This window comes from Clostridioides sp. ZZV14-6387 (genome assembly GCF_020657835.1).
Classification (GTDB): domain Bacteria; phylum Bacillota; class Clostridia; order Peptostreptococcales; family Peptostreptococcaceae; genus Clostridioides; species Clostridioides difficile_A.
Genome location: NZ_JAGWCW010000027.1, coordinates 1 through 57,671, shown reverse-complemented (window position 1 = coordinate 57,671; position 57,671 = coordinate 1). Strand labels below are relative to the sequence as shown.

The window sequence follows — 57,671 nt, the reverse complement described above, 5'->3', positions numbered from 1 at the left end:
TAATTCACTTACAGATGAATCAGATAGTGAAACTGCCACTCCACACAATACCTTTCCTTTATTTAAATTTTCTTTAATCATAGTTGTGTATTTTTCTATTTATATTATTCCTTTCTTTCGGTAATTTATTTCTACACTTCAAAGAATAAAACTTCAACCTAGCTTGAAGTCAATACTTTTTTATTGACTATTGCATAATGGATTTTTATAATGTTCTTATTCATATAAAATTTTATGGAGGAAAAAATATGAAATATTCCATGACTGATGTATCAAAAATAACGAACATTTCTTCATAGGCTATTCGATTTTATGAAGAAAAGGATTTACTACTTCCTATCAGTAGAAAACCAAGTGGTGTTCGTTATTTCTGTGAAGAAGATATAGAGCGTTTGACATTTATAAAAGATTTAAAAAATGCTGGTTTATCTATTAAAGATATCCATGAATGTTTTCATTTTTGTGATATGGGAGACGATACTATAGATAAAAGAATCCAATTTTTCCAACAGCACAAGAAAAACATTAAAAATAAAATACAGGAATTAGAAGATTGTATGGATAAAATAGATGAGAAGATATGTTATTTAAATGAAAAAAAGATGTGTAAAAAATAATTCTTATAAAATAATTAAACTTTTAATTTCTTTAATATAAAGAATAAGTTAGAACTATTTAAGTTTATTGTTTTCAAGACGTATTTTTACATATAATAGAACTATGTTCTATATAGTTATTTCTCTATGTAATAAAAAAGAAAATTATGATAATATATATTAATGTAAGTGGCAAGATATCCTAATTTATAAATATGAGTATTTTTAAATACTATAAATATGAATACTATAAGTTTTTGAATATATAGTTATATTTTTCTAATTATTATAATTAAAATATTATAATAGAGTTGTTAAATTTGGAGGCTATTGGAATGTATGAATCAAGAGAAAATTATTTGGAGACAATACTTATTTTAGAAAAGAAGAATGGACTTGTAAAATCTGTTGATATAGCTAAAAAGCTAAATTATAGTAAAGCAAGTGTAAGTAGAGCTATGGGAATCCTAAAAGAATATAGACTTATTATAATGGAAGTTGATGGTGGCATTATTTTAACTAAAGAAGGTAGAAAAAAAGCAGAGGAAATTTATGAAAAACATATTTTAATCACTAAATTTTTAGTAAATACATTGGGAATTTCATTTGATATAGCTGAGAAAGATGCATGTAGGATAGAACATATTATAAGCAAAGAGACATTTGAAGGAATAAAAAAATATTTAGACAAAAACTAAGAGGTGAGTTTATGGAGTATTTTAGTGAGTCGAATAATGAAGTACAAAAATTTGATTGGGGAGAAGTTACATGGATACATGAACCATCAAAAACACAATTTAATAGGCTTAGTGCTGGAATTGTAAGATTTTTTCCAAAAAACTGCCAAGAAAAACATTTTCATTTAAGTGAAGAACAGCTTTTATATGTAATTCAGGGGGAAGGATTACAAATTATTGATGGTAAAAAGGTCAATATAAAGGAAAAATCAATAGTTTATTGCCCACCATATTCAGAACACGAAATTATAAATACTGGTAAAATTGATTTAGTAATATTAATCACTTATGTCCCTCATAAATTTTCGAGCTTGAAACAACTACCTATAGTATTTTCTGAAAATACTATACAAGAGCTAATTAATGTAAATATAATTGAAAATATTGCAAATCAAATATCTAATATATTGAAACTTAGAATATCTGTATATGATTCAAAACATAAAGAAATATTTGATACTAAAAAAGAAACTAGATTTTGTGATATTTGTAAAAGTATAAAAGTGTGCAATAGAAAACTTGATAAGAGTATAAATGGTGATAATTTTGAAAAAATGTATGAATGTGATTATGGTATTTCTAGTTTGGAAATACCGATAGTATTAGAAGAAAATATAGTTGGCTTTATAGAGTGTGGTAATTTTATAATATATAAATCTAGTGATACAGATAAAAATTTATCTAAATTGTCAAGTAGTTCAGATATTGATGTAAAATACATAAGTAAAATCTACAATGAACTTTCATTAATTCCAAAGAGTAGACTATATGTGTTAAAAGAAAATTTATTAATGATGTCTGAATTTATTCAGGAAATAGCTAAGAGAAATTTTTTTGAAAATCAACTTAGTATAAAAGATGAGGAGATATTGAAGAATAGAAAGGAAAATATAAAGCTTGAAGAAGCACTTAAAAAAGCAAATATTAAATTGTTAGAAGAAAAGTATATTATCAATCCAATCGCTTTATTCAATAATGTTTTACGAGAATATCCTTTTGAATTAGAACTTTCTATAGAGAAAGAAATAAAAGACATGAATTTAGAAGGGATTTATAATCTGATAGATGCTAATAAATTAATGTATAATGATGTTAGAGATATTATTCAAGAAATGATATTTGTATTATCTAGAACAGTGCTTAGAGATTTAGAAGATTTAAAGCTTATATCTTATCTAAGAAATAAATACAATAAAAAAATATCACTTACAAATAGTGATGAAGATTTGTGGGATATATTATTACAATTTTCTGAAGAGTGTATTGATAAGAATAGAGAATTTTGGAAACAAGATAAGAGAGATTTGATTGAAAATGTGAATGAATATATACAAAAATATTATAAAGATAATATAAACTTAAATAGTATAGCGAAGGTATTTTTTATAAGTCCAAATTATTTGAGCTCTATTTTTAATGAAAAAAACCAAGTATCAATAACTGAGTATATAAATCTTCTTAGGATAGAAGAATCTAAGAAATACCTATTAAATATAAATATGAGTATTAGAGAGGTTTGTAAGAAAGTAGGTTTTAATAATAGTAGTTATTTTTCACAAATATTTAAGAAGTTCAATAATATGAGTCCAAATGAGTATAGAAAAAATATGCTAGATGATAGAGATTAGATAGTATTATGTAAGATATATGTTTTATTAGTTAGATTTATAATTAATATCTTGTATGAATGATATATATTATAAATTCTAAAGCATTGAAATTGCAAAGGTATAGCTGATTATATAAAATTGATTATATTAGCTTTTAAAATAGGTAAATTAGATTTTGCCACCCGTTTGCCACCGTATTATAGTTTTGGGTGGCAAACTAGTTTGTAATTCTTTCAAATATATCTACAGTTTCATTTTTCATTTTTTCAGTTACATGTGAATAGGTATCCATTGTAGTTGATAACTGACTATGACCTAAGCGATTTTGTATATCTTTAATGTTAGCTCCATTTTCTAATAATAGGGTAGCATGTGTATGTCTTAAACAATGAAAATGGAAGTCGTTGTTTAAAGCTTTTCGAATTTGTTTTACTATAGTGTCTAAAGTGTGGGTGTTTACTTGTTGACCATTTTCTTTCGTACATACCCAGTTGCTATCAAAGTAAAATTCACCATATTTTAATTTCATTTTCTTTTGATGTAGTTTATGTTCTTTTAGTATCCTTATTAAAGTATCTCCTGTAAAGATAGTTCTACAAGAACTTTCTGTTTTTGGTTGGCTTAATTCAAATATTCCATTCTTCTTTTTAATCAGTGTATGTTTTACTGTAATAGTTTTGTTATCAAGATCTATATCATCCCATGTTAATGCAATAATTTCTCCTCTTCTCATGCCAGTATAAAATCCAATTAGTAGGACTATACGCTGAAATGAATCTTGAGGAAATATATTCAGTATTTGATTAAATTCATCTAATGTAATAGTTTTAACTTTGTTAGATTCTGTTTTAGTCTTAGTTCTTGGTATACTTACATATTGCATAGGATTTTCTCGTATATGTTTGTAAGGATAGACTGCTGATTTTAATGACCTATGTAATATGTTTTTTAATACTTGTAATGTATTTTGAGAATAATTCTCTTTGTATTTTTTATTTATGAAGCTTTGTAGTATCGCGGGTGTTAAAGCTTTTACTTTGTAAACTCCTAGTTTTGGTTTTATATGTTTTTCTATGTTTATTTGGTAACTTTCTTGAGTGTTGTATTTACAGTTAAGTAAGACATATTCTTTGTACCAAAAATCTAGGTAGTCTGATACACTTATGTTGCTTTCTTCAAATACTATGCCAGAGTTTTCATATTCATTTAGTGCTTCTCTTAGTGCTTTTTCTGCTTCCTTTTTTGTATTGCCACCAACTCTTTCTACTTTTTTTCTTTTACCGTCTACTATCCCTAGGTCAAAGTAGTAATACCATTTGTTACTTCTTTTTCTTACTCCACCTTTCATGTTAAACACTCCTTTAGTATATTAATTAATAAAAGTATAAGTAAAAATTATTATATTATGGTTACTTTAACTTTTAACATTTCACTATCATTTATATTCAATTCAAGATTTTCTTTCTTTGAAACGAAATAATAGCTTATATTTACTAAGTTAGAGTTATTCTCATAGTTGTTAAAAAATCTTCGAGTCTGTATTTCTCCAAAAACCCAATTACTGTTATAAAAAATTTCAATATTCATATTTCTTGTAACTGGAATATACATGTTGTCACTTTCAATATATAATCCTCCAATAGAATCAAATAATAGGTAACCTTCTATAGTTGATACATCAAGTTTATCTTCTAGATTTAATTTAGAGTTATATGTTTGAAGATATGTGAATACATTACCATTATATTTAAGTCGCATTCGCTTTAAAAGATTTAAGTCCTCTAATTCTTTCATCCACAAACGAATAGTTCTTTCTGATTTATTAAAATAGGCTGAAATTTTTTTATTTGAATGCCATACTACGCCATTTAAATTATTTGAATTTATGCCTAAATAAATATATAATTTTAGTGCATTACCACTAATTTTTTTTAGTAAATCAGTTTCTAAAAAACCTTGAAATATTATAAAGTATCCAGACGATTCTAAAGACTCTAGTTTCCAATTACGATAGGTATTTTTATAAATAAGGTCTTTCTCTTTATTAGTTATACTTCTTTTCATAAAATATTATCCCTTCATTTTATAAATAAAATTCATTTTTAGTAGTAAATGGCAATTATATAACCATATAACTATATTACGGAAATAGCTTTATAATGTATAATATAAGTAACTAAAGATAAAAATATTTTAAATAATTTAAAGTATGTGCTGATTTAATTAGCACTAAGCAGAAAATTATTTAAATCAAATTCTAGAAAAGTCTTGGTGGAGGTAAGTAGTTGCTACTTACTGTAAACCAAGGCTTTTCTGTTTTATATAGAGTCTTTATATTTTAGAAAATCAAAGATTCTAGTAAGTAGTCTTATATTACTTCCAGCTTTTTTTAGTTCATCTGCTGAAAAAATATTATTGTTATTATCATATATGCACTTTAGTACATTTTCTAAATCATCAACATTAATCTCAGACTCAAGCAAATAAGACATTAATCTCGTCTTCTTTTCTAATGGAAATTCGATATTATTCCATATACCTAAAATATTTCGCTTGGGTATATCTGCACCACTTCTATGTTTAAGAATAGTTTTATTAATAATATCTTTATCAAAAGACATTTTTTTAGCTTTTTGTCTATATTCAAAGAAATCTTTTTCTGAATAAAATAAAAATTTTAGAAAAGGAATTTTTTGAGATTTTTTTAATAATATTGGGTACGCTATTTCTAACATTTCATCTGCACTAAAATCAAAGCTATCTATTAAAATTTCTTTATACCAATAGTCTGTTTCTAAACCTTTTAATCCAACTAATCCGTATTCACTTGCTCTGCCAAATGCTAGAATTAGATCATCATCCTCAATTCGTGAATCGTCAAATTTTCCAACTCTTATTTTAGATGTCGGTTCATTAGTTAATGTAAATCTATAAAATTCATCCTTAAAAGTTCTCAAAATTTTAGCTGGAATTTTATTTTTTTTATTTTCTAAGGCGTCATAAAGTATAGAAAAATCTTTAAGACTTATTTTTGTCATATTAATTGTTTTGTCATCGATTGATATAGAGTGTGAAGAAATATTTACATCATTAGAATCTGTTTTATATTCTACAAAGATAAATCTATCTTCTAAGATTTTTAATTTTTCTTCAGACAAACAATCGATTATTGATTTAAGTATTCTTCTTACATTAGAATCTGATAAAGAATAGCCCATAAATATAATTGGGTATTCAACGAATATAGTCATAAGCTTAGATGCTAAGTAAGGACTTTTTTTTTCGAAATCAATGTAATCATTTTCATTAATAACAATACTTTTAGGATTTGTAATACATCCATGAATTTTATATATCTCAGCAATTCCTTGTGTATTAGAAAAAAGAAGTTCTTCTTGACCAATATAACTATTATAGTTATCTGTATTTTCTTCTAAAAATAAGTCATAATTAGTAGTAATTATACCTGACAAACTTTTTTTTGAGATTTTTCTGAATTTTTCTGCTTCATTAATATATTTATCTAAAAGAGTAGAATTATTTTTTATGTATGTAGCTATTTCAACCTTAAAAGGAGAAATGCTTTCAGTCATTATGAAGCTTAAATATTTATCATCTAAAGTACGAATAGATGGGTCACTAAACCATTTATCATTAAAATCTTTTTCAATAAGTTCAGCAACTTTAGGATAAAGCTCTGTTTTAAAAGGTATGCTCTTAGCTTTTAGCTCATACTTATTATATGCAAATTCGTCATTGTCAACTTTTTTTGCAAATATTTCAAGCAGTGATCTCCAATCAGGTAAATCATAGTATCTTCTTGTTAGACCAGCACCAATAAATAAAAATGGTGTTGTATTAAAGTTTTTTATTATATCTATAATGCTTTTTTTCAAATCCATAACCCCCAAATAATTTGATTTATCTAAATATTATGTTGATTTGTATGATTGCTATTCCTCTATATTTAATATAATTATAACATTAAATATTTATAATTCTAATGTCATTATTTAAATAATTTTGTTTTTTTTAAGATTAGTTTTTCTATTTATCATAATATTCGCATAATATGAAATAGTTGTTTATTAAAAATAGTTGTGCAAACAAAAGATTCTTTCTTTATTAAAAAAATCTATAAAAGTAGAATGAAAGAGTTTAAAAAATATCCTCATATATGTAGAAATTTGGTAGATTAGTTAATACTAGGAATTTATTGTTTCCCAAGTCTAACATATTTTTCTTTCTTGATAGAAATTCTAATCTTTTTAATAAGAATTCAACACTAACTTGTAATTCTTCAGCTATTTCATATACATTTGTTGCATGTGAATTAATAACATGTATTATTTCTTCTTCTGTTATAAGAAATTCACCTGCCCATCTTAGGGCTTTGTCCTCAGTTTTATCTACCAATATTTTGTTTTTGTAACTGTTTTTTGAGGATACATAATTTCCAACACTGGTAAAATGATGTCCTAATTCTTCTGTTAGTATCTCTATTAGCTTAGTATTATTTTGTTTTAATGAATTAAGCAATGATATAATTTTTAACCCTTGCTTGTTTATATACAATCCTTTTATGTCATCTGCTATTTTGTCAGTGTAGTAAATTTCTATTTCTTCATTTTTTGCTAAGTCTAAAAGTGCGTCTAGTTTTTTCATGGAAATCCCCCTATAAAAAGAATGTATTTTTGAGTCTTATTATATATAAAGAGCAGGTGTGAACTGCTCTAAATATTCATTTTTTATACTTATTTATTAAAAATTCAATATAATCATTAAGCTGTTCTTGTGCTTCTTCTGGTAAATCCTCATGTGGATTAGCTTTATGTGCAGCCACAGTATCTATATGATTTCTAACAAGCGTTGTGCCTAGAAGATAATCTGTTGTGACATCAAAATAGTGAGCAAGTTTTACAATATCATCACTTGGAGGTGAAGCAAGATTATTTTCATATTTTGATAAAGTGTCTATGTTTATTTGCAGTTTATCAGCAAGTTCTTTTTGTAATATGTTTTTTTCAGTTCTTAGAAGTTTTATTCTTTTGCCAATCAAAGAATTATTGGGTTGTTTTATCTCATTATAATTTTCTATATCAGTTTTACCAAAAAGGTAATCAATTGAAACATCATAATAATTTGACATTGATTCTAACATTTCACTTTTAGGTTCTCTAGTTCCATTTTCATATCTTCCAATAGAGACTTTTGTTGTACCCAAATCATTTGCGACTTGCTCCTGAGTTAAACCTCTTTTTAGTCTTAACTCCTTTAATCTTTTACTTAAATTACTCATTTAAAATCCTCCTAATCGATATTTTAAAATATCCATTTGGTTACTTGATAAGTAGATTATAATACTAAGTAACCAAAAAAGATATAAAAGTAACCAAAAATAAACTTTTTTTATTAAAAAACTATTGACAAGTAACCAAAAAGGTAATAAGATATAAGTATCCAAAATGGTTACAGAAAGGAATGATTAATGTGAATAGAAAACTAAAAGCAGCAAGAGTTGAAATTGGTTTAACACAAAGACAATTAGCTGAATTAATAAAGATGCCTTTTTCTACATATCAAAAAAAGGAACAGGGGCATACACAATTTACAATAAAAGAAGCTAGTGAGATAGCTATAGTATTAAACAAAAAGCCAAGTGAAATTTTTTTCAACTAAATAGAAACCAAAATGGTTATAAAATATAAATGGAGGTGTTAGCATGAGTGGTCTAACAATAATTGAACAAGGTAATAAGTTATTGGTTGAGAGTAGAGAGATAGCAGAGTTAATAGAAAAGAAGCATGATAATTTGTTAAGAGATATAAGGGGATATAAAAGGATTATAGAGGACTCATCAAATTTGAAGAGTCAAGATTTCTTTATAGAAAGTACTTATGTAAATGCTCAAAATAAAATTCAACCTTGTTACTTATTAACTAAAAAAGGTTGTGATATGGTAGCTAATAAAATGACTGGAGAAAAAGGCATTATATTTACTGCTATTTATGTGGGTAAGTTTGATGAAATGGAGCAAGAGTTAAAAGAACAGCAACCTAAATTACCAATTACATACAAAGAAGCATTACAACACCTTATAGAGCAAGTAGAAGTAAATGAGAAATTACAACTAGAAGGGAAAATGAAAGACCAAGTAATAAAAAAGTTAAAACCAAAAGCAGATTATACAGATATGATATTAAAAAATAAAGGTCTTGTCACTATAACTCAAATAGCAAAAGACTATGGAATGAGTGGAAAAGAAATGAATAAAATACTTCATGAAAGAGGAATCCAATACAAACAAAGTGGGCAATGGCTTTTATATAAACAGTATCAAGGCAAGGGATATACTCATTCAGAAACGATAGATATAACTAGAAGTGATGGAATGACTGATGTAAAAATGACAACTAAATGGACTCAAAAAGGAAGATTGTTTTTATATGATTTATTAAAAGTAAATAATATATTGCCAGATATAGAAAAAGAGTATAGTTATCAAACTTCAATGTTAGGTTAGTACTTTGAAAAATAAATACAGAATATTCAAAAGGGAGTGATTAGATTGGAAAGTAAGAAAATAGAAGAAATAAAAAACGCATTAATAGGAGTAAATAAGACAGAGTGGTCTTTAGTAAAATCTTTTATTGATATGTATTTTAGTAAAAAAGCCACTAAACTTGAAATTGACAACCTAAATAATTTTGATTTGTATATAAAACGAAAATTTTAATTACTAACAATTTGTATAAAAATTAGATGGACTAGTTGGAATATAAATAATAAAAAAGATGGGAGAGAATTTTCACATGGACATTTCTGAAAGTGTAGTAAAGCAATTTAGTGATAGTTTAAAAAGTTTAATAGAAGTAGAGATAAATAAACAAGAAACAAATAGAGTTAAGAGCCAAACAGTTGAACAAAAGGTAAAAGTACTAGAGCCTAAAGATATAGTTGTTTTAATAAAAAGAGGCTATCCAAATTACTTGATAACAGTAGAAGAAGCAAGGGGAATTTTAAAATTAGATACAGTTTTTATGCGTAGGTTAGTGAGCACAGGTTTGATAAAATCACTGGCTAGAGGTGATGGTAGAAAAATTTCAAGATATGAAGTTGATGATTTTATTGAAAGAAATCAAGGTAAAAATTTGGATGAACTTTTAAAAGCAGTAGAGAGGGGGGATGAAATTGTTAAGCCTTAATACTAATAAGAATAATATAGTAACTCTTAAAAAAGATGGAAAAGTTATAGCAGATATAGTATTTAAAGATATTAAAACTGGTAAGAAAATATCGGTTGGAATATTAAATAAAAAAGTGCTGGTCAAATAACCAACACACAAAAAAATAAAAAATAACACAAACAAATTATAGCACAAAAAGAATGGATTTAGAATAGGTAATGTAACATTCTAAAAGGTTTAATGTGTAATATAGAAATTTAGAATGTAGTTTATATAGGTAGTAATAAATTGGGAGGGGTTTAAATGGAAGCAGCTAGACTAATAGCAATAGGTCAAATTAAACAAGCAGAAAAAGAAATATGTAAATTACAAGGTACAAAAAATAATAGTAGTTTAATGTGGTGGGAAGCCGTAAAATTTGCTAGTCAAAATATATTAGAGGGTCTGGAACATGACGTTGAGTTAGAAGCTTCTATCGAGTTTAGAGACGTTATGATGTATCAAGAAGAACTTGAAAGGGATAGACCAATAGATGTTCAGATATAAAGAAAAGAGCCTTTGCACAGGCTCTAGGTAAAAATAAACTAAAAAAAATTATAGCTATATTATAGCATAAGGGGGAATAAATGAAAACAAGAAGTGAAATAATTAATGATTTAGAAGATAGATTATTTTTATTAAAGTTTATGACAATAGATGAAGTAGATTGGGATGTAAAGTTTGGACAAATATCAGCATTAGAATCTTGTATAGATAAACATAAAAAAGGGTGGACTTTGAAACAATTTGAAGAGCATTTGGAAGAATACAAATTACAAGGGGGTTGTGGTGATTACATAGATGGATTTATGTCTGTTTTAGAAAGAAATATTAGAGAAATGGAGAGTGAGATTATTGGAAGTAAATAATATTTATATTAAATTAATGGATGTAAGAATTAAGTTTAATAAATTAGATATAAAAAAGAGTGGTCAAAATAAGTTTGCTAACTTTAAGTATTTTGAGTTGGCAGACTTTCTCCCTCAAGCTACAGAATTATTAGAAAAAGCCAAATTATGCCCTATAGTGACCTTTACAAATGACTATGCAACACTAACATTGATTAATGGAGAAAATCCAGCAGAAGAGATAATATTCACATCTCCAATGAGAGAGTTACAACTAAAAGGTTCTAATGAGTTACAAGCATTGGGAGGAATTGAAACTTATCAAACAAGATATTTATACATACAATTATTAAACATTACAGAGAATGATACTTTTGATGCAACGAGTGGAAAAGAGGATTATAAGAGAAATGATTTAGGGAACTTTTCTAGTAAAGGAAATGAAAATAGTCAAATAAAAATAAATCAAAATCAAATAAAAAGGCTATTTTCAATAGCAAATACTATAGGAAAAGATGCAGATAGAGTAAAAAGTGAAGTATATTATAAGTTTAATAAAGAAGTTAAGGACTTAAGTAAGCAAGAATATGACCAGATATGTGTTGGATATGAAAAATTACAAAGAGAAAAAGGGTTAATTAAGTAGGTGAGCTTCTTGAAGGACAGAGACAAAATAACTATAGAAAAAGGAAATATACTAAGTGATGGATATGGTCTTTCACCACAATTAGTAGCTAGAGACTCATGGCTAACAACAGGAGCAAGAGCTTTATATTTTTATCTAAGTAGTTTTGCAGGGGCAAGTGGAACATGCTATCCATCAAGAGATATTATGACTCATGAACTTGGTATAAATAAAGATACTTTTAGTAAATATCTAAATGAACTAAAGATGAGTGGCTATATAAAAGTATATAAAAATAAAACTAGAGAAGGAAGAATGCAAAATAACATATATGAAGTAGTGTTTGATAGAAGTTATATAGAAAATCATATATCCATTAGATGCAAGAAAGAAAATAAAAAAAAACCATGTCCGAAAAAAGCAGACATGGAACCATGTCCGAATTTACCGGACATGGTTCAACCGGACATGGAAAAGTCGGACACTATAAGTAACAGTATTATAAATAACAGTCTTAAAAGTAGTATGTATATAGAGCAAGCTGTGGATAACTCTTTAAAAGAATTTAAGAAGCTATATGAAGAAAACATAGGAGTAGTATATCCAGTTACAGCAGAATGGTTATTAGAAGTATATAATGAAGTAGATGTAAAAGTATTTAAAAGAGCTATAGAAATATGTGCTGAAAGAATGAGTATGAATTTATCATATTTAAAAGGCATTCTTAAAAAGTGGAAAGATGCAAACATAACTACATATGAGCAATTAGAATTATATAAATTACAACATAAAAATAAAAAATCAAGAAAATCCAGTAATCAAACAAATAAAAATAAGTTTGCTAATTTTGAACAAACATTTACTCAATATAGTAACAAAGAACTAGATGAAATTATAAAGAAAAGCCAAAAGGCTAAATTTAAATAATAATAGTGGAGGTATTAAAATGAATCAAGTTGTATTAGTTGGGAGATTAACTAGAGACCCAGAGCTAAAATACATACCAGGAACAGGCACAGCAGTAGCATCATTTACAATAGCTGTAGACAGAAATTATATAAATAAAGATGGGAAAAGGGATACTGACTTTATACCAATAGAGGTAATAGGTAAATCAGCTGAATACTGTGCAAATTACATAACAAAAGGGAAGCTAGTAGCATTAGAAGGAAATATAAGAGTTGATAATTATCAAACTCAATCAGGAGAAAAGAGAACATTTACAAAAGTAAGTACAAAATCAGTACAGTCATTAGAAAGTAAGAGTAAATCAAATAATTCATATAAAGAGAGTGTACAAGATGGAACGATTGGGTTAGACCCTCAAGGATTTGAAATTATAGATGATGATGAGTTACCATTTTAATCTAAAAAATTAAATACGAGGTGAAATAAATGTTTAAAGTAGAAAGGTATTTTAGTGGCTCAGTAGTGGACAACCTTATTGAAGATGACCTTACATGTAGAAACTACTTAGCATTATATTGTTGCTTGTTAGGTATTACAAAAAATGGAAAAAGAGTATATCCTAAGCCAGAAAAAATGTTAGCTGAGTTTGGAGTGAAGAAGGATAGAAAAATAAAAAAAGAGTTACCAGTAAGAATTAGAAATGTTAATACAGGAGAAGTAAAGGAATTTGAGTCTATAGATGGTGCAGCCTGTTTTTTAAGATTAAAACATCAAGCAGTTTACCAAACAATTAAAAAGAAGAGTAAAACTAGAAGTGGATGGAAAGCTGAATATGTTGAGGAGGAATAATGGAAGTTTCAAGAATAGAATACACAATTAAAAGAGCAAAAGAATTATACAATGATGGCGAGGAAATATTAGTTGCTATAGATAGGGCTAGAGAAGAATATGAGGAGATGGTTAAAAATGAGTTTGATTAAATATAGAGGTTATGATTTTGAAAACAGGAAATGGATTTATTCAGAAACAATACTTAATGGTGAAGGTATTGGTGTAGAGTATTTTTATATGTTACCATTCGGAGCAGTTATAGACAAGATTACAGATTGGAAATGTGTTTGCAATATAGGAATCTTTACTGAAAGATGGACAAGAAATAAAGAAATTTATGATGGAGATATATTAAAAGAATCATATAATCATAAAAAATATGGAATTGTAAAAAAAGAAGATTATAGTCTTGAATTCTATATTGAATGGCATCATTTAGAGTGTCTTGGTGGTGAATTTATAGAGCTTTTAGGTAATTCAGAATTAAGACATGGCAGAGACTATATAGTAATTGGGAATGTACATGAGAACATAGAGGAAGTCAGAAAAGAATTTTTGAAAGACAAGGAGAAATTGCAAAATGAATGTATTCGCTAGTTTAATACTTATAGTAGGAAGTTTTATAGCTGGTAGGGTTTATGAGTATAGATTGAATCTAAAAGAGTGCGAAAACTGTGAGAATAAGTATCATGAAAAATAAGAAAGAAGTGGTTTTATGAATAAAAGGGTAATTTGCAATTGGTGTGGTAAGTTATTTTACATTCCAAAAGAGTCTAAAAGAATTTACTGTTGTAAAAAATGCGAGAAAAAGGCTAATAAAAGCAATAGAGGGCATCAAAATTAATTTTAAATCAATAAAACTATGGAGGAATAGCAATGAATAAGTTTCAAAAAGCAGTTTCTCAAATGGTAAAGCAAGAGGAAAAAGAGAATTTATGGCAAGGATACGAAAATTGTAGGGTAGGTAGAAGTATACCAAGTTCAATAAGAATATATGTAAAAGGATTTAAAAGGTTTGGATATAGTGTACATGAGGTTTATAACTTTATAAATGATATTAATAAGTATTAGTAATTTTTAAGAGATAAAGGAATTATTTAATTGAGTAAATACAATAATAAGAAAATTATAATAGATGGAATTAAATTTGATAGCAAAGATGAATCAGAATATTATCTATATTTAAAAGAAAAGAAAGAAAATGGGGAAATAAAAGATTTTGGACTTCAACAAAAGTTTGAATTACAGCCTAAATTTAAGAAGGATGGAAAGAACTATAGGGCTATTACATATACAGTTGATTTTGCCATATATAAATGGGATGGTGAAGTTGTTTATATAGATGTGAAAGGATACAGCACACAGCAAGGTGAACTTAGAAAAAAGCTTTTTGATTACAAATATCAAGATAAAAAATTGATATGGATTGCTAAGAGTAAAAAATATGGAGTAGATGGTTGGATAGAATATAGTGAACTTAAGAAAAAGAGAAAAGAAAATAAGAAAAAGGTAGCTTAAGTAAATAGGGGTGATGTTATGGCAAGTAAAGTTAAAAAGGAGTTTTTTATGGCAACTAAAAAGCACCTTGAGAACTACAAACAATTACATATTAATATTGAAAGTCTAAAACTTCAAATAAAAAATCTTAAAGAGTGCCATTTAGGTGATTTTATGCAAGGTTTAAGCTATGACAGCATTCCTATAAGTAAGACTAATTCAATAAGTAATCAAGTTGAAAATGAGTTAATTATTCTTGAAGAAAAGATAATAGAAAAACAGATAGAACTATATGAAATGGAAGCACTAAAATATACAATAGATGTATCCATAAACAATTTAAAACCTATACACAAACAAATTATAAGGTATAGGTATATTGAAGGCTTAGAATGGAGTTTAATAGTTGATAAAGTATACTTAGAAGAAAGACAATTAAGGGAAAGAGCTAATCAAGCTATTAGTTCAATATCAATAGCTTTATTTGGTAAAAAAGCACTAATAGAGCAAGAACCATTATTTAAGATGTTAGATTTATAGGCAGTTAATAACTGTCTATTTTTTTGTGAAAAAGATGTATGGAAATTATTGACAATATCACGTATACGTGATATAATTAAAGTATAGAAAGGAGGTGAAAAGAAAGTGGCTAAGAAAATAAAAGAGTTCAGAAAACTCATAAAAGAATTAACTGAACTCGTACTCGAAGTTGGCACACTATTAGCAGTCATCAAAATGGTAATAGATAGCCTACATTAGTAAAACGTTAAGAGTGGAAGTTGCACCTTCCCTCTTAACTAAATTATAAAACATAGTCACTGAAAATACAATGAATAAGTACAGAGAGTTAACATTTGAATTATTGAAATTACTGTATGATACTATTAAATTGATTGGAGCATTAATCCTGTTATATTATGTTATTAACTCAATTTTATAGTAATGATTAAGGGGGATTTTATGAATCGATTTGAGGGCATTTATAGCTTTGCAGAAGCAACAAAATTATGGAACTTGAAAGACTCTACACTTAGAAAAGCAGTTGCAACAGGAAAATTAGTTGAAAATATTGACTGTAAAAAGTTTGGTCGTGATTGGGTAGTAACTATTGAAGCAATGGAAAGAGAATATGGGAAATTAGATAGTATAATGAAAGACCTAGATTAAATTCTAGGTCTTTTAATTGCCGTTTTTCTGCCGATTTTATAATTTAAAATATGAGATAATAGTATTGTGGAAATGAATATTTCCCTCTCAAAACTAAATATATATTAGGCTAGGTTAAGGGATTCACCTAGCTTATATGAACAGACTAGGCAGGGCATGAGGATGTTGTAAGTTCGATTCTTACTATGTTCAAACTTATTAATACACTATATGTAGATATGTTGGATTAAGTCTGAATTTAATTCAAATGTCTAAAAGAGTGGGGCTTGGTAACCTCACTCAATTTGCAAGGACTGGTGTGTAATCTTAGGTTCGATTCCTAAAACTTGCTCCCTTAAATATAATATGTATCCCCTAAAAATAAGACTTTAGATTAATTTTAAAGTCTTATTTTTTTATTTATAAAGCAAATAAAGAGGTGGTGGTATGGCAAATTTGACTGAGAAACAAAAAAGATTTTGTGACTATTATATTGAAACTGGTAATGCTACAGAAGCAGCAGTAAAAGCAGGTTATTCTGAAAAGACGGCTAAGGTAATAGGTGCTGAGAACTTAACAAAACCATACTTAAAAAGTTACATTGATGAAAGAATAGGTCAACTTGATTCAAACAGGATAGCAGACGCAAAAGAGGTTATGGAGTATTTAACTAAGATAGTAAGAAATGAAGCAAAAGAGGAAGTGGTTTTGGTTTCTGATAATGGAGTTGAAAGAGTTAAAAAAGATGTAAGTATAAAAGATAGGAATAAGGCTGCTGAGCTTCTAGGTAAGAGGTACAGGTTATTCACTGATAAAATAGAAGTTGAAGGAGCTATTCCTATAGTTATAGTTGGAGATGATGAAATTGAAGATTAAGAAAGTGAATATAGCAAAGTTAGTAGGCAAAGGATATAAAGATTATTGGAGATTTAAGGGTCGTTATAGAGTCTGTAAAGGTTCAAGAGCTTCTAAAAAATCAAAGACAACAGCTTTATATTATATTACTAAGTTAATGCAACACCCTCAAGCTAATTTATTAGTTGTAAGGAAAGTATTTGGAACGTTAAGAGATAGTTGCTATAAAGAACTTAAGTGGGCTATACATCAGTTAGGAGTAGATAGTTATTGGGATAGTACTACAAATCCACTTGAAATTACATACATTCCCACTGGCCAAAAGATATATTTTAGAGGATTTGATGACCCACTCAAAATTACCTCTATTACTGTTGATGTTGGAGTACTTTGCTGGTGTTGGATTGAAGAAGCTTATGAGATAACAGATGAAAATAGCTTTAATATGTTAGATGAAAGTATAAGGGGGAAAGTTCCAAGTGGATTATTCAAACAAATAACAATGACCTTTAATCCTTGGAATGAGCATCATTGGATTAAGCGAAGATTTTTTGATACAAAGGATAAAGATATACTTTCAAAAACAACTAATTATCTTTGTAATGAATTTTTAGATGATGCAGATAAGAAAGTATTTGAAAATATGAAAAAGAACAATCCAAGACGTTATAAGGTAGCAGGGCTTGGTGATTGGGGTATTGTTGATGGATTAGTATATGAAAACTGGGAAGAGAGAGAATTTAATATAGACACTCTTATAGAGCAGAATATCAAATCAGCTTTTGGGATGGACTTTGGTTATACTAACGACCCTTCAACTTTATTTTGTGGTTTAGTGGATGAAGTTTCAAAAGAGATTTATGTATTTGATGAAATATATAAATATGGTATGTCTAATGAGAAACTTTATAGAGAAGTTAGTAGAAAGGGATATTCTAAAGAACATATAACAGCAGATTCAGCTTCTCCAAAAGACATTGACCATCTGAGAGAGTTAGGGTTAAGAAATATAAAAGGTTCAAGAAAAGGAAAAGACAGTGTAAATAATGGTATTCAATATATACAAGATTACAAGATTATAATACATCCTAAATGTGTAAATTTTCTAACTGAAATAAGTAATTATACTTGGGATAAAGATAAATTCGGAAATAAGATTAATAAACCTATAGATGATTTTAACCATTTAATGGATGCTATGAGGTATGCACTAGAAGATTTCATAAAAGGAGAGGTGTTTAGTTTTGATTAATCTTTTAAGAAAGGGGGTAGCTAAACTGAGTAATATTTTAAATAAACCACTCATACAATCAGCAAACAATTTAAAATATATAGAGTATGAAATAAATAAATGGAAAACATTAAACACCAGAAAAGAACAGTTACAAGGCGATAGGTATTATAAAGGTGAGCACGATATTTTAAGACGGAAACGTACTGTTATTGGAGAAGGTGGAAAGTTGACAGAAGTTGAAAATCTACCAAATAATAAAATAGTAGATAATAAATATGCTAATTTAGTAGACCAAAAGGTTAATTATTTGCTAGGGAAACCACTTACTTTTCAAACTAAAAATGAAATATATAATTCTTTATTAAAGGATATATTTAATAAGAAGTTTCTTAGAACCTTTAAAAATCTTTGTGAAGATTCTCTAAATGGTGGTATATCATGGTTACACCCATACTATAATGAAGATGGTAAACTAAGTTTCAAAAGGTTTCCATCATATGAAGTATTACCTTTTTGGAAAGATTCAGAGCATACAATATTAGATTTTGCAGTTAGGTTGTATGAAGTAAAGGCATATAGTGGAGCAAATGAAAAGATAATTGAGAAGGTGGAAGTATATTCAAAAGAAGGTATAAAGAGATATATTTTACAAGGTATGACTCTAATAGCTGATTCAGAAATTCCATACTCTTCTTATTTAGTAGTTGAAACTGATGATATTCATGAGGAACTTAATTGGGATAGGATACCACTAATACCATTTAAGTACAATAATAAAGAGATACCACTTATTAAGAGAGTTAAGAGTTTACAAGATGGTATAAACATAATGTTATCTGATTTTGAAAATAACATGCAAGAAGATGCTAGAAATACAATCTTGGTCCTTCAAAATTATGATGGTCAAAACTTAGGAGAGTTTAGGAAAAACTTAGCACAATATGGAGCTGTTAAGGTCCGTACTGTGGATGGTGCAGTTGGAGATTTAAAAACACTAGAGATAAAAGTAAATTCTGATAACTATAAATCTATATTAGAAGTATTCAAAAAAGCACTAATTGAAAATGGAAGAGGATACGATGCTAAAGATGATAGGATGAATGGAAATCCTAATCAAATGAATATACAAAGTATGTATAGTGATATAGATTTAGATGCTAATGGAATGGAAACTGAGTTTCAAGCTTCTTTTGAAGAGATACTTTGGTTTGTAAATATGCACATTTTAAATACTGGACAAGGAAATTATGAAAATGAAGAAGTAGAGATAATATTTAATAGAGATATATTAATAAATGAAACAGAAAGTATTACTAATTGTAAAAATTCAGTTGGGTTATTATCAGATGAAACTATTATATCTCAACATCCTTGGACAGTAGATGTTAAGCAGGAATTAGAAAAGATGAAAAAACAAGAAGAGGCTCATAAAGAATATAATGATTTAATTCCTAATAATAGTGGTGTTATAGATGAAACATAAAGATTATTGGAGAAAGAGATTTGAAAAATTAGAAGAAGCTCAGAATAATAAAAGTGTAAAATATTATCTTGAATTAGAAAAACAATACAAATTAGCTATGAATAGTATAGAAAAAGATATATTATCATGGTATAACAGATTTGCTGAAAATGAAGGTATTTCTTTATTAGAAGCTAAGAAGCTACTTAACACAAGAGAATTAGAAGAATTTAAGTGGAATGTAGAAGAGTATATTAAATATGGTAAAGAAAATGCTATAAATCAGAAATGGATGAAAGAGTTAGAAAATGCTAGTGCTAGAGTTCATATAACTAGACTTGAAGCTTTAAAGTTACAAATACAACAACAAGTAGAAGTCCTTTATGGAAATGAACTTGATAGTATTGATAAAATAATGAGAGATATTTATACAAGTGGATATTATCATACAGCTTTTAATGTTCAACAAGGTATTGATGTTGAATGGAGTTTAATGGGTCTTGATGCTAACAGAATAAATAAAGTTATCTCTAAACCATGGGCAACAGATGGATTAAACTTTAGTGAAAGGATTTGGGGAAAGCATAGACCAGCTTTAATCAATGAGTTACACACTAAATTAACTCAATCAATTATTAGAGGTGAGAATCCTAAAAAATTAGTCAATGGCTTTGCTAAAAGATTTAATGTATCCAAATCCCAATCTAAGAATTTAATAATGACTGAATCAGCTTTCTTTGCATCTGCAAGTAGAAAAGATTGTTTCAACGATTTAGATGTAGAAAAATATGAGATAGTTGCCACACTAGATTTAAGAACCTCAAATATATGTAGAGAATTAGATGGTAAAGTATTTGATATGAAAGACTATCAAGTTGGAATAACAGCTCCGCCATTTCACCCAAGGTGTCGTACAACAACAGCTCCATTTTTTAGTGATGAAGAAGGTTATAGAGCTGCAAGAGGAGAAGATGGTAAAACTTATTATGTGCCATCTAGTATGAAGTATAATGAGTGGTATAAGAAACATATTGAGGAAGTACTTGGAAAAGAAAAAGCTGATACTCTTAGAAAAATGCAACTAAATGAGAGTAAAGATAGAAAACAATTTGAAGAATATAAAAAGGTATTAGGAAATGAAATACCTTCTAAATTTGATGAATATCAACATATGAAGTATAATGATACTACAAGGTATGAGGAAGCTAAAAAGCTTTATAAAGATGTAAATTGGCAAGTTAAAAATCAGAGAAATTTAACTAGTGGAAGTGTTCATTCAGTGCCATTTGAATCAAAACCAAATAGTGTATTTGATAATTACAAAGATGGTAAATTAATTCAAAGAAGATACTATGGTAATACAGGAAAACCTAGATTAGATTTAGATTTAACTGACCATAGAAATCCAAAGCAACATAAAATTGTACCTCATAAGCATGATTGGTTAGCTGATGAAGATAACCATGATAATGTAAAAAGAGAGAAGGATATGGAACTTACAAAAGCTCATAAAATAGCTAACAAAGATATTTTGAAAGGAGAATAAAATGGATAATAAATTTAAGAATTTACAACATTTAATTAATTCTATTGATTTAGGATTAGATATAGAATTCGACTTATATAGTAAACCATATAATATATCTATTGGAGATGATGATACAAGATTTATTACTCTTTGTCCTAATGGAGATACAAAGTATTATAAAAATGGTAAAGATATGGTTGATAATTACAATATTGATGGTAAATTACTAAAGGATTTATGGAAAGATATACAGATAGTAAATATGTAAAAGCACTTACTTAAATGATAAATTGGTAGGTGCTTTTATTATGCGAAAAATGAAAGGAGACATTTAAAATGGATTGGCTAAAAGAACTATTGGAAGGAATAAAGATAGAGAATAACAAGGTCGATATAACATCTTTACAAAAGTCTATAGAGAAGAAAATAAAAGAGACTACAGTTACTAAAGATGACTATGAGAATCTTAAAACTCAACTAAATGCAGCTAATAAAACTGTTGAAGGTTTTAATGGAGTTATGACAAAGGAAGAAGTAGAAGAGTTAAAAATAACTTATGAAACTAAAATAAAACAGATAAGGAGGGATTCTATTGATGAAAGATTACTAACAGAAAGTAGAGCAAGAAATAGAAAAGCAACAAAGGCATTACTTGAAAATATTGAGGAAGAAGATGATGAAAAATATGAGTCTTTAAGATTAGCACAGATTAAGAAACTGCAAGAAAGTGAAGAGAGTAGGTTTTTATTTGAAGAAGTTCAAGAAACAAAAGTAAATTTTAAAGGAGTAAATCCCGCAGAAAGCAATCCAGCTATAGAAAAAGCACCAAAAGATTTTACTTATGAAGATTGGTGTAATCAATTAGAAAATTAAAGAAAAGAGGTAAATAAATATGGCAAACACAAAATTTGATGCAAAATCATTTAATGCAGAAGCATTTGGAAAGTATATGGAGTCAGCTCCAGCACTAAAGAGAAATGAATTATTAAAATCAAGAGCTTTAAAATCAAATTCAGAAATTAGAAACTTATTTAGTAGTCAAACAACCACTTCATATGGAAGAATACCTATGTATGGAAATTTAGAAGGAGATGTACTGAATTATGATGGTATGACTGATATAACAGCAGATACTACTGTTACATATGAACGTGGAGTAGTAGTAATTGGTAGAGCTAAAGCATGGATGGAGAAAGACTTTAGTCAAGATATAACAGCAGGTGTAGACTTTATGGCTAATGTGAGAAATAAAGTAGCTTCATTCTGGGAAGATGTTGACCAAGACACATTATTATCAGTATTAAAAGGTATATTCTCAATGATAGGAACTGAAAATAAGAAGTTTGTTGACACTCATACATCAGATATAACTAAAAATGGTGATGGAAAAGTCTCAGCAGAAAGTTTAAATACAACTATACAAAAAGCCTGTGGAGATAATAAAAATAAATTTAGTTTAGCTATAATGCACAGTAGTGTGGCTACCAATTTGGAAAATTTAAATCTATTAACTTATCTAAAATATACTGATGAACAAGGAATACAAAGAGACTTAGGATTAGCTACATGGAATGGCAGAACTGTATTGATTGATGATAGCATGCCACTAGAAGATGTTGCAGAAAGTACAAGTGGTGCAGGTGATGGATATACAAAATATACTACTTATATATTAGGCGATGGTGCATTTGATTATGAAGATATAGGAGCAAAAGTTCCATATGAAATGGATAGAGACCCTAAAACAAATGGTGGTCAAGATACTTTATATACTAGACAAAGAAAAGTATTTGCACCTTGTGGTATTTCATATGAAAAGAAAAAACAAGTTTCATTATCTCCAACAAAATCAGAACTTGAAGATGGCTCAAACTGGACTTTAGTAAATGACGGAGCATCAACTAAAGCAAAATATATAGACCATAAATCAATTGCAATAGCTCAGATAATATCAAAAGGTTAAATCCTATGGAAAATAATATAATTGATGATATAGAAAAAAGACTTGAAAGCTTTGAATATACATTAAAAGATGGAGATAAGTGGTTAATAAATTTTGTAAAAGAAAAGATAGAGAATATAATTAAACTTGATTGTAACATAAAGACTATACCAATTGAGTTAAAAGAAATTGAAGTAGATATGATAATTGGAGAATTTCTATTTAATAAAAAAAATATGGATCAATTAGATATAGAAAGTCTCAATTTTGAAGTTGTAGAAAAGTCTATATCAGAAGGTGATACAAAGATAGACTTTGCTATAGGAAGTGGCTCACAAACACCCGAACAACGATTTGATAGTCTTATAGTATACCTTACTACTTATGGTAAAGATAAAATATTAACTTTTAGGTGTTTAAGATGGTAAGCAAATCAAGGAAAGCAATAGAACTGTTATATAGAGACAAATGTACTATAGTTGAGTATCAGCCAATTAAAGACCCTGTAACAAAACGAACTAATAATAAAGAAGTAGTTGTATTAGAAAGTCAACCTTGTAAGCTTTCATATAAAAATATTGCATCAGCTACAGATGGAAAAGTAGCTAAGCTAGAGCAAACTATTAAACTCTTTATATCTCCGGATATAAAAATTAAAGCAGGTTCAAAACTTATTATAAATGATAAAGAGTATGTAAGAAGTGGAGAATCTGCTATATACCCTAATCATCAAGAATTAATATTAGAATTACTTAAGGATAAAGCTTAATGGCTAGATGGGGCAGTGTTGATTTTAGAGAGTTTAAAAGAGTTTGTAAAAGGATGGAGAAGCTTACAAAGATTGATTTAGATAAGTTTTGTAAAGATGCAGCAAGAGAATTAGCAGCAAGACTCTTAGGTAAAGTAATTAGAAGAACGCCAGTAGATACAGGATTCTTACGACAAGGATGGAATGGAGTAGCTTATGCTAGGTCACTTCCTGTGTACAAAAGTGGGAATAATTACATTATAGAGGTTGTTAATCCAACTGAGTATGCAAGTTATGTAAATTTCGGGCATAGAACTAAAGATGGAAAAGGTTGGGTAAAAGGACAACATTTCTTAACTATTTCAGAGATGGAACTACAAAGTCAAGTTGATAAGATTATAGAGAAAAAGTTATTAATATTACTTAAAGGAGTGTTTGATGCTTAATAATATTATAGATGGAATATCCGTTAAATTAGATGGGACATTTGGAGAAAAATATACAATTTATAGTGAAAATGTGGAACAAGGTATAAATGAACCTTGTTTTTTTATTGTTCCTTTAAATCCAAGCAAGATACCATATCCAAGTGGCAGGACATTAAATAAGAACTCATTTGATGTACATTATTTTCCAAAAAGTAATGATAAATCATTTGAGATAAATGAGATAGCTGAAATGTTGTTGGAGGAATTAGAGTATATAGAAATTGATGGAGATTTAGTAAGAGGTACGAATATGAACTTTGAAATTATAGATAATGTACTACATTTCTTTGTTGATTATAACTATTTCACTATAAAAAGTAATGATACAGAAAAAATGAATGGAGTTGAATTGTTTGGCGGTCTAAAGAGAGGTGATAATTTTGAGTAAAACATTAAGTAAAGAAGATAGCTACAAGTTCACTAAGGAACAGATAGTTAATTCTAAGAAGTATATAAGTAGAAAAGATTTATTAAATGCAATTTTAAAAGAAAATGAGTTATATTCTTTTTCAGAAGTGGATGATAGAATAAATAAATTTATGAAAGGAGTGAGTTAGATGGCTTTAGGTGGAGGAACATTCGTAACACAAAATAAAATACTTCCAGGCACTTATATAAATTTTATCTCAGCTAAGAGGGCAACAAGTTCTCTTAGTGATAGAGGGATTGTTGCAATGCCAATTGAACTTGATTGGGGTATTGATGAAGAAGTATTTCAAGTAAGTAGTGATGATTTTGAAAAGTATTCAGCGAAGTATTTTGGATATGATTACACTCATGAGAAGTTAAAAGGTCTTAGAGATTTATTTAAAAATATAAGATTAGGTTATTTTTATAAATTAAATAAAGGAGTTAAAGCTAGTTGCAGTATTGCTACAGCTAGATGCAGTGGTATAAGAGGTAATGACTTAAAAGTAATAGTTACAACAAATGTTGATGATAATACTAAATTTGATGTTGTAACTTTGCTAGATAATAAGAAAGTAGATACACAAATAGCTAAAGTTATTACAGATTTAATTGACAATGACTATGTTAGTTGGAAAAAGGATGCAACACTAGAAGCAAGTGCAGGACTTGTATTTACTGGTGGGACTAATGGAGAAGCAGTTACAGGGACAGAATACCAAGATTTCTTAGATAAAATAGAAAGCTACTCATTTAATGCTTTAGGATGCTTGGCAACAGCAACAGAGATTAAAAGTTTGTTTGTAGAATTTACAAAAAGAATGAGAGATAAGGTAGGAGCTAAGTTTCAAACTGTATTATATAAGAAAAGTGATTCAGATTACGAAGGTGTAGTATCTGTAGAAAATAAAATAAAAGATGCTGGACTATTAGAGTCTAGTTTAATTTATTGGACTACTGGAGCTATAGCTGGATGCGATATAAATAAATCTAATACAAATAAGCGATACGATGGTGAGTTTGATATTGATGTTAATTACACACAAATACAACTTGAGGAATCGCTAAAGAGTGGTAAATTTATATTCCATAAAGTTGGAGATGAAGTCCATGTATTAGAGGATATAAATACTTTTGTTAGTTTTACAGATGATAAGAATGATGATTTCTCAAGTAATCAAAGTGTTAGAGTATTAGACCAAATTGCTAATGATATAGCGATTTTATTTAATGATAAATATCTTGGCAAAGTTCCTAACGATAAGGCAGGAAGAATAAGTTTCTGGAATGATGTTGTTAAGCATCACAAAGAATTAGAAAATATTAGAGCAATAGAAGATTTTAAAACTGATGATGTCAGTGTAGAGCTTGGAAATGATAAGAAAACGGTAATAGTATCTGATGGTGTTAAAGTAATTAATGCTATGAGTAAGCTTTATATGACTGTTTCAGTAAGCTAGAAAGGAGAGTGTTAAGTTTATGTTTCAACAAATAAAAGCAAGAGATACAATAAGTGCATCTAAAGCGGAATGTTATGTTACTATTGAAGGTAAAAGATATAACTTTATGCAAGCTATTAATTTAGAAGCTAAAATGGAGAAAAATAAAAGTGAAGTTCCTATCTTAGGAAGCACTACAAAAGGAAATAAAAGTACTGGAAGCAAGTACACAGGAAGTGCAACATTTCACTATAATACTTCTATATTTAGAGAGCTTCTTTATAGATATAAAGAGACTGGTGAGGATATTTACTTTGATATACAGGTGACTAATGAAGACCCAACAAGTTCAGCTGGGCGTCAAACTATAATACTTAAAGACTGCAACATGGATAGTGGAATTATAGTTAAATTTGATGCTGATGGTGAGTATCTTGATGAAGATATGGACTTTACATGCGAGGATTGGGAATTAGTTGAAAAGTTCAACATAATAAATGGAATGGAGTAGAATACACATTTATAAATTATAGATGTGTATTTTTTTATGAAAAACTAAAATAAAAGGAGAATTAAGATATGAGTAATTTAAGTGCTTTTTTAGCTCAAAATGCTATAAAGATTGACAATGTAAAATATGTAGCAAGTGATAGATTCTTAGATGAGAATGGGAAACCAGTTGAATGGGAATTAAGAGTACTATCTTCTGAGGAAGATGAAGTATTAAGAAGAGATTGTACTAAAAGGGTGAAAGTGATTGGTAACAATGGTAAGCATACTGGTCAATACACTAGCGAAATTGACTATAACAGTTATGTAGCTGAATTATGTGTAGCATCTACTGTATTTCCCGATTTGAAAGATGTTGAGTTACAAAATTCTTATGGAGTAATGGGAGAAACTCAGTTATTAAAGACAATGCTTACAGCAGGTGAGTATGTAAATTACACTGTAAAAGTGAATGAGGTTAATGGATTTGATACAACATTTGAGGATAAAGTGGAAGAAGCAAAAAACTAATTAGGGGTGGCGATTTCGATGCTAGTATTACTCATTACTGTATTCAAAAATTAAAGTGGAAACCTAGTGAATACTTGAATTTAGAAGTTAATGAGAGAGCATTAGCAGCTGCCTCAATACTTGTCAAGATAGAGGATGAAGAAGAAGCTATGAAAGAAGCTGAAAGAGAGAAAAAGAGAGGTAGAAGAAGGTAGAAAAATATAAAATAAATGTATAATAGGTAAAATATGTAAGAGTTTTGTATGTTATAATAATTGTAGCAAGGAAAATAATAATTGAAAAGTGCTAAGAGTGGCTATTTCCATATTTAAACGCCAAATTCCATAACGGAAGGAGGTGGAACAATATGGTGATAAATTTTTTATTGAGTATACTAGCTGGTGTTATATCAGCTTTCATGTATGATAAAATAAAAAACCACTCAAACGCCAATAAGAGTGGTTTAAAAAAGTAATTCTTTAAATCGATTTTGATGGAAATAGCTACTCTTGTATAAAGTAAATTATTATTTCCTTGCTTTTATTATACCACAAATTAGAAAAAATATTACCTATAATATTTTTTTATAGTCAATAAAAAGATGAAATTTTTTATAAACAATGATAATGAATCTAAATTAATGAATAAATTTAATTGTAAAAATTGTAAATAAGAAAGTACTTACTTAAATGGTAGGTGCTTTTGTTTTGCCAAATCTTACTTAGTTAAAGAAATATATAATAGGTAAAATATGTAAGCATTATATGTTATAATAATTTTAGCAAGAAGATGTAATCTACAATTTATAGAGTGGAGTTCATACTAGGATAAAACCTACTTCCTAATGAAAGGAGGTGGGAAGTATGAATAACTTTTTACTTAATGTAATAGCTGGCGTTATTGCTAGTTTAATATTTTGCTTAATTTGTAAAGTATTTACGCAAGTAAAAAGCCACTCAACTCGCGGCAAGAGTAAAAGTGGCTGGGAATTTGATTTTAAAATCAAGTTCCACAAATTTAAATAATTACTAATTGTTTAAATTATGAACTTCACTCTACTGTCAAATAGATTGTAGTTCTTCTTGTTTTTATTATACCACAAACTGGCATATATATTCAAAAATAATATTTTTTATAAGTAATGAAAACTAAATAGATAATATAGTAACGAATTACAAATATGTAGGTACTCTTAAATTGATAAATTATTCCATTTTATTTAATTTTATAGTTTGAATTTTATGATATAATAAAAATATAGAAATTTTGCAGTGAGCGATATTCGTGATAAAGTAGGCTTTAACAGTTGCAATGTAAGGCATTGAGAGTGTATGATAGGTGTTATCAATTGCACTACTCATGGTTCACTGCAAATTTGAGAGAGTTGTATATGTGTAAGTATTGAAAATACTAAGTTTATTTTGGGATTTTATATTAACTAAGTGGTATGTAAAGACACTTTCAGAAAAATTAAACATTATTTTGAAGTAGATTTTATATTAACTAAGTGGTATGTAAAGTCTCATCACAACAGAATAAATATAATATATAAGCATATTTTATATTAACTAAGTGGTATGTAAAGTAGATTTAGTCATATATTTAAAAACTTCATAATAAGATTTTATATTAACTAAGTGGTATGTAAAGAAAATATAAAAGTGAAAAAAAGAAAAAATTAAAAGAATTTTATATTAACTAAGTGGTATGTAAAGGATTATATGATGGTAAACATGCTATGCAAGGTAGAGAAATTTTATATTAACTAAGTGGTATGTAAAGTACATTTACTACATTTTACAATATTACAAAAAAATAATTTTATATTAACTAAGTGGTATGTAAAGTCAAAAAACTACTTTTTTATTATAAACTTTAGACATATTTTATATTAACTAAGTGGTATGTAAAGGAGTCATCTTTCCAATCTTCTTTATAAATAACTTTACATTTTATATTAACTAAGTGGTATGTAAAGCAACTAATTCCATCAAATAAACTTAATACATTCATTTATTTTATATTAACTAAGTGGTATGTAAAGAAGGGTAAAAAAGTAACAAATGTACCGATAAGATTTAATTTTATATTAACTAAGTGGTATGTAAAGTTGATAAATCTTTCGCTAGCTTTCCAAAAATACACGTATTTTATATTAACTAAGTGGTATGTAAAGTTATTAGTTGTAGTTAAAGATAACGAAAAATCTTGTATTTTATATTAACTAAGTGGTATGTAAAGTAGCCAAAAACTACGAATTTGAACTAAAATACGAGGAATTTTATATTAACTAAGTGGTATGTAAAGTAAAATTTATTTAATCTTTATTAAAAATCAATCGATATTTTATATTAACTAAGTGGTATGTAAAGACAGTTTTATAGTTTCCAATTTCATAATCATATTTTCATTTTATATTAACTAAGTGGTATGTAAAGATTTTCGTCTGACAATAATACGTTTCAAGAACTTTAATTTTATATTAACTAAGTGGTATGTAAAGCAAAATAAGCATAAAAATAGACCTTTCCAAAATGTTATTTTATATTAACTAAGTGGTATGTAAAGCAAAGTATATACCTCCCTCATAAAAAGACTAAGTTTATTTTATATTAACTAAGTGGTATGTAAAGTTAAAAAATCTGAATATGTAAAAGAGATAGCAGAAAATTTTATATTAACTAAGTGGTATGTAAAGAGTCTTAACATATACAAATAAAATCCTGCACAAAACATTTTATATTAACTAAGTGGTATGTAAAGCAGATAATAAGAAAGAACTAAGTATATATAATCTAGATTTTATATTAACTAAGTGGTATGTAAAGAAATGCTTGTAATGAAGCACAAGAGATTTTATCAGTATTTTATATTAACAATGTGGTATGTAAAGTCGTTTATCATTGCTAGCCTAGCATTCGTACTGGTCAATTTTATATTAACTATGTGGACTTAAAATTAAAAATAATCAAAAAACACTTACTCAGGTAGGTGTTTTTTGATTGAAAGAAGGTGATTATAATGTAAAAATTTTACTAATATAGTATAATAATCCTATAAATTCATTATAATAAAGGGGGATATTATGGGATTATTTAGTGGAAATGAAAGTTGTTGTATATGTGGAGAAAAAGGTAAACAAAAAATATCTGATGGTGTAATATGTTCTGAATGTTTAAAAAAATATAAAGATACATTTTCTATAGTCGAACCAACAGATGTAATTAAAAAAATATCTTCTGAGGAAATAAAAAAATCAATAAGATTAACACTTGAAAATAAAAAAAGATTTGAATCTTTTAACGCAAGTAAAAAAGTAGGAATTTATTTATTAGTAGATGAAAATAAAAAACAATTAATTATATCTGATAAAATAAGCAATTTAAATAAGAATAAGAGAGTATATGACTTTAGGGATATTATTTCATTTGAACTTTTAGAAGATGATGAATCTATAATTAAAAGTGGATTAGGTGGTGCTATTGGAGGAGGTCTTTTATTTGGCGAAACAGGAGCTATAGCTGGAAGTATATTAGGAAAGAAAAAAATAAAAACTTATGTAAATAGTTTAAAGATAAAAATTACAATTAATAATATAAAGAATTCTACAAAGTATATATATTTAATTAATTCTAAAATTTCTACAAATTCAAGTTTATATAAAGAATCTTATAATTATGCCCAAGAGATTTTATCAACTTTGTCTATAATAACAAGTTTTAAGAGTATAGAAGATAAAAAAGAGTCTATATCTAGTTCTACAGCTGATGAAATATTAAAATATAAGAATTTGTTAAATATGGAAGCTATTACACAAGAAGAATTTGATGCTAAGAAAAAAGAATTGCTAAATTTATAATATATAAGCACTTACTTAAAAATAAGTAAGTGCTTATATTATGTTAAAAAAGAAAGGAGGTTAAAAATGGCAACTATACAAACATCTATCCGAATTTTCGACGGAATGACACCTGCTTTTAGGCACATGACTAATGCTATGAATATTGTATTAAGTTCATTCGAGCAATTACAAAGAACATCTAGCAATGCTATAGATGCTAATAGTATTAGAACAGCTAGAGAAGAACTAGCACGTGCAGAAGCTGGGTTTGATAGATTAGAACAACAAATAAGAGAAGCTGATGGGCAACAGCGAAGACTTAATGAGGATATAAATAAGGGTGCAAGTTCTACAGATAGATTAGTTGGAAGTGCAAAGAAGTTAGCAGCAACTTATTTAGGTATAAGAACATTAGGAGGTCTAGGAAATTTAAGCGACCAGATGACAAGTACTAATGCGAGATTGAACATGATAAATGATGGTCAACTCTCAGATGGAGGGTTAAATAAGATGATTTTCCAATCTGCTGAAAGGTCTCGTGCATCTTACTTAGACACAGCACAGATAGTCTCAAGGATAGGTATGAATGCAGGAAGTGCATTTTCTAGTACTAGAGAAATTGTAAGTTTTGCTGAACAACTCAACAAAAAGTTCATAATTGCAGGAGCTAGTACCCAAGAAATGAGTTCGGCACTTTTGCAACTTACGCAGGGATTGGGTTCTGGCGTATTAAGAGGTGAGGAACTGAATGCTGTATTTGAGTCAGCACCTAATATTATCCGCTCGATTGCCGATTATCTTGATGTCGACATAGGAAAAATAAGAGGAATGGCATCAGAGGGAATGTTAACAGCAGATATTGTAAAAAACTCATTACTTTCAGCAGCAGAGCAGACCAATGCAGAATTTGAGAAGATGCCTTATACATTAGGTCAAATCTTTACTAGTGTAAAAAATAATGCAGTTATGATATTTGGAGCTATACAGAAGAAAATTGAGGATACAGTTTCAAGCAAAGGATTTAGAACTTTCATAACTGATGTTAAAGACTCATTATACGTACTTGGAGCAGTTGGTTTTAATGTATTTAGTGGATTTGTTAATTTACTGAGTAGTCCAGCTTTTCAAAGTTTTTCAAACACAATGATTGTTGGGATAAGTTTAATTTCACAAGCACTAGGCTGGATAGTAACACAAGCATTAAACCTTGCTAATATATTTGCACAAAATTGGAGTATAATAGGTCCAATTATAGCAGGGGTTGTAGGGATTTTAGGTACTTATTTGATTGCATTAGGAAGTATATGGCTTTGGGAAACTTTATGCAAAGTATCAAAAAATGCCTTAGCAATTGCTTCTGCGATACATGCTTTAGCAGTACATGCAGAATTAACAGAAACTCAAATGGCTACAGTTGCTCAATGGGGTTTAAATGCAGCTATTTTGGCGTGTCCGATTTTTTGGATAGTTGCAGGAATAATAGCTTTAGTAGTAGCTTTATTTGTAGGAGTAGCAATATTCAATCATTTTGCAAAAACAAGTATATCTGCGATAGGTGTTGTTGCAGGAGCAATATCAGTTGCAGCTGCTTTTATAGGAAACTTATTCATTGCAACAGGGAATTTAATGATAGACATTGTAGCTTTAATATATAATACTTTAGCAGGTTTTGCAGAGTTCTTTGCTAATTTTTTAGATGACCCAATTGGCTCTGTTATAAGAGCAGTATCTGGAATGGCTAATGCTGTATTAGGTATTATAAGAAGTATCGCAAGTGCATTTGATACAGTTTTTGGCTCAAATTTGGCAGATGCAGTAAGTGGATGGCAAGATACATTACAAGGTTGGACTGACAAAGTAGCAGGAGAAGCTAAGATAAAAGTTGAACGAATGGACCCTAATAAACTGCATTTTGACAGATTTAATTATGGAAAAGCTTGGGATGCAGGATATAAATGGGGAGATAAACTAGAAACTAATATAAAAGATAAATTCGATATTAGCAAAATAGCAGAAAAGGCAAAAAAAGATTTAGGATTAGACGACCTTTGGGACAAAAAATATGGTCTTGGCGATTCAATAGGTTCAGCGGGACTAAACTCTCCACTGAACGATGCAGCAAAAGGAGCAAAGGACACAGCAGGAAACACTGCAAAAATGGCAAAGACAATGGATAAAAGTCAAGAAGACCTTAAATATCTTAGAGACATTGCAGAGCAAGAAGTAATCAATAAATTTACAGGAGTCAACATTAAAATTGACATGAACAACACAAATAACATAAGTAAAGATGCAGATGTAGATGGAATAGTTAATGTACTAACTGAAAAATTAAATGACGCTATGGTTGTATCTGCTGAGGGAATAGTTTAGGAAGGAGGTGTTTAAATGGCTTATGATTTTTATTTGGATGGAGTACAATTACCAATTACACCTGGAAAATTAGAAGTAAAGATAATAAACAAAAATAAGACAGTTGATTTAATAAATGATGGAGAAGTAAACATATTAAAGACTCCTGGTCTATCTGAAATAAGTTTTGAAGCAGAATTTACACATAATAAATTACCTTTTTATCGTGGTCAATTTAAAGATGTTCAATTCTTTTTAAGTAAACTAGAACTATTAAAAACAGATTGTAAGCCATTCCAATTTATTGTGTCTCGACAGCTTGGGAATAAAGTACTATTTAACACTAATATGAAAGTATCCCTTGAAGAATATACAATCTTAGAAGACGCCGACAATGGCTCAGATACGAAAGTTTCTATTAAATTAAAACAATATAGAGATTATTCAACTAAAAAGTTAGTTCCTGCGACACCTAAAAGTGATAGTGGGAGACCAAACGTAAAAATAGAACCTAAGAGGGTCGATTCAGTCAATGCACCAAACACTAAAACATATACAGTTAAAAGTGGTGATTCTCTTTGGTCAATTTGTCAAAAACAACTTGGAAATGGTTCTTTATATAAAAAAGTATATGAGTTAAATAAATCTATGATGGATAAAGCTAACAAGGGTAAAAAAGTGCCTAAATATACTGTTTACAAGGGGCAGGTGTTGAGGCTTGGCTGATGAATTAGTATTAGCAAATGATAGAGATATAAGGTTAGTTATTGCCCACTTAGAAGATTTCTATGAACCAGTTGTTTTGGATGGAATCACATGGGAAATAGAAAGGCGAGGAATACCAAGTAAATTAGAATTTACAATAGTTATGGATAAGATATTAGAGTTTTGTGAGGGAAATTCTGTAAGATTATATTACAAGGGTGTAGGCATATTTTATGGATATATATTTCAGAAGAAAAGAGACAAAGAAAATCATATCAAGATAGTTGCTTATGACCAGCTAAGATATTTTAAGAATAAAGATACTTATGTATATAGTAATAAAACAGCAAGTGAACTTGTAAAGATGTTGGCTAAGGATTTTAATTTAAAATACAATGTCATAGAAGATACAAAATATAAAATATCTAGAGTTGAAGAAAATAAAACACTCTTTGATATGATTTTAACTGTACTTGATGATACTCTAAGAGAGAAAAAGGAAATGTATGTACTCTATGATGATTTTGGAAGATTAACATTAAAGAATGTTGCTTCTATGAAACTTGATACGGTTATGAACAATGATGTAATTGAGGACTTTGACTACAATTCTTCTATTGATAGTGATACTTATACAAAAATTAAACTTGTGAGAGACAACGAGGAGTCAGGTAAAAGAGATGTTTATATTGCACAAGATTCTACGCATATGAGAAGTTGGGGAATACTTCAAATGTTTGATACAGTAGACAAGAACATGAGTGAAGCAGAAATAAAACAAAAATGTGATATACTTTTAAAACTATATAATAAGAAAACTAAGTCGCTAAGTTTAAAAAACGCAATTGGAGATATTAGAGTAAGAGCAGGTTGTTTAGTACCTGTTTTTTTGTCGTTAGGAGATATTGAGTTACAAAATTATATGCTAGTTGAGAAAGTTAAGCATACATTTGAAAATAACAGTCATTTTATGGACCTAACTTTGGTTGATGGAGACGAATTTGCTTCTTATTCTTCAAGTTCCTACTCAAGCGGAAATAGTAATAATAAAAATGAGAAACAAAATGGCACTGCACAAAGCACTACAAGCAAAGAAGATACTGAAATGGCTAATAAAATTAATAAACTACTTAAAGGTAAATTATCAAATACAGGAAATATATTTGTTAAGTACTCAAATGCTTATAAAGTTAATCCAGCTTTAATGGCTGCAATATCAATGCACGAATCAGCTAGAGGCACTTCAAACATTGCAAATACTAAAAATAATTTCTTCGGAATGAGAATAGATGGAAAGTATTTGAGTTTTTCTAGTACTGATGAAGGAATAAAAAGAGGTATAAGTAATTTATCAAGAAACTATATCTATCAAGGTAGAAAAACATTAGAAAGTATCAGAAATAAGTATTCTTCAAGTTCAGACAAAGAATGGGTAAAATGTGTGAGTGCATTTTATAAACAAATAACAGGGAGTAATTACGATAATTCAAGTGGTACAGGAATTGGAAGTGATGAAGAAGCAGAAAAGAATTTAAAAGATACAACTTATCAAGTTCAAAATAATAGCACTGATAATACATCAACAAACAATAATAGTAAAGTAAGTAAAGTTATTCAAGAAGCAAAAAATCAGCTTGGCAAGCCATATGCTTGGGGTGGTAATGGTCCTAAAAGTTTTGATTGTAGTGGACTTATGATTTGGGCATTTAAGAGAGGTGCAGGAATAAATCTACCTAGAGTTTCAGCAGACCAATCAAAAGATAGTAGAGGAAAACTATTATGCAACATAAATGATGTAAAAGCTGGGGATTTAGTATTCTTTGCATACAATCAAGGAAAAGGAAAAGTACATCATGTTGGACTATGTATAGGAAATGACCAGTTCATACATTCACCAAAGACTGGTGATGTAGTCAAAATAAGTAGTTTAAGTGGTAGACAAAATAAGAATCATGATTTTGCAAGAGCTAGAAGATTCTTTTAAGTGAGGTGATAAAATGTCACAGGAATTATTGCAAATAATTAAAAAGGCAGCAATGGATGCAGTAGAAACAAGTAATCCAATGCAAATTGTATTTGGAACAATAGAAAGTGTAAGTCCTTTAAAAATTAAAATAGAACAAAAATTATCTATTGGTGAATTTTTTTTAATACAAACAGATACATTTAAAAGATATACAGATAAAAAGATAGGAGATAAATTAGTTTTAATTCGTATGCAAGGAGGACAACAGTATTTAATTTTAGATAGGATGTGATGAAGTGATACCAACAGACACTATTGACTATGATATAGAAGATGTATCAATTATAAACTTTGATGTAAGAGAAGAACCAAGTAAGACCTTTAAATTAAATATAGAAAAAAATAAAGTAGATGGTATTTGTGATGATGTGGAAGCATTAAAACAGACCATCTTTTTGATTTTAAATACTGAAAGATATGAGCACTTTATTTATTCTTGGAATTATGGGGTCGAGTTGAACGACCTTATTGGAGAACCTGTCTCATATGTAATACCCGAGTTAGAGAGAAGGATAACAGAAGCATTAGTGCAGGATGATAGAATTGAAAATGTAGATAATTTTGAGTTTGAAAATATAAAGGGTAAAGTACATTGTAAGTTCATAGTTCACAGTAAATATGGAAATATAAAAGCAGAGAAGGTGGTGAGTGTATAATTGTTTGAGTTAATGACTTTTGAAAATATAATTAAAAGAATGTTAGATAGTGTACCAAATACACTAGATAAGAGAGAAGGTTCTATAATATATAATGCCTTGGCACCAGTGGCTATCGAATTGACAGAAGCTTATATAGCAATGGATGAAATGCTAGACCAAACATTTGTAGATACTGCTAGTTACTATTATTTAGAGAAAAGATGTAAGGAAAGAGGAATTACACCACTTGAAGCTACTAATACAATTGCAAAAGGAGTCTTTAATATAGATATTCCTCTTGATTCAAGATTCAATCTAGGAGAATACAATTATATTGCAACTGAAAGGATTAGCGAAGGTATATATAAGATGAAATGTGAAACTGCTGGACCTATCTTTGAACTTGGTAAGTTGATTCCAATTGAATATGTAGACAAATTAGAAACAGCAGAATTGACAGAAATATTGATAAATGGAGAAGAGGAAGAATCAGAGGACAGTTTAAGACAAAGATACTATGATAGTTTAAATTCACAAAGTTTCGGTGGGAATATACAAAACTATAAGGATGAAGTTAATAAATTGCCTGACGTTGGGGGAGTTAAAGTTTATCCAGTTTGGGACGGTGGAGGAACTGTTAAGTTAGTAATAATTAACTCTAACTTCAAAGTACCATCTGCTGACTTAGTTAATTTAGTACAAGAAGAAATTGACCCTATACAAAATCAAGGAGAAGGTATTGGATTAGCACCTATAGGACATAAAGTTACTGTTACAGGAGTCGTGAGTACAACTATAAACATATCAGCAGAGATAACATATAAAAGTGGCTATACTTGGGAGAATATAAAGACTATAGCAGAAGAAACAATTGACGATTATTTAAATGAACTTAATATGAGCTGGGAAGATGAAGAAAACTTAATAGTTCGTATAGCTCAGATAGAAACTCGTTTGCTAAGTATTGATGGAGTATTAGACATTGCAAACACAATGATAAATGATGTCAAATCTAATCTAACAATAGATAGTAATAGCATAGTAGTAAGAGGTGAAGTAGTTGGATAAAGAGATAAATCTAATAAGTTACTTACCGCAGATTTTACAAGATAAAGAAGAATATATAAAAGCATTTAATGCAGATAACAAAGAAATAAAGATACTACATGATAAATTAGATGATGTCTTAAATGACCAGTTCTTAGAAGATTTGACCATAACTGGTATAAAAAGATGGGAAAAAATAATGTCTATAGTTCCTAAATCAAATGAGAGCCTAGAGGATAGAAGGTTTAGGATTTTTAGTAAATATATAAGTAAATTACCTTACTCAGAACTATTTTTAAGAAACTGGCTAGATAGTATAGTTGGAGAAGGAAACTATGAATTAACTATAAATAATGCTACTTATAATATACATCTTGAAAGTGATGCGAGAAATCAAGATTGGTTTAATGAGGTTCATTCTTTTGTAAGCAGCATCAAACCTTGCAACATGAGTTTTGACTACACTAGAATACTTATAAGTAAAGATAATTATATGAATTTTGGAATAACCACTTTAATGGGTCAAGAGATAACAATATATCCTTGGAGTCCACCAAACATAGAAACGTATGGAGAAATTGATATATTAACAGGAAATGGAGTTGGATACCAAGAAATAACAATATTTTAGGAGGTGATATATTGGCTATAGATAAAAGTTATTACACTATAATTACAAATGTAGGAAAGGCAAAGATAGCAAATGCAAGTGTTACAGGTAACAAAGTAGGGTTTGTAAAAATTCAACTTGGAGATGGTGGAGGAAGTGAGTATACTCCTACTGAAAGTCAGACAAAACTTAAAAATGTGGTATGGGAAGGCAACATCGGAAATACAACCACAGATGAAACTGCGCCAAACTGCATAATATTAGAGAGTTTAATACCATCAAGTGTAGGTGGGTTTATGATAAGAGAAATAGGATATTTAGATGATGAAAATAATCTAATTGCAATCTCTAAATATAAAGAATGTTATAAACCTTCTATAGAACAAGGAGCAGTTGTTGATATGAAGGTTAAAACTGTGCTTATTGTATCTAATGTAAATAATATAGAACTTAAAATTGACCCTACAATAATTTTTGCTACGCTCAAAGATATACAGGATTTAGATGCTAAAATAAGCAATGTAAACACTAAAATAGATACAACTAAAACAGAGTTAACAAGCAACATAGAAACTACTAAGGCGGAGATTAACACTAGAATTGACACAGAAAATGAGAAACAAAATATAAAGATTGACAGTATCGTTGCAGGGGGAGTTAATGTATCTCATACACATATCATAGAAACAGATGATTGGGTTTTAAATAGTGAAACTAGCATGTATGAAGTAACTATAAATCATCCTTTATTGACTAAAAGAATACTAATAGCTTTATATGATGAAATTGGAGAAGCACTTACACCAAATGCTAGAGCTATTGATGATAATAGTATTCTTGTTAGGAATGAAGAAAATATTAAGATGTATGTGTATTTGATAAATGGAAATGCACAAACTAGTTTAATTAATGCGACTGTTGATGATAATAGAGTGAGTGAAATGACTACTTATTCATCAAAAAAGATTGAGGATAGATTCGTTAATTTAGAAGAAAAATTGAATGGAAATTTATCTACTATTGCAACGAGTGTAAATGAGTTGATAACTTATTGTTAGAGAGGAGAGTGAAAAATGGCTACAGAATGGAATTTTAATTTTAAAGCAGAACCACAACCTATTACTTTAAAACCAGGTAGATATAAACTTGAATGCTGGGGTGCTAGTGGCGGAGAAACGCATAGTGCTGCGTCTCATTCGGGCGGAGGATACTCTGTTGGTGAACTTATACTAAGAAAAGAGACTCTTTTATATGTTTATGTTGGTCAACTAGGTTTAGATACTTCTTCTACTGACTATGTATTTAATGGAGGTGGTTATGGTGTTAGTACTGGAGGAGGAGCTACTGATATAAGACTTGTTGGAGGAGCGTGGGACAGTGAACAAGGTTTATTTTCACGTATAATTGTAGCAGGAGGAGGTGGTGGTGGTCATGCAGGTTTTGGAGGCGGTAATGGAGGTGGATTAAAAGGAGAAAATAGTATTACTTCTGATGGAAGTGCTGTTGGAGCAACTCAATATGATGGAGGTAGAGGTTTAGAAAATGATGGCAAAAATGATGGCTTCTTTGGAAAAGGTGGTTGTTCTTCTAATCATGCAGGAGGCGGTGGTGGATGGTTTGGTGGTTCAGGTTGCTACTATTCTCACTGCAATGGCGGAGGAGGTAGTGGATATGTTCTAACTAAAAACAGTTATAAACCTACTGGATATACACCAACTTCTGAATATTGGCTAGAAAATGCTAGTACAACGGCAGGTAAAACATCAGCGGGTAATAGTGGAGTCAATGGTAAAGCCAAAATAACATTACTCCAAACATTACCTTTTTTAACTGTATTAGCTTATAACTCAACTACTGCAACGTTTAAAGCAGACCACACAGACCCTACACTATTAACTAAAATAGAATATTTTATAGATGATGTATTAAAAGAAACTATAACAGAAGATTTAACAACAGAGAAAACAATTAACTATACGTTAGAAGATAATACACTGCACACACTTAAAATAGTCGTTACAGACAGTGCAAATGCTACAGTAGAAAAAGTATTAAGTATAAGTAAGAATATAATGCCATTGCCTGAAGAAAATGTGAATTTGAATGATATATCTACAAAACTAGTTGAAGTTAATACAGGATTTAAGGTTGGTAAAACAAGTATTATAAATACTTTAGCATTAAAGAATATAGAAGCAAATTTAAATAATACACTTGTTGAGTTGTCAGAAAAAATAAAGACTTCTTTTGACAGTTCAGACGCTAGTGTTGAGGAGTTGCAAAATAGGATAACAGAGTTAAATAATCAGTTAAGTCAAAGGATTAAATGGGCAACTGGTACTTATACTCCGCCTGATGGTTCTCAAAACCTTTTAACTGTTCCGACTAATTTAAACTTTGTACCAAAAACTATTATAATTAGGTATATTTCTTTTAGAGATGGTTCTCAACCTTTTAAGTATCTTAGTGCTTATCCTTGTATGAGTGGTAGAAATCAAAATCTTAGATATGATAATGGTTCATATACTCGTATTGTTGGTACTGCTAATATTAGAGATATTACTGCTGATAGGTTTAATATTGAAATGAGTACAAGTGATTTAAATGCTGGAATTAAATTTCCTATTAGTTTTTATACTAACACTTTTAGATGGTATGCTTTAGACATAGAATTTTTAGATAATTAATAAAATGAGGTGATGATATGAATAGAGGAAATAGAATAATTTACGACCAAACAGGTAAAGTGTGGTTTCAAACAGGTGAAGCGACAGGAGATATATTAGAACATGATGTAATAACAGAACTACATTGCTTAGATGTTGAGTATGGAAGTATAAACTATAGTAAACAGTATATAGAGTCTATAAATCCAGCTACAAAAGAACCAGTTTTGAAAGATATAGAAATTGTTTTGACAGATGAACAAAAGAGATTACAAGCATTAGAAGAAGAACTAAGTATGTTAAAAGAAGAAAATAAAAATAGAGATAGTGAGATAGTAAACACAGCATTTGAAGTAGTAAATATGAAATTAAATAATAATATCTAGGAGGAATTAATATGTATAACTTATTAAAATTAATGATAGAACAAAAGAATTATAGCACTAAGGAGGATTTACAACATAAGATTGATGTATTCTATGCAGTAAACAGGATTTCAGAAGAACAATATTTAGAGTTAACAGCTTTATTAAATAAAGAAGAAACACCAGTAGAACCAACAGTATAGGAGGTTCTTTTTTTATTGGAAAGAGGTGATTTAATTGACTTTCAAAGAGTTAGTTAATAAAGTTAGAAATCTTGTATTGGAGGCAAAGAATGTAACTATAGAAGATACAGAGAATAATTTTACAAGTAATAATGTAGAAGATGCTTTAAAAGAGGTTTTTCAAAGTGGAGTTAATGCCAAAAATAATGTAGTAACAGCATTAGCTTCAAAAGGTGCAGATGTTACTACAAGTGACACATGGGAAGATATAAAGAATAAAATTGATAATGCTGCAGGAAGATTAGACTTAAATTTAATAACAACAAATTTAGGGACATATGACTTAGTTTCTAATGGAGAATTTGATTTTTCAAAAGATACAACAGATGAAATTAGACGGATATTTGAAAATGAAGGAAATACTTATATTTTATATAGTAAGCAGATTATTAAATTAGATGAAGACTTTAAAGTTATATATAAAATAGAAAGTACTGATTTAGAATCTGAACTATCTAACTATTTCATATATGTTGATGACTATTTATATGTATATTCTACTCGTTATGTATATAAAATAAATAAAAATACAGGGATTGTAGAAGCAACAATGAATTGCTTAGGCGTAGGTACTGACTGTGATGTATGTAAAGATGAAAATATTCTATATAACAATCGTGGTTCAGAGATTGTTGCAATAGATGCAAATACAATGTTGTTATCTCATAAAAGAGATTTTTCCTCAGCTATTTATGCAGATGGCGACCCGAAAGGCTTGGTTGTATTTGGTGGCTATTTATATAATCTTGCTTATTCAGAAATTAACACACTTAGACTTTATAGAATAAATAAAGACCTTGCAGGTATAAGTACTATGCTTACTTTACCATCTGGATTATGGCACACTCGTAGACTTATGGTTTTAAATGATTATTTGTATATAACAAATAGCAAAGATACATCTACTAATTTTACAGTTGCTGCATATGATTACTCTATTAGTCCTGTATATTCATATACTACATCGCAAAAACGCATTTATGAAATAGATAGCGATGGAGAGCATGTGTATGTATATTGTGAATTTGGGGAAAGTACAAGTGGTAAAGAAGCAACTGGTAGTATATTAAAATTTAATAAAGACTTAACTTTTATACAAGAATATATAGTAAAACAAGATAGCAAACCTAACAACGCAAATCCTAATTTTCAAAAAGTAGGGAACAAAATTATTGCAGTAAGAAAAGATAAAAAAACTATGGAAACACTTATAAATTACAAAGGCATATATTTGCCAAAAGAAGGAGAGGCGTTTTAATATGATTTATTTAGGAAATTTAATGGATACAGAGGAACAAAATATAAAATATGCTGGTATGATACACTATAAACCAACTTTACTATCAGATGAAGATTTAAAGCAAGGCATTTTGGTAGAGAGTTTACCAATTCAAAAATACGCAGAGAATAAAGAGGCAAAGTTATTTATAAATATAGATACTAAAGAAGTTTTCTATAGATATACAGATATTAAAAGTAGTATAGAAGATAAAGTAAATTCTACAGAACAAACAATAGCAGATTTAACATTTCAATTAATGAATAATGGGGTGATATAGTATGAACTGGTATAAGATAATAACAGACTTCTACAGAAATGGGAACTGGACTAAAGAGCAAGTTAAAATGGCAGTTGCAAAGAATAAGATAACATCAATAGAATATAAAGAAATTGTAGGAGAGGACTATATAGCATAGTCTTTTTTTATACAAAAATAAGGAGGTTTTCATGAATGAAGAACTTTTCAAAGACCATTTGAAACGACACGAAGTAACAATAAATAAACATAATGATGAAATAGATGAATTGAAAGTAGCGAATATAGAGTCTAAAGCAGAGTTAAAGGCACTATGTGAGAACTTAAACTCACTTACAAGTATGCTAAAGTGGCTAATTGGAACAATGATTACAACACTTGTTGGCTTCTTTATATTTGCAATACAGAGAGGAATATTTTAAATTAGGAGGATAAGATATGGATAATTTAATAAGTTTCATACCCGAGCAGTTACTAATTTTAGTAGCTGCTCTTTATGTTATAGGAGCAGGTTGTAAGAAGTATAAACAGTTAGATAACAAGTATATTCCAGTAGTGTTATTGATACTTGGGATAGGTTTCTCAGTATGGATGTTAGGATTAAATGCTGATGCAGTCTTACAAGGTGTAATTTGTTGGGGTATATCAATAGGTATAAATCAAACTTACAAACAGTTGAAGGAGGAAAATAAACAATGAAAATAGCAATAGTGCCAGGACATACATTAAGTGGAAAAGGAACAGGAGCAACTGGCTATATAGATGAAGGAAAAGAAAACAGAATACTAACTGATTTAATTGTTAAGTGGTTGAAACAAGGTGGAGCTACTGTATATTCCGGAAAAGTAGATAAATCGAATAATTATCTATCTGAACAATGTCAAATAGCAAATAAACAAGTTGTAGATTTAGCAGTACAAGTTCATTTTAATGCGAACAGTGCAACCTTAAATCCAATGGGTACAGAAACAATATATAAAACTAATAATGGCAAAGTGTATGCAAATAGAGTAAATGATAAATTAGCAACAGTATTTAAAAATAGAGGTGCAAAATCAGATGTAAGAGGTCTTTATTGGCTTAGCCATACAAAAGCACCAGCAATATTAATTGAAACTTGTTTTGTAGATAGTAAGGCTGATACAGATTATTATATTAAATACAAAAATACAGTAGCGAGATTAATTGCAGAAGGTATATTAAATAAAAATATAAATAGTGAGGATAAAATCATGTATAAATATACAATCGTTTATGATGGAGAAGTTGACAAAATCCCTGCAACCGTAGTTGGTTGGGGGTATAATGATGGAAAAATATTAATATGTGATATAAAAGATTATGTACCAGGTCAGACTGAGAACTTATATGTTGTAGGTGGAGGAGCATGTAATAAGATAAGTTCTATAACTAAAGAAAGATACACTATGATAAAAGGAAATGATAGATTTGATACACTTTATAAGGCGTTAGATTTTATTAATAGATAGATTAGAAGGTAACAACTAGAATTAGTTGTTACCCTCTAATTCCTAATCCCTAATAAAAAATAATTTATTATATAATAATATTAAAGTTTGTTTCTAAGGTTAATATTATGTGCTACAATTCAATTGGGTAAATATTATTTGAATGAGGTGTGGGGATGAAAACTTTAAGTAAAAAAGCAGTTATTTTATCACTTTCATTGGTAGTTGTATCACCTTTGATACATAAGATAAATGCAGAAGATATTGAGAAAAATAGGGAAGTTAGATATGAAACAAGGAAAGCTAATAACTTAGAAAATATGACAATGGAAGAAGCCTTTCCAGATGAAAATTTTAGAAAAGTAATTTGTTATAAACTAAGTATTTTAGATGATGGAAATCCAATTGGAATTTCACAAAAAGCGATTATAGAATCTACAAAAGATTTAACCTTAGGGAGCAAATCAATAAAAAATTTATCTGGAATTAATTATTTTATTGGATTAGAAAATTTTAGTTGTAGAGGAAATAATTTAACGAGTTTAGATTTAAGTAGCAACATAAATTTAAAAGAATTGTATTGTAACGAAAATCAATTAACAAGTCTAGATTTAAGTAATAATAAAGAGTTAACAACAGTACATTGTGGAGAAAATAATCTAACAAACTTAGTTATAGAAAATTCTAAATTAGACGAATTGAACTGTAGAAAAAATAATTTAAAGAGTTTAGATATAACTAAAGCAACTAATTTGACAACTCTTTTATGTTTTGAAAATGAATTGACTAGTTTGAACTTATCTAAGAATCAGAAATTAAAAATTTTGAAATGTGATTATAATAATTTAAATGATTTAGATATATCTACAAATTTAGAATTACAGGATTTAAACTGTTCTTTTAATCAATTAGAAAATATAAATTTAGATAATAATAAAGAACTTGTTAAGTTAATTTGTCACAACAATAAATTGCAAAATTTAAATTTAAAAAGCCATGAAAAACTTGTAAAACTATATTGTAATCAAGAACAATTAAGTACTTTAAATGTGGAAAATTGTATTAATTTGGAAGATTTAACTTGTAGTAGAAGTAATCTGAAGAATTTGGATATAAGTAGCAATAAGAATTTAAAATATCTAGAGTGTGCAGCAAACAAGTTAACAAATTTGAATATAGAGAATAATATAGAACTTTTAGAATTATACTGTTATGGCAATGAAATAAAAGCTTTAGATATAAGTAAAAATATTGACTTAGAAAATTTAACTTGTTATAAAAATAAATTAGATAGTTTAAATACAAGTAAAAATAAAAATCTTAAATACTTATATTGTTCACAAAATGAATTAACTAGCTTGGATGTAACAAAAAATACAGAACTTGTAAGTCTATATTGTGGGGAAAATAGATTAACCAGCTTAGATGTAAGCCAAAACACAAAATTAAAAGAATTAGATTGGTCAAATCAAAAAAATTAACATCAACAGGAGGTTCGTCAGGAAGTGGAGGAGGCTCATCATCTACAAATGAAGAGTCTTCTAAACCTACTTCAACAACTTTTAAGGAAAAAATAACAGGTGCAGACAGAAATGAAACATCAGTGAAAATAAGTCAAAAAGGATGGAATAAAGCTAATAATATAGTGTTAATAAATGACTCTAGCATATCGGATGCTTTATCAGCAACACCATTTGCTAAGTCTAAAGATGCACCAATATTACTTACTAAAAATAAACAATTATATATTTGATTTAAAAATGTAATAAAATAAGCTGACATAGATTAATTAAAATATAAAAAGCTTTAAGTTTGGCTAAGTTCTAAATTTTACAAAAACCTCCAAATCAGTATATTTTTATTCTATATCAATTTGGAGGTTTTTTACCTATTTTAATTTCATTCATCCATATCTATATCATCCATATCAAGTTCATTATTTATAGGCAAAAGATCAGTTGCAACTTCGTCCATAGAAAGGTTTTGTATTTTATTTACATCTACTTCTTCTGGTGCTAACTTTGGAATACTTTTATCTAATTTTTCTATTTCAATATCCACTCTTTCTTTTATATCTTCAGCTATTCTTTTTATAAAATCTCTCTTTAAAGCAGGTGACCATTCTGCATTAATAATAGACTCTTGATAACTTTGTACTATTATTGGGATTATAATTTTTATAATTAAAATAGAAATTGCAGCATTAAGTTTTTCTAAATTGCCAAGTCGTTTGAAGTCTCCAGTATAATAGTTTTGGTCAAATCTAATAGTTCCTGTAAGCTGAATTTCTAAAACTAATGAATGAAAAATACCTCCAATAGAATAAGTTACTTTATTTTTTAAGAGTTTCAAATTATTATTTAATAAAAAAGCAAGAGTACCTAATATTTTTGTTATTCGATCTCCTTCACCAGTAAGTGTATTTCCTAAATCCTTAGTACTTCCTCGATACCTTTTTAACGAGGTTAAATAAAGACTTTTTCCTGAATCTAAAGGAGACTTTGGGGATTTATCAAGAAAAGATTTAAACATCCAATATAATAAATCTTCACCAATATCAGGTCTTTGGTTTTGAAGTTCACCCCATGTATCCTTATTGAAATATTGTTTTAGTAGTTTTTGAGAAGTTTGATGTCCTCTAAAAGCATTTATATATACATCATTATTAAACTCATATATTAAAACATCTATATCAGTTAAAGAGTGTTGCTCAGTACTAACAGGTGATAACTTAAAAAAAATGCATTTAATCTCTTTATCTAATATGCTTAAAACAGTAACATTATCTTTATCAAAATCTAAAATCTTAGAAAAATTTATAGAGTAGTTATCTGAAATTTGTCTATTTGGTGTATCAAGAATTCTTTCAGCTATTTGTTCAATAGTAAGTTTATTGTTTAAAGTCCAACAAGAAAATGAAACCAGTATATTCACCCCCCTTTATTGATTTGTTTTTATCTTATGAGGTTTATAAGAAACATCATAAAATAGTTTGATTATGTAGATTAATACAAATCTGCATATTATGTTGTTTGATTTAGGCTTTATAGCCACATCTATAAAACATTCATCATAAGCATTTATTGTTAGGTTAGTGATTAGATTTATTCTGGTAAATGTTTCACCTAAGTATTTGTCTAATTTTGACTCAGGAAGAGCATCAAATATGTTTACAATAAATAAACCAAGAGTATTATTATCTGTAAATTGAGTAGTATTCCAAAATCTGTCATCAACTGTAAGATCTATCCATGAAGGATAGGACAGTTCTATATTTATGCCTCCAAGCCATTTACAAAGCAAATATCCTAACTTATTAGAATAGTCTAAATTAATATGTAAATAAAATATCTTTGGTACATGGCTAATAGATGTTGCAAGAGGTAATTCGGTCGAATCTGATTTTAAGTTAGAGTTTCTTAAAACAATTTCAATCTTAGGAAAGCTAAATAATAAATAAATAATAAAGTTAGATAGTGCAATTAGTATGGTAGAATTAACTGTATGCTTTAAATCATTATCCATTATGTATTTAGAAATTCTAGAACCATAACCACCAAATATATTTAGTATAGGAAGTACATCAAATCCAGTAACTGCTAAAATTATAATTAAGAGAGAGCTACCTATAATAGTAGATAAAAATGAAGAATTTCTTAAAAATTTTGAAATCATGTTTTATCTTCTGGAAAAGCAGTCCATAAATAGTACTCTTAAGTTTTCAAGTGTGTCATGTTCTTCGACAAACAAAACACCATTATTAAAAAATCGAGTATCTACATTAAATGGAGGAGTAGGAATCATGTGAGATATAACAATTGACTGTATGTCAATGCATTCGTCTAACATTAACCACTCTAAATTATTTATTAAGGCCTCTTTTAATTGTAATTTATTTTCACTATCAAAGGTCATATTTATTTTAGTAATAATATTTTTGATTTTATCAGTTTGGTTTGAGTCTATAAATTCTGAAAAAACTATAGGTCCTAAATGTAAACTATTGGTGATAGAGTAGCTGATTATGTCTATAAATCTATTAGAAGTTATAGTCCACTGTCTTAAATTCAAACCAATAACATTTCTAAGAACATCAGTATAAGACATTCTATTATAGTCATACTTTATACCCACAATGTTATCTGTAAATTTAAATATATTATTATTACCAAATATATTGGTTACTTCTGCTAGTGTATTTTGATCTAATATTTCTAATAACTTATACTGACCCATATAATCACCTCTTTCCTTGAGTATTATTATTAGCTAATACTTACTAATAAATACTTATTCTTATAATAAATTATAACATTTTATATATATTTTATATATATTTTTTATATATTTTAAATGCTAATAATTAAATTGTTTTTTAGATAAAAGTATAGGAATAATATAAATAAGACAATGGTGGCAAAAGCTAACTTGCCACCATCTTGCCACCGAAAATAAAGAATAGAATAAATTTAAATTAAGCATAATAAAACATAAACAACAAAACTTACCTTAATAAAGCATTGCAATACCAACACTTGTAAAAAATAACAACAATAAACAAATAACCTAGAATAATATTACAACTTAAGTAAGATATATGTTGTTAATAAAATTGAGATAGAATATGTGGAGGAGTTTTATGCTTGTAATTATTTTTTTATGCATAGGAGGTTTTTTAGCTGCTTTTGTAGACTCTATAGCAGGAGGGGGCGGACTCATAAGTATGCCTGTTCTTATGGCGATTGGAGTGCCAGTGCATCTTGCTATTGGTACAAATAAATTTGCTGCATCAGCAGGCTGTATAAGTAGTGCTTATAGATACTCAAAATCTGGTAAAACTAATAATGAACTTTTAAAGAAATTAGTACCATTTACTATTATTGGTAGTATTTTAGGTGTAAGATGTGTACTATCAATAAGTGAAGATATATTAAATGTTTTAGTTGTAATAATGATTTTAATAGTGGCTATTTACACTTTTATTTCTAAAAACTTAGGTCAAGAAGATAATTTTGAAGGTATTAATAAGAAAAATCTAAGATTAGGTATGATTATGGCTCTTATAATGGGTTTTTATGATGGTTTTTTTGGACCTGGTACAGGTACTTTTTTAACTTTTGGATTTATAAAAATATATGGATATGATTTTTTACATGCTTCTGCAAATACAAAAATATTAAACTTAACAAGTAACATAACATCATTATTATTGTTTATGATAAATGGTCAAGTATACTACAAAATTGCTATAGTGTTTGCATTAGTAATGATAATAGGTGCTTATGTGGGTGCTAAAGTTGCTATAAAAAAAGGTTCAAAGATGATAAAACCAATATTTTTAGTAATGGCATTGTTTATGGTCACAAAATTAGTGTATCAAACATTATTTTAATTGATTAACTTTTAAATTTTATAAGTAGTTGTGGTTTTCTTATATTAAAATATATCAAATGACTTTTAAAAGTTCTAATTATCTTCTAATACAGTTCATATGTAATACACATATAAATTGTAATATTATATATAGAAAGATTATATATCAAAAAAATATAATTTTAATTTTATTTATATGAAATATATAATAATTTGTAGGAGGAGTTGTTTATGAATATATCAAGAAGAGCTATGAAGATAATCGAATTGGCACAAAAAATCGCTAATAAAAAAGGTGTAACAGTACAAGAAGCTTGGAATGATGCAATGATAGAATACAAAGCAAAATATGAATATGTTGCATAATCATATGCATTATATTTTAAATATAGGAAATATATAAAATATAAGGGTCTAGAGTTAACTTCTAGGCTCTTTTATTTTTTGAAGTTAAGATATTTGAATAGACATAAAATGTAAGTAAAATCAACTTATTTACAGAAAATAAAAACTTTATTTGATAATTTAAAATAAGTATTTAGAAAAAATTCTAAATAGATATTGAAATATAATAATACCTATGCTATATTCTAATTAGATGAAATTCTAAATAGAGAGGTGATGGTGTTGGGTTTTCCAGAAACGTTTAAAGCTCTTTCAGACCCTGTAAGAAGAGAAATATTACTTATGTTAAGGGGGAATAAAATGTCAGCAGGAGAAATTAGTGAAAAATTTAATATGACAAATGCCACAATTTCTTATCATCTATCTCAATTAAAAAAGGCAGGACTCATATTTGAGACAAAGTATAAAAATTTTATTTTCTATGAAATAAACATTTCGGTTTTTGAAGAGGTTATGCTTTGGTTTTCACAATTTATGGAGAAGGGAGAAAAAGATAATGAAAAAAGCGATAAATAAACAATTTATTTTATCTACATTAATATGTTTTATACCATTTATTGTATCAATATATTTTTACAATAGACTACCAAATGAAGTTGCAATTCATTTTGATACTTATGGAAATCCAGATAATTATGCTCCAAAATTTATAGCATCTTTTGGGGTACCATTATTAATGCTATGTGTTCATTTGTATACATGGTTTAGACTTGAAAATGAACCTAAAAAGGCTAATTTTTCAAATGTCATGCAAAATTTATCAAAATGGGGAGTCGCTATACTTGCAGTCATCTTACAAATAATGATGGTTTTGTATTCAACAGGAATTAGTTTGGAGTTTAATTTTTATACAGGATTGATTTTGGGGATAGTAGTTATTTTATTTGGAAATTATCTTCCTAAATGTAAGAAAAATTATTCTATGGGAATAATTTCACCATGGACTCTTAATGATGAAGACAATTGGAATAAGACACATCGTTTAGCTGGATGGATTTGGATTATTGGTGGGATATTGTTAATTATTAATGCTTTTATTAACATACCTTTTTATAATATGTTTGTAATTTTTGTAATTGTAATACTACCATTTATATATTCTTATTTGATATACAGAGTTTCAATGAAAAATAACTAATACAATCAATAATCATCATAATATTTAAATGAATGCAATACTTTTCAGAGCTAAAATATATAATTTAAAATGTACTAAGATGTTTGTTTTAGCTCTGAAAAAATATTATTTAATGAAATTAATATGGTATATTGAAAATTTTAAGAAATTATATTAATTAATCTATTGAATATAATTTAAAAATTTGAATTTAATGTTGAAAGCATAAGTATAGTGTGCTACTATTATAAAAAATTATTTATAAATATAGGAGGTAGAAGATGAATACTAAAGAAATGAAGGAATATAGAAAGTTTTACAATAAAAAATTAAGTGATACAGATGAATTTTTCAGAGTATTTGGAAGTCTTGATGATAAGGCTTATTCAGAAGGAGCTATAAGCAAAAAAAATAAAGAATTAATGGGATTAGCTATTTCTATTTTGAGTAGATGTGATGAATGTATTTGTTATCATATTGAGGGTTGTATTAATTCTGGCACGAGTAATGATGAAATTATAGAAGCAATAAAAATAGGTGTAATTGGTGGTGGGTCTCTTACATATCCAAACGCAAGATTCGCAATAAAGGTTCTAGAAGAGTTTAATGTATAATTTTAGTATCAATAATTTATTTATATTAGTAGCATTTAGTTGTTTAAAATTGTGCTAAATTTTATTCTTATAATATATATTTTTATTGATTTTTTATAATTGTATACAAAAATTTAAAAATGATTTTAAAATTTAGAGTATTTTTTTATTACAGATTATATTGAGAATTATATAGTGCTGCTATTAAATATACGATACTTTTTATTGTTTTGAATAAATTGAATATTGGGATAATTATATTTACATATTTATGTTTCATATAGTAATATATTTTTTATAAGTCATATAAGTCATATAAGTCATATAAGTCTTAATAAAAAGTTTTTGAAAGTACAATAAATAAAATTTTGTTCATTGTATTTTATTATCAAATTTACTACAAATTAAATTGTCTATTTTTATTTATAGAGTAGAATAAACTGTTTTTGTTAGGAATTTTGAAAATAGAATCAGACTAAAAAAATAAAGGAACTAATTTGTCTAACGTTTATTGGTGAAAAATAAATATATAGAAGTTATAATAAGTATATAAAAGTGTATGAGAGGTGTTATATGTTTGGTAAACAAAAAGAAAGTGTTAGATTTCTAGACTTTAATGATGTAGCAGAAAAATTTGGAGAGAAAAAGGCTGTTGCAATTTTTGATGCTATAGCTGGAAAAAAATCTAAAGAACATATTATCAAAGATATAGAAAAATTAGTAAAAAATGAAGTTTAGACATTTATAAGGTATATTGAGCTTGAGGGTAGCTCTTTATACCTTCTTTTTTATTATTTGAGGTATTCTAATGTTTAATTTATTATAGAGATAATGTATTTAAATGCTTTTATATACATAACATAGAGCATTTAATAAACAGTGTTTAGATTTAGATGTGTGAATTTAGTTAATATCTTATTAAATAATATAATTGAAAATTTATTAAGATTTTTAGTTTGAATTTCTATAACTAAGTTTTAGCAATTTCATTTTCTATTTAAATAAAAAACTTATTGTTATAGATTAATATTTATATAGCGATAAGTCTTTGTAGTTTAAAATTGTAATTAATTTTAAAGAAATTATGCTTTAACCGTAAACAATATATAGAAATACTTTATATAGCATATAACTAAAAATTAAATATTTATTGTAGTTTATTTTTTAGTGTATCGAGATTGAGTTTAGGATCTTTATTATCTTTATTAAAGTATAACGCTTTATTTAAATATTGTTGAGCTTCATCAAATTTTTTATGAAACATGAGTATAACACCTTTTAAGTTATATACATTGCTTGCATTTTTTTTATAGTCCGCGTCCTTTTTATCTAGATACTTTAAAGATTTATTAATTGAATTCAAAGCATTGTATGTTGCATCTGGATAATCAGGGTATCCATCGAAACGCATGTAATTACACGCTTGTGCATAATAAAGGTCTGAATCAGTAGGATTAATAGTAATAGCTTTTTTTAGTATGACTTCGACTTCTTTAAATATTTTCAGCCCATGATCATCAAGTTTAAGTTGAGCAAAATCCATACTATTAATTCCAAATTCTTTTTTAAAATCTTCATATAACAAGAGTTTATACTTATTATTTTCAACTACAAAATATCTATTTACCTTTAAAGATTCATCTTTTTTATAAAGAAGATTTTTTATATTAAAAGATTCTTCTAATTTAACAACATTTTTATATTCTTTTCCACCATAGTTATATGTTTTTATAGTTTTTTCTTTACCTATTTTATAGTTAATTATTCTTTTTGTTTCAATTAAAATATCTTGAAATTCTTCAAGATTTTCTAGACTAATTTTTTTCTTGCTATCTTTACTTAATAAACTATATGCTGTTTCATAGTCACCAGAGTTCACTCTATCAATATATTGTTTTGCTACTTCACTAGCACTTTCTTTTGGGGAACATCCTACTACTGATATTACAATTGATAATGTTAAGAGTAAAGTTATGCCTTTAGTAATATTCATAATGCAATCACCTATAATTAAATTTTATTAATTATATTTTAGCATCAAACATTGAATAAGTCATTAGCTTTAAAGTACATAAAGTGAATAGTTTAGTAAAATTAAAAACCTAACTCTGATAGCCAACTCATCAGTTTATTTTCTCGGTATTTTGAATCATGATTATTAAATTTACCTAATTTAATTTTCCCAACAATCATACCATCAGACATAAATAGTACTCGTTCTGTTTTTATTGCTACTTTTACATCATGAGTTACAAGCATAATAGCTGTACCTAATTGATTAATATCTATAAGAATATCCATTATTTCATTTGTTAACTTGGAGTTAAGTGCACCTGTGGGCTCATCTCCAAATAAAATTTTCGGATTATTAATTAAAGCACGACATATAGAAGCTCTTTGAAGTTGACCTCCAGAGACTTGAGTAATATCTTTATCTTTTATTTCTAGAATGTTCATTTTTTCCATAAGTTTTGTTGCTTGTTCATTGATTATTTGACGATTTTCTTCTTTACTTAAGTAAGCAGAAATAATTATGTTATCAAATATATTTAAATTTTTAAGTAAATTACTTTGTTGAAATATAAATCCCATATTTTTTAATCGAAGTTTTGATAATGCTTCTTCTGACAGATTAGAAATCATTTCACCCGAAAATTTGACTGTACCAGAAGTTAATTTATCCATTCCACTTATGTTATGTAGTAGTGTTGATTTACCAGAGCCAGAAGAACCCATAATAGATATAAATTCACCATGTTGAATTGACAAATCTATTCCTTTCAAAACTTGTTGTACATTTCCTTTACCAATAGTATACTCTTTAATAATTTTTTTAGCTTCTATAATATTATTCATAACATACCCCTTATTCTATAATAGACATAATTTTTATTTTATTAATTGCTCTACTAATTACTATAATTGTAGTTAATACTGTGAGAATTAAAACTGATGGATAAAGCACATATACAATTAATGGATTTATTACAAACTGGAGATTTGAGATACCAGAAAGTAGTAATCCAGATATTTTTTGTCCAAGTGTATTTGCCATAATGACTCCTAAAACAGTTCCAATCATAAGTATCAATAACGCTCTAGTAATGTATTGAATGCGTATATCTTTAGTAGAAAATCCTAAGCTAAACATAATTGCTGTTTGTGGCGTATCCTTAGCAATGAGCATTTTAAAGAACATCGCAGTAATTAGTGAAGAAATTGCAATAGATATAACAATAGCTAATTTTATAACAAGTTTTAATTGGCTGATAACAGAACCTAATGTTTGACTTGTATAATTATTCATATCAGTAATCTTAGCAGGGTAATAATTTATGCTGTACTGCTTTAATTTATCTGCTACATTGACACCAGGCTTTAAATTCAAATTTACAATATGCCATAGTATATTATCTTCACTAGATGGTAGCATAGCTTTTGCAGTCTTACCACCATAGGTAATGTCTTGATATATTCCACTAACAGTCAAAATCAACTCTTTATCTTTTAAGAAAATTGATAAATTATCTCCAATGCTTTTTTCTAGTTCATTTGCATTTATGACAGACAATGCAATTTCATTTTCTTTCATTGGTGCAGAACCTTTTACATATGTCAGTGGGAAAGTTCTAAAGTTTCCATTTTCTATTTTAATATTTTCTATTTTGCCATCTTTATTTTTTATTTTATATGAACTTGTTGTAAAGGATGCATACTTTTTAACATCATTGTCAACATTAATTTTTTCTAGTATAGAATTAAAAAGATGCTTAGTTTGTTTTGTTTGAGGCAAATCAATACGAATATCACTCTTGCCAGCACCCATATAAGTGATAAATTCAGGTGATTTAATAGTATTTAAAAAATTAGTTGGTACAGTCATAATAAAAATACAAATCGTATATACAAAACAAAGCAATCCATAGACTGTAATTTTTTTAAACACTTCGTTTAATCCTAAAAGTATGTTAGTATTTGTTATTTTATTTTTGTGTATTTGAAAACTGAATCCATATTTTACAGAGTTAGTAGAACGGTTACCTCTTAATGCATTAACTACTGATATTTTTTTGAATTTTTTAAGTATAACTTTACAAAAGAATACAACACTTAAAAATACAAGAACTGAACCTATAAATGGAACGAGAATACTAAAAATGGTTTTGTCTATGGCTCCCATATAAATGTAAATATTTTTTGTAAAAAGAGGGTCTATAAATAATGAGAGTATGTAACCAAGAAAACTTGCAAAAGATGCAATTAACAAGTATTTTATTAAATATAAGTTTTGGATGTTACCATTTTGAATACCAATGGCCTTCATAACACCAATTTCTCGATAATCTTCTTCAATCGTTGTAATTAAAGTAAATCGTAAACATAAAATAGAAATTGTAATAAGAAGAATACTAATTAAGATGATAATAGTAATTACAATCCCATCAGACAAAGAATTTAGTAATTTGTAAATAGAATAAGTCACTGATGTACCTGTTTGAGGGAGCTTAGTTGATTGATATAACGTTTCAAACTCACTAATTTTATTTATATCATCTAATATAAATTCAATTAAATATTCGCTTTCTCCTATATTAGATTTTAACGTGTTCCAATCATTATCACTGATTAAAAAACGCTTTGAAGTAACAAGTGAAGGGTTCATTTGTGAGTCACGTATAAAATCTTTTATTGTAAATTTCATAAAGAAATTACCATTAATAATTTTTATAGTATCTCCAATTTTCAAATTGGATTGTTTCATATAATATACAGGGACACCTATTTCTCCATCTTTTATTTGCATTATTTGATTGTCCATATCTAATAAAAAATCAAATTTATCGTTTTGTTTTGTAAAACTATTTTCTAGTACACTATTAGCTTGATTTTCTGCTTTATTTCCTAGAAAAATATTAGCTCCATTTATATTTAGAAGTTCAGAAGTTTGCTGTTTTTTTATATATGGAGTTTTAGCTGAGAACTTATCAATTTCTTTTTGTTGTAATTTCCCAGAATACATTTGGACATAATGTGGTGTATGAGATTTTTGAAACAAGGAAGTCATTGAATTAGTTAGCTCTATAATGATATTTATTGAACTAGATACTAGCATTGATGCAAGTAAAATAAAAATAAATAGAGTAATTGTTACTACTTTATTTCGTGTTAAATCTTTTAATAATATTCTTTTTAGCATAAATAATCCTCATTTCTTAAAAATTTTGTATTAAATATTTTAGAATTTTTTTAGTAGCTATATAAACATAAATAAGAAACTGACCGTCGGTCTATAATGATAATATTATAATATCATTAGTTTGTCAAGTCATTTAAAAAGTAAAATATATACATCTTATGATAAAGTGCGTAGAGAGGATTTAGCATAGATAAAGTAGTAAAAATTTTAAAAAGAGAATAATTAATACAAATTATTTTTAGGTTTTTATTAATCATTAATTTTTTATATTAATTAAGGATGTAAAAAATTATCGATTATTTTTATATATTAATATTTATTGAAAAAGATTTGTTAAAAGTAGTGATATCATATACAAA

74 protein-coding genes and 1 CRISPR repeat array (1 of these 75 running past the window's edge) are annotated in these 57,671 nt (G+C 27.8%); of the genes, 62 read left to right on the top strand and 12 right to left on the bottom strand.

From position 1 onward, the window contains the following. Positions 1-81: the beginning of an aldolase/citrate lyase family protein gene (locus tag KGF38_RS20440; RefSeq protein ID WP_054270463.1), read on the bottom strand. The gene continues 315 nt to the left of window position 1, outside the view; the window shows 81 of its 396 coding nt (coding positions 1-81); its start codon is at positions 79-81; its stop codon lies off the left edge, out of view. A 221-nt stretch (positions 82-302) separates the two neighbouring features. Here KGF38_RS20440 and KGF38_RS15645 point away from each other — a divergent pair, with 221 nt between their 5' ends. The 3 genes from KGF38_RS15645 (at position 303) to KGF38_RS15635 (ending at position 2,961) form a co-directional block, all read left to right on the top strand. Then, positions 303-617 (top strand): MerR family transcriptional regulator, encoded by a 315-nt coding sequence (locus KGF38_RS15645; protein ID WP_227832528.1) that lies wholly within the window; start codon positions 303-305, stop codon positions 615-617. Positions 618-931: 314 nt separating this feature from the next. Beyond that, positions 932-1,294 carry a metal-dependent transcriptional regulator gene (locus tag KGF38_RS15640; RefSeq protein WP_054270462.1) on the top strand — a complete coding sequence of 121 codons (363 nt, stop codon included), beginning with the start codon at positions 932-934 and terminating at the stop codon, positions 1,292-1,294. Positions 1,295-1,305: 11 nt separating this feature from the next. Further along, positions 1,306-2,961: a helix-turn-helix domain-containing protein gene (locus KGF38_RS15635; RefSeq protein ID WP_074178204.1), complete on the top strand. Its 1,656-nt coding sequence runs from the start codon at positions 1,306-1,308 to the stop codon at positions 2,959-2,961. Positions 2,962-3,160: 199 nt separating this feature from the next. Here KGF38_RS15635 and KGF38_RS15630 read toward each other — a convergent pair whose 3' ends face one another. From KGF38_RS15630 to KGF38_RS15610, 5 genes are all read right to left on the bottom strand, one after another. After that, entirely contained in the window at positions 3,161-4,291 is a 1,131-nt protein-coding gene (locus tag KGF38_RS15630) for a tyrosine-type recombinase/integrase (protein WP_227832526.1), read from the bottom strand. 50 nt (positions 4,292-4,341) lie between these two features. After that, complete coding sequence (locus tag KGF38_RS15625) at positions 4,342-5,007, bottom strand: helix-turn-helix domain-containing protein (protein ID WP_227832525.1); 666 nt, start codon at positions 5,005-5,007, stop codon at positions 4,342-4,344. Positions 5,008-5,261: 254 nt separating this feature from the next. Then, positions 5,262-6,839 (bottom strand): SIR2 family protein, encoded by a 1,578-nt coding sequence (locus KGF38_RS15620; RefSeq protein ID WP_227832524.1) that lies wholly within the window; start codon positions 6,837-6,839, stop codon positions 5,262-5,264. Between the two features lie 262 nt (positions 6,840-7,101). Beyond that, positions 7,102-7,608, bottom strand: coding sequence for an ImmA/IrrE family metallo-endopeptidase (locus KGF38_RS15615; protein ID WP_227832523.1), 507 nt, complete (start codon positions 7,606-7,608; stop codon positions 7,102-7,104). A 76-nt stretch (positions 7,609-7,684) separates the two neighbouring features. Further along, positions 7,685-8,242, bottom strand: coding sequence for a helix-turn-helix domain-containing protein (locus tag KGF38_RS15610; RefSeq protein WP_227832522.1), 558 nt, complete (start codon positions 8,240-8,242; stop codon positions 7,685-7,687). 191 nt (positions 8,243-8,433) lie between these two features. On the opposite strand from KGF38_RS15610, the gene KGF38_RS15605 reads away from it, so the two are divergent. The 53 genes from KGF38_RS15605 to KGF38_RS20615 all read left to right on the top strand — a co-directional run bounded on the left by KGF38_RS15605 (position 8,434) and on the right by KGF38_RS20615 (position 46,380). Next, positions 8,434-8,622: a helix-turn-helix transcriptional regulator gene (locus tag KGF38_RS15605; protein ID WP_330395480.1), complete on the top strand. Its 189-nt coding sequence runs from the start codon at positions 8,434-8,436 to the stop codon at positions 8,620-8,622. A gap of 43 nt (positions 8,623-8,665) precedes the next feature. Beyond that, a complete protein-coding gene (locus KGF38_RS15600) occupies positions 8,666-9,466 on the top strand; it encodes a phage antirepressor KilAC domain-containing protein (RefSeq protein ID WP_227832520.1) in 801 nt (266 codons plus the stop codon). 45 nt (positions 9,467-9,511) lie between these two features. Next, positions 9,512-9,679 carry a hypothetical protein gene (locus KGF38_RS15595; RefSeq protein ID WP_227832519.1) on the top strand — a complete coding sequence of 56 codons (168 nt, stop codon included), beginning with the start codon at positions 9,512-9,514 and terminating at the stop codon, positions 9,677-9,679. A 76-nt stretch (positions 9,680-9,755) separates the two neighbouring features. Further along, positions 9,756-10,148: a helix-turn-helix domain-containing protein gene (locus tag KGF38_RS15590; RefSeq protein WP_169469069.1), complete on the top strand. Its 393-nt coding sequence runs from the start codon at positions 9,756-9,758 to the stop codon at positions 10,146-10,148. After that, the gene (locus KGF38_RS15585) at positions 10,135-10,278 is read left to right on the top strand and encodes a hypothetical protein (RefSeq protein WP_021419503.1); all 144 of its coding nucleotides are present in this window, start codon (positions 10,135-10,137) and stop codon (positions 10,276-10,278) included. The genes KGF38_RS15590 and KGF38_RS15585 overlap by 14 nt, the downstream gene beginning before the upstream one ends. A gap of 155 nt (positions 10,279-10,433) precedes the next feature. Continuing rightward, complete coding sequence (locus KGF38_RS15580; protein ID WP_227832518.1) at positions 10,434-10,676, top strand: hypothetical protein; 243 nt, start codon at positions 10,434-10,436, stop codon at positions 10,674-10,676. 80 nt (positions 10,677-10,756) lie between these two features. Continuing rightward, on the top strand, positions 10,757-11,038 hold the full coding sequence (locus KGF38_RS15575) for a hypothetical protein (RefSeq protein WP_169468994.1): 282 nt from the start codon (positions 10,757-10,759) through the stop codon (positions 11,036-11,038). After that, positions 11,025-11,663: an ERF family protein gene (locus KGF38_RS15570; RefSeq protein WP_227832517.1), complete on the top strand. Its 639-nt coding sequence runs from the start codon at positions 11,025-11,027 to the stop codon at positions 11,661-11,663. The genes KGF38_RS15575 and KGF38_RS15570 overlap by 14 nt, the downstream gene beginning before the upstream one ends. 9 nt (positions 11,664-11,672) lie before the next feature. Beyond that, the gene (locus tag KGF38_RS15565) at positions 11,673-12,569 is read left to right on the top strand and encodes a DnaD domain protein (protein WP_227832516.1); all 897 of its coding nucleotides are present in this window, start codon (positions 11,673-11,675) and stop codon (positions 12,567-12,569) included. Between the two features lie 19 nt (positions 12,570-12,588). Continuing rightward, positions 12,589-13,008 carry a single-stranded DNA-binding protein gene (locus KGF38_RS15560; RefSeq protein WP_227832515.1) on the top strand — a complete coding sequence of 140 codons (420 nt, stop codon included), beginning with the start codon at positions 12,589-12,591 and terminating at the stop codon, positions 13,006-13,008. Between the two features lie 29 nt (positions 13,009-13,037). Next, on the top strand, positions 13,038-13,400 hold the full coding sequence (locus KGF38_RS15555) for a hypothetical protein (protein ID WP_227832514.1): 363 nt from the start codon (positions 13,038-13,040) through the stop codon (positions 13,398-13,400). Then, positions 13,400-13,531, top strand: a complete 132-nt coding sequence (locus KGF38_RS20435; protein WP_255646256.1) for a hypothetical protein — start codon at positions 13,400-13,402, stop codon at positions 13,529-13,531. The genes KGF38_RS15555 and KGF38_RS20435 overlap by 1 nt, the downstream gene beginning before the upstream one ends. Continuing rightward, positions 13,518-13,979 (top strand): YopX family protein, encoded by a 462-nt coding sequence (locus KGF38_RS15550; protein WP_227832513.1) that lies wholly within the window; start codon positions 13,518-13,520, stop codon positions 13,977-13,979. The genes KGF38_RS20435 and KGF38_RS15550 overlap by 14 nt, the downstream gene beginning before the upstream one ends. A gap of 279 nt (positions 13,980-14,258) precedes the next feature. Continuing rightward, a complete protein-coding gene (locus KGF38_RS15545) occupies positions 14,259-14,453 on the top strand; it encodes a hypothetical protein (protein WP_021426507.1) in 195 nt (64 codons plus the stop codon). A 30-nt stretch (positions 14,454-14,483) separates the two neighbouring features. Beyond that, on the top strand, positions 14,484-14,900 hold the full coding sequence (locus KGF38_RS15540; protein WP_021426506.1) for a DUF1064 domain-containing protein: 417 nt from the start codon (positions 14,484-14,486) through the stop codon (positions 14,898-14,900). Positions 14,901-14,918: 18 nt separating this feature from the next. Then, positions 14,919-15,419, top strand: a complete 501-nt coding sequence (locus KGF38_RS15535; protein WP_227832512.1) for a hypothetical protein — start codon at positions 14,919-14,921, stop codon at positions 15,417-15,419. 420 nt (positions 15,420-15,839) lie between these two features. Next, complete coding sequence (locus KGF38_RS15530; RefSeq protein WP_021386663.1) at positions 15,840-16,046, top strand: helix-turn-helix domain-containing protein; 207 nt, start codon at positions 15,840-15,842, stop codon at positions 16,044-16,046. 426 nt (positions 16,047-16,472) lie between these two features. After that, the gene (locus KGF38_RS15525; RefSeq protein WP_227832511.1) at positions 16,473-16,901 is read left to right on the top strand and encodes a terminase small subunit; all 429 of its coding nucleotides are present in this window, start codon (positions 16,473-16,475) and stop codon (positions 16,899-16,901) included. After that, a complete protein-coding gene (locus tag KGF38_RS15520) occupies positions 16,891-18,132 on the top strand; it encodes a PBSX family phage terminase large subunit (RefSeq protein ID WP_413926764.1) in 1,242 nt (413 codons plus the stop codon). The genes KGF38_RS15525 and KGF38_RS15520 overlap by 11 nt, the downstream gene beginning before the upstream one ends. After that, positions 18,125-19,597: a phage portal protein gene (locus KGF38_RS15515; protein ID WP_413926763.1), complete on the top strand. Its 1,473-nt coding sequence runs from the start codon at positions 18,125-18,127 to the stop codon at positions 19,595-19,597. Before KGF38_RS15520 ends, KGF38_RS15515 begins: the two co-directional genes overlap by 8 nt. Further along, positions 19,587-21,122 (top strand): minor capsid protein, encoded by a 1,536-nt coding sequence (locus tag KGF38_RS15510; protein WP_227832509.1) that lies wholly within the window; start codon positions 19,587-19,589, stop codon positions 21,120-21,122. The genes KGF38_RS15515 and KGF38_RS15510 overlap by 11 nt, the downstream gene beginning before the upstream one ends. Before the next feature lies 1 nt (position 21,123). Next, entirely contained in the window at positions 21,124-21,372 is a 249-nt protein-coding gene (locus KGF38_RS15505) for a hypothetical protein (protein WP_227832508.1), read from the top strand. 68 nt (positions 21,373-21,440) lie between these two features. Then, the gene (locus tag KGF38_RS15500) at positions 21,441-21,977 is read left to right on the top strand and encodes a phage scaffolding protein (RefSeq protein ID WP_227832507.1); all 537 of its coding nucleotides are present in this window, start codon (positions 21,441-21,443) and stop codon (positions 21,975-21,977) included. 19 nt (positions 21,978-21,996) lie between these two features. Next, positions 21,997-23,067, top strand: coding sequence for a phage coat protein (locus tag KGF38_RS15495; protein ID WP_227832506.1), 1,071 nt, complete (start codon positions 21,997-21,999; stop codon positions 23,065-23,067). Between the two features lie 5 nt (positions 23,068-23,072). Further along, positions 23,073-23,474, top strand: coding sequence for a hypothetical protein (locus KGF38_RS15490; protein WP_227832505.1), 402 nt, complete (start codon positions 23,073-23,075; stop codon positions 23,472-23,474). Then, positions 23,468-23,815, top strand: a complete 348-nt coding sequence (locus KGF38_RS15485) for a hypothetical protein (RefSeq protein WP_168346847.1) — start codon at positions 23,468-23,470, stop codon at positions 23,813-23,815. The genes KGF38_RS15490 and KGF38_RS15485 overlap by 7 nt, the downstream gene beginning before the upstream one ends. Then, positions 23,815-24,240 carry an HK97 gp10 family phage protein gene (locus tag KGF38_RS15480; protein WP_169469027.1) on the top strand — a complete coding sequence of 142 codons (426 nt, stop codon included), beginning with the start codon at positions 23,815-23,817 and terminating at the stop codon, positions 24,238-24,240. Before KGF38_RS15485 ends, KGF38_RS15480 begins: the two co-directional genes overlap by 1 nt. Next, on the top strand, positions 24,233-24,670 hold the full coding sequence (locus KGF38_RS15475; protein ID WP_169469029.1) for a DUF6838 family protein: 438 nt from the start codon (positions 24,233-24,235) through the stop codon (positions 24,668-24,670). The genes KGF38_RS15480 and KGF38_RS15475 overlap by 8 nt, the downstream gene beginning before the upstream one ends. Next, the gene (locus tag KGF38_RS15470; protein WP_407815314.1) at positions 24,654-24,839 is read left to right on the top strand and encodes a hypothetical protein; all 186 of its coding nucleotides are present in this window, start codon (positions 24,654-24,656) and stop codon (positions 24,837-24,839) included. Before KGF38_RS15475 ends, KGF38_RS15470 begins: the two co-directional genes overlap by 17 nt. Continuing rightward, the gene (locus KGF38_RS15465) at positions 24,840-26,150 is read left to right on the top strand and encodes a phage tail sheath family protein (RefSeq protein WP_169469031.1); all 1,311 of its coding nucleotides are present in this window, start codon (positions 24,840-24,842) and stop codon (positions 26,148-26,150) included. A 19-nt stretch (positions 26,151-26,169) separates the two neighbouring features. Further along, positions 26,170-26,640, top strand: coding sequence for a phage tail tube protein (locus tag KGF38_RS15460; protein WP_009896643.1), 471 nt, complete (start codon positions 26,170-26,172; stop codon positions 26,638-26,640). A 68-nt stretch (positions 26,641-26,708) separates the two neighbouring features. Further along, positions 26,709-27,149 (top strand): phage tail assembly chaperone, encoded by a 441-nt coding sequence (locus KGF38_RS15455; RefSeq protein WP_169469033.1) that lies wholly within the window; start codon positions 26,709-26,711, stop codon positions 27,147-27,149. A gap of 842 nt (positions 27,150-27,991) precedes the next feature. Then, complete coding sequence (locus tag KGF38_RS15450; protein ID WP_169469039.1) at positions 27,992-28,153, top strand: type I toxin-antitoxin system toxin; 162 nt, start codon at positions 27,992-27,994, stop codon at positions 28,151-28,153. 401 nt (positions 28,154-28,554) lie between these two features. Further along, positions 28,555-30,021: a CRISPR direct-repeat array (repeat unit 29 nt; unit sequence ATTTTATATTAACTAAGTGGTATGTAAAG). A 192-nt stretch (positions 30,022-30,213) separates the two neighbouring features. Continuing rightward, positions 30,214-30,987 carry an SHOCT domain-containing protein gene (locus KGF38_RS15445; protein WP_169469041.1) on the top strand — a complete coding sequence of 258 codons (774 nt, stop codon included), beginning with the start codon at positions 30,214-30,216 and terminating at the stop codon, positions 30,985-30,987. Between the two features lie 66 nt (positions 30,988-31,053). Beyond that, positions 31,054-33,342 (top strand): tape measure protein, encoded by a 2,289-nt coding sequence (locus tag KGF38_RS15440; protein WP_227832504.1) that lies wholly within the window; start codon positions 31,054-31,056, stop codon positions 33,340-33,342. 15 nt (positions 33,343-33,357) lie between these two features. Further along, complete coding sequence (locus tag KGF38_RS15435; protein ID WP_070440995.1) at positions 33,358-34,047, top strand: LysM peptidoglycan-binding domain-containing protein; 690 nt, start codon at positions 33,358-33,360, stop codon at positions 34,045-34,047. Then, the gene (locus KGF38_RS15430) at positions 34,040-36,010 is read left to right on the top strand and encodes an NlpC/P60 family protein (RefSeq protein ID WP_227832503.1); all 1,971 of its coding nucleotides are present in this window, start codon (positions 34,040-34,042) and stop codon (positions 36,008-36,010) included. The genes KGF38_RS15435 and KGF38_RS15430 overlap by 8 nt, the downstream gene beginning before the upstream one ends. Before the next feature lie 13 nt (positions 36,011-36,023). Continuing rightward, entirely contained in the window at positions 36,024-36,284 is a 261-nt protein-coding gene (locus KGF38_RS15425; RefSeq protein ID WP_227832502.1) for a DUF2577 domain-containing protein, read from the top strand. A gap of 4 nt (positions 36,285-36,288) precedes the next feature. Further along, positions 36,289-36,708 (top strand): DUF2634 domain-containing protein, encoded by a 420-nt coding sequence (locus KGF38_RS15420; protein ID WP_169469051.1) that lies wholly within the window; start codon positions 36,289-36,291, stop codon positions 36,706-36,708. Further along, entirely contained in the window at positions 36,709-37,758 is a 1,050-nt protein-coding gene (locus tag KGF38_RS15415) for a baseplate J/gp47 family protein (protein ID WP_227832501.1), read from the top strand. Next, positions 37,751-38,368, top strand: a complete 618-nt coding sequence (locus tag KGF38_RS15410) for a YmfQ family protein (RefSeq protein WP_169469055.1) — start codon at positions 37,751-37,753, stop codon at positions 38,366-38,368. The genes KGF38_RS15415 and KGF38_RS15410 overlap by 8 nt, the downstream gene beginning before the upstream one ends. 11 nt (positions 38,369-38,379) lie before the next feature. Next, positions 38,380-39,405 (top strand): phage tail protein, encoded by a 1,026-nt coding sequence (locus KGF38_RS15405; RefSeq protein WP_227832500.1) that lies wholly within the window; start codon positions 38,380-38,382, stop codon positions 39,403-39,405. A 15-nt stretch (positions 39,406-39,420) separates the two neighbouring features. Then, complete coding sequence (locus KGF38_RS15400) at positions 39,421-41,034, top strand: glycine rich domain-containing protein (protein ID WP_227832499.1); 1,614 nt, start codon at positions 39,421-39,423, stop codon at positions 41,032-41,034. Between the two features lie 17 nt (positions 41,035-41,051). Beyond that, a complete protein-coding gene (locus tag KGF38_RS15395; protein ID WP_227832498.1) occupies positions 41,052-41,399 on the top strand; it encodes a hypothetical protein in 348 nt (115 codons plus the stop codon). 11 nt (positions 41,400-41,410) lie between these two features. After that, positions 41,411-41,581, top strand: a complete 171-nt coding sequence (locus tag KGF38_RS15390) for a hypothetical protein (RefSeq protein ID WP_227832497.1) — start codon at positions 41,411-41,413, stop codon at positions 41,579-41,581. Positions 41,582-41,615: 34 nt separating this feature from the next. After that, the gene (locus KGF38_RS15385; protein WP_227832496.1) at positions 41,616-42,878 is read left to right on the top strand and encodes a hypothetical protein; all 1,263 of its coding nucleotides are present in this window, start codon (positions 41,616-41,618) and stop codon (positions 42,876-42,878) included. Between the two features lies 1 nt (position 42,879). Next, positions 42,880-43,179 carry a hypothetical protein gene (locus tag KGF38_RS15380; protein WP_227832495.1) on the top strand — a complete coding sequence of 100 codons (300 nt, stop codon included), beginning with the start codon at positions 42,880-42,882 and terminating at the stop codon, positions 43,177-43,179. 1 nt (position 43,180) lies between these two features. Next, the gene (locus KGF38_RS15375) at positions 43,181-43,318 is read left to right on the top strand and encodes an XkdX family protein (protein ID WP_095904959.1); all 138 of its coding nucleotides are present in this window, start codon (positions 43,181-43,183) and stop codon (positions 43,316-43,318) included. Between the two features lie 31 nt (positions 43,319-43,349). Next, the gene (locus tag KGF38_RS15370; protein ID WP_054271786.1) at positions 43,350-43,580 is read left to right on the top strand and encodes a hemolysin XhlA family protein; all 231 of its coding nucleotides are present in this window, start codon (positions 43,350-43,352) and stop codon (positions 43,578-43,580) included. Between the two features lie 16 nt (positions 43,581-43,596). Further along, positions 43,597-43,857 (top strand): phage holin family protein, encoded by a 261-nt coding sequence (locus KGF38_RS15365; RefSeq protein ID WP_227483477.1) that lies wholly within the window; start codon positions 43,597-43,599, stop codon positions 43,855-43,857. After that, complete coding sequence (locus KGF38_RS15360) at positions 43,854-44,648, top strand: N-acetylmuramoyl-L-alanine amidase (protein WP_227832494.1); 795 nt, start codon at positions 43,854-43,856, stop codon at positions 44,646-44,648. Before KGF38_RS15365 ends, KGF38_RS15360 begins: the two co-directional genes overlap by 4 nt. A 155-nt stretch (positions 44,649-44,803) precedes the next feature. After that, positions 44,804-46,108 carry a hypothetical protein gene (locus KGF38_RS15355; RefSeq protein ID WP_227832493.1) on the top strand — a complete coding sequence of 435 codons (1,305 nt, stop codon included), beginning with the start codon at positions 44,804-44,806 and terminating at the stop codon, positions 46,106-46,108. Continuing rightward, entirely contained in the window at positions 46,087-46,380 is a 294-nt protein-coding gene (locus tag KGF38_RS20615) for a cell wall-binding repeat-containing protein (protein ID WP_413926761.1), read from the top strand. The genes KGF38_RS15355 and KGF38_RS20615 overlap by 22 nt, the downstream gene beginning before the upstream one ends. A 146-nt stretch (positions 46,381-46,526) precedes the next feature. Here KGF38_RS20615 and KGF38_RS15345 read toward each other — a convergent pair whose 3' ends face one another. The 3 genes from KGF38_RS15345 to KGF38_RS15335 are packed head-to-tail and all read right to left on the bottom strand — an operon-like array spanning position 46,527 to position 48,863. After that, positions 46,527-47,561, bottom strand: a complete 1,035-nt coding sequence (locus KGF38_RS15345) for a hypothetical protein (RefSeq protein ID WP_227832492.1) — start codon at positions 47,559-47,561, stop codon at positions 46,527-46,529. A 6-nt stretch (positions 47,562-47,567) separates the two neighbouring features. Continuing rightward, the gene (locus KGF38_RS15340) at positions 47,568-48,302 is read right to left on the bottom strand and encodes a hypothetical protein (protein ID WP_227832491.1); all 735 of its coding nucleotides are present in this window, start codon (positions 48,300-48,302) and stop codon (positions 47,568-47,570) included. Positions 48,303-48,305: 3 nt separating this feature from the next. Next, a complete protein-coding gene (locus KGF38_RS15335; RefSeq protein WP_227832490.1) occupies positions 48,306-48,863 on the bottom strand; it encodes a hypothetical protein in 558 nt (185 codons plus the stop codon). 403 nt (positions 48,864-49,266) lie between these two features. Here KGF38_RS15335 and KGF38_RS15330 point away from each other — a divergent pair, with 403 nt between their 5' ends. The 6 genes from KGF38_RS15330 to KGF38_RS15310 all read left to right on the top strand — a co-directional run bounded on the left by KGF38_RS15330 (position 49,267) and on the right by KGF38_RS15310 (position 52,853). Beyond that, positions 49,267-50,019, top strand: a complete 753-nt coding sequence (locus KGF38_RS15330; RefSeq protein WP_054270423.1) for a sulfite exporter TauE/SafE family protein — start codon at positions 49,267-49,269, stop codon at positions 50,017-50,019. A gap of 212 nt (positions 50,020-50,231) precedes the next feature. Next, on the top strand, positions 50,232-50,366 hold the full coding sequence (locus KGF38_RS20430; RefSeq protein WP_054270422.1) for a hypothetical protein: 135 nt from the start codon (positions 50,232-50,234) through the stop codon (positions 50,364-50,366). 261 nt (positions 50,367-50,627) lie between these two features. Next, positions 50,628-50,921, top strand: coding sequence for an autorepressor SdpR family transcription factor (locus KGF38_RS15325; protein ID WP_021384784.1), 294 nt, complete (start codon positions 50,628-50,630; stop codon positions 50,919-50,921). Then, the gene (locus tag KGF38_RS15320; protein ID WP_054270421.1) at positions 50,902-51,543 is read left to right on the top strand and encodes an SdpI family protein; all 642 of its coding nucleotides are present in this window, start codon (positions 50,902-50,904) and stop codon (positions 51,541-51,543) included. Before KGF38_RS15325 ends, KGF38_RS15320 begins: the two co-directional genes overlap by 20 nt. A gap of 260 nt (positions 51,544-51,803) precedes the next feature. Continuing rightward, positions 51,804-52,136, top strand: a complete 333-nt coding sequence (locus KGF38_RS15315; RefSeq protein WP_054270420.1) for a carboxymuconolactone decarboxylase family protein — start codon at positions 51,804-51,806, stop codon at positions 52,134-52,136. Positions 52,137-52,688: 552 nt separating this feature from the next. Next, positions 52,689-52,853: a hypothetical protein gene (locus KGF38_RS15310; RefSeq protein ID WP_054270419.1), complete on the top strand. Its 165-nt coding sequence runs from the start codon at positions 52,689-52,691 to the stop codon at positions 52,851-52,853. Positions 52,854-53,262: 409 nt separating this feature from the next. Here the strand turns inward: KGF38_RS15310 and KGF38_RS15305 are convergent, their stop codons facing one another. The 3 genes from KGF38_RS15305 to KGF38_RS15295 form a co-directional block, all read right to left on the bottom strand. Continuing rightward, a complete protein-coding gene (locus KGF38_RS15305; protein WP_054270418.1) occupies positions 53,263-54,108 on the bottom strand; it encodes an NTF2-like N-terminal transpeptidase domain-containing protein in 846 nt (281 codons plus the stop codon). Between the two features lie 101 nt (positions 54,109-54,209). After that, a complete protein-coding gene (locus KGF38_RS15300; protein ID WP_054270417.1) occupies positions 54,210-54,971 on the bottom strand; it encodes an ABC transporter ATP-binding protein in 762 nt (253 codons plus the stop codon). A 10-nt stretch (positions 54,972-54,981) separates the two neighbouring features. Beyond that, positions 54,982-57,312 (bottom strand): ABC transporter permease, encoded by a 2,331-nt coding sequence (locus tag KGF38_RS15295; protein WP_054270416.1) that lies wholly within the window; start codon positions 57,310-57,312, stop codon positions 54,982-54,984. Positions 57,313-57,671: the final 359 nt, after the last annotated feature.

Bases quoted from the DNA above. Each gene is read 5' to 3' on its own strand.
- KGF38_RS15640 (WP_054270462.1), top strand. From the start codon at position 932: ATGTATGAATCAAGAGAAAATTATTTGGAGACAATACTTATTTTAGAA.
- KGF38_RS15635 (WP_074178204.1), top strand. From the start codon at position 1,306: ATGGAGTATTTTAGTGAGTCGAATAATGAAGTACAAAAATTTGATTGG.
- KGF38_RS15630 (WP_227832526.1), bottom strand. From the start codon at position 4,291: ATGAAAGGTGGAGTAAGAAAAAGAAGTAACAAATGGTATTACTACTTT.
- KGF38_RS15625 (WP_227832525.1), bottom strand. From the start codon at position 5,007: ATGAAAAGAAGTATAACTAATAAAGAGAAAGACCTTATTTATAAAAAT.
- KGF38_RS15615 (WP_227832523.1), bottom strand. From the start codon at position 7,608: ATGAAAAAACTAGACGCACTTTTAGACTTAGCAAAAAATGAAGAAATA.
- KGF38_RS15610 (WP_227832522.1), bottom strand. From the start codon at position 8,242: ATGAGTAATTTAAGTAAAAGATTAAAGGAGTTAAGACTAAAAAGAGGT.
- KGF38_RS15600 (WP_227832520.1), top strand. From the start codon at position 8,666: ATGAGTGGTCTAACAATAATTGAACAAGGTAATAAGTTATTGGTTGAG.
- KGF38_RS15590 (WP_169469069.1), top strand. From the start codon at position 9,756: ATGGACATTTCTGAAAGTGTAGTAAAGCAATTTAGTGATAGTTTAAAA.
- KGF38_RS15580 (WP_227832518.1), top strand. From the start codon at position 10,434: ATGGAAGCAGCTAGACTAATAGCAATAGGTCAAATTAAACAAGCAGAA.
- KGF38_RS15575 (WP_169468994.1), top strand. From the start codon at position 10,757: ATGAAAACAAGAAGTGAAATAATTAATGATTTAGAAGATAGATTATTT.
- KGF38_RS15560 (WP_227832515.1), top strand. From the start codon at position 12,589: ATGAATCAAGTTGTATTAGTTGGGAGATTAACTAGAGACCCAGAGCTA.
- KGF38_RS15555 (WP_227832514.1), top strand. From the start codon at position 13,038: ATGTTTAAAGTAGAAAGGTATTTTAGTGGCTCAGTAGTGGACAACCTT.
- KGF38_RS20435 (WP_255646256.1), top strand. From the start codon at position 13,400: ATGGAAGTTTCAAGAATAGAATACACAATTAAAAGAGCAAAAGAATTA.
- KGF38_RS15550 (WP_227832513.1), top strand. From the start codon at position 13,518: ATGAGTTTGATTAAATATAGAGGTTATGATTTTGAAAACAGGAAATGG.
- KGF38_RS15545 (WP_021426507.1), top strand. From the start codon at position 14,259: ATGAATAAGTTTCAAAAAGCAGTTTCTCAAATGGTAAAGCAAGAGGAA.
- KGF38_RS15535 (WP_227832512.1), top strand. From the start codon at position 14,919: ATGGCAAGTAAAGTTAAAAAGGAGTTTTTTATGGCAACTAAAAAGCAC.
- KGF38_RS15530 (WP_021386663.1), top strand. From the start codon at position 15,840: ATGAATCGATTTGAGGGCATTTATAGCTTTGCAGAAGCAACAAAATTA.
- KGF38_RS15525 (WP_227832511.1), top strand. From the start codon at position 16,473: ATGGCAAATTTGACTGAGAAACAAAAAAGATTTTGTGACTATTATATT.
- KGF38_RS15510 (WP_227832509.1), top strand. From the start codon at position 19,587: ATGAAACATAAAGATTATTGGAGAAAGAGATTTGAAAAATTAGAAGAA.
- KGF38_RS15505 (WP_227832508.1), top strand. From the start codon at position 21,124: ATGGATAATAAATTTAAGAATTTACAACATTTAATTAATTCTATTGAT.
- KGF38_RS15500 (WP_227832507.1), top strand. From the start codon at position 21,441: ATGGATTGGCTAAAAGAACTATTGGAAGGAATAAAGATAGAGAATAAC.
- KGF38_RS15495 (WP_227832506.1), top strand. From the start codon at position 21,997: ATGGCAAACACAAAATTTGATGCAAAATCATTTAATGCAGAAGCATTT.
- KGF38_RS15490 (WP_227832505.1), top strand. From the start codon at position 23,073: ATGGAAAATAATATAATTGATGATATAGAAAAAAGACTTGAAAGCTTT.
- KGF38_RS15485 (WP_168346847.1), top strand. From the start codon at position 23,468: ATGGTAAGCAAATCAAGGAAAGCAATAGAACTGTTATATAGAGACAAA.
- KGF38_RS15480 (WP_169469027.1), top strand. From the start codon at position 23,815: ATGGCTAGATGGGGCAGTGTTGATTTTAGAGAGTTTAAAAGAGTTTGT.
- KGF38_RS15475 (WP_169469029.1), top strand. From the start codon at position 24,233: ATGCTTAATAATATTATAGATGGAATATCCGTTAAATTAGATGGGACA.
- KGF38_RS15465 (WP_169469031.1), top strand. From the start codon at position 24,840: ATGGCTTTAGGTGGAGGAACATTCGTAACACAAAATAAAATACTTCCA.
- KGF38_RS15460 (WP_009896643.1), top strand. From the start codon at position 26,170: ATGTTTCAACAAATAAAAGCAAGAGATACAATAAGTGCATCTAAAGCG.
- KGF38_RS15455 (WP_169469033.1), top strand. From the start codon at position 26,709: ATGAGTAATTTAAGTGCTTTTTTAGCTCAAAATGCTATAAAGATTGAC.
- KGF38_RS15450 (WP_169469039.1), top strand. From the start codon at position 27,992: ATGAATAACTTTTTACTTAATGTAATAGCTGGCGTTATTGCTAGTTTA.
- KGF38_RS15445 (WP_169469041.1), top strand. From the start codon at position 30,214: ATGGGATTATTTAGTGGAAATGAAAGTTGTTGTATATGTGGAGAAAAA.
- KGF38_RS15440 (WP_227832504.1), top strand. From the start codon at position 31,054: ATGGCAACTATACAAACATCTATCCGAATTTTCGACGGAATGACACCT.
- KGF38_RS15435 (WP_070440995.1), top strand. From the start codon at position 33,358: ATGGCTTATGATTTTTATTTGGATGGAGTACAATTACCAATTACACCT.
- KGF38_RS15425 (WP_227832502.1), top strand. From the start codon at position 36,024: ATGTCACAGGAATTATTGCAAATAATTAAAAAGGCAGCAATGGATGCA.
- KGF38_RS15400 (WP_227832499.1), top strand. From the start codon at position 39,421: ATGGCTACAGAATGGAATTTTAATTTTAAAGCAGAACCACAACCTATT.
- KGF38_RS15395 (WP_227832498.1), top strand. From the start codon at position 41,052: ATGAATAGAGGAAATAGAATAATTTACGACCAAACAGGTAAAGTGTGG.
- KGF38_RS15390 (WP_227832497.1), top strand. From the start codon at position 41,411: ATGTATAACTTATTAAAATTAATGATAGAACAAAAGAATTATAGCACT.
- KGF38_RS15380 (WP_227832495.1), top strand. From the start codon at position 42,880: ATGATTTATTTAGGAAATTTAATGGATACAGAGGAACAAAATATAAAA.
- KGF38_RS15375 (WP_095904959.1), top strand. From the start codon at position 43,181: ATGAACTGGTATAAGATAATAACAGACTTCTACAGAAATGGGAACTGG.
- KGF38_RS15370 (WP_054271786.1), top strand. From the start codon at position 43,350: ATGAATGAAGAACTTTTCAAAGACCATTTGAAACGACACGAAGTAACA.
- KGF38_RS15365 (WP_227483477.1), top strand. From the start codon at position 43,597: ATGGATAATTTAATAAGTTTCATACCCGAGCAGTTACTAATTTTAGTA.
- KGF38_RS15360 (WP_227832494.1), top strand. From the start codon at position 43,854: ATGAAAATAGCAATAGTGCCAGGACATACATTAAGTGGAAAAGGAACA.
- KGF38_RS15355 (WP_227832493.1), top strand. From the start codon at position 44,804: ATGAAAACTTTAAGTAAAAAAGCAGTTATTTTATCACTTTCATTGGTA.
- KGF38_RS15340 (WP_227832491.1), bottom strand. From the start codon at position 48,302: ATGATTTCAAAATTTTTAAGAAATTCTTCATTTTTATCTACTATTATA.
- KGF38_RS15335 (WP_227832490.1), bottom strand. From the start codon at position 48,863: ATGGGTCAGTATAAGTTATTAGAAATATTAGATCAAAATACACTAGCA.
- KGF38_RS15330 (WP_054270423.1), top strand. From the start codon at position 49,267: ATGCTTGTAATTATTTTTTTATGCATAGGAGGTTTTTTAGCTGCTTTT.
- KGF38_RS20430 (WP_054270422.1), top strand. From the start codon at position 50,232: ATGAATATATCAAGAAGAGCTATGAAGATAATCGAATTGGCACAAAAA.
- KGF38_RS15320 (WP_054270421.1), top strand. From the start codon at position 50,902: ATGAAAAAAGCGATAAATAAACAATTTATTTTATCTACATTAATATGT.
- KGF38_RS15315 (WP_054270420.1), top strand. From the start codon at position 51,804: ATGAATACTAAAGAAATGAAGGAATATAGAAAGTTTTACAATAAAAAA.
- KGF38_RS15310 (WP_054270419.1), top strand. From the start codon at position 52,689: ATGTTTGGTAAACAAAAAGAAAGTGTTAGATTTCTAGACTTTAATGAT.
- KGF38_RS15305 (WP_054270418.1), bottom strand. From the start codon at position 54,108: ATGAATATTACTAAAGGCATAACTTTACTCTTAACATTATCAATTGTA.
- KGF38_RS15300 (WP_054270417.1), bottom strand. From the start codon at position 54,971: ATGAATAATATTATAGAAGCTAAAAAAATTATTAAAGAGTATACTATT.
- KGF38_RS15295 (WP_054270416.1), bottom strand. From the start codon at position 57,312: ATGCTAAAAAGAATATTATTAAAAGATTTAACACGAAATAAAGTAGTA.